This is a genomic window from Paenibacillus sp. FSL R5-0473, from assembly GCF_038004565.1.
Classification (GTDB): Bacteria; Bacillota; Bacilli; order Paenibacillales; family Paenibacillaceae; genus Paenibacillus; species Paenibacillus amylolyticus.
Window position 1 is genome coordinate 4,152,341 of the sequence record NZ_JBBORL010000001.1, and the last position, 57,671, is coordinate 4,210,011.

The window sequence follows — 57,671 nt, forward strand, 5'->3', positions numbered from 1 at the left end:
AATCTACAACTATTGAGTCTCTAGCAATTGGGACTTCAGGGTATGATTTTCCGTTTATTATTGCATCATGCTTTGCAGTGAAAGTAACATTACTCTGCGTCCCAGACTGAACTAGTTGTGGACCATGAGCAAGTGCCATGATATCAATACCTCTTTGTGAAGGATTTTTTACCCATTCAAATCTTAAATTTAACTGATATTTATTTGTACCTACTTTATAAGTCTCCATAGTATATTTCATGTATCCATCACTTGTAGTATAGGATTGGTTTTTAGAGGTTGCTTGTGGTGTAACTGAATTTTCTGAATCTTCTTCAGCCTCATTGGATTCTGCAATCTCTCTGTAAAAATCCTCTTTGCTCATAGAGACAAGTTCTCCAGTTTCTGCAATTAGAGTAGGCAGATTTGTAGAGTCTGTAATCGACATTGAGTAATTATTTTCAGTATTACTTGATACAATTTGCTTCACATAATGAGTTGTAGTATCAACTAAAGTACCATTTGCATATTTTGCTACTTCTTCTGGCGTTAACAGGTCATCAATTTCGCTTTGTGTCCACCCAGATTGAAGAAGAACAGAATTACCAACATCAACTGAAGCATTAATGTCTGACGCTGAAACAACACCGCTAGCAGAAAATAGTAATAAGCTACTTAAAGATAGTGCCAACAATTTACTTAATTTTTTTTTCATGGAATAACCTCCGTAAGATGTATAATATTTTCATGAGATTTCCAAGTATATTATAATATAGAAAAGTATGCAAAGTTAATAAAACGCCTAAATCTTTCTTGTATAGTGAAATAACAGGAAATTTTTAATTAATACTACCTTTTCCTCAAGAATACTACCATTATATACCACGCCTGTTTACTTACCGAAATATGGTATCTAAAATCAAAAAGGAATCTCTTTCGGTAAGATCGATTTCACCACAAAATGCGATCAAAAAAGTCTATAACGATTACAATCCTTGTTTAAATGCTTCTGAAAAAATAAAATATGTTAGAAAACTGAAAGAGCAACCGATTAAAGTCATTGAAACAATGGACGACCGATGATGGCCATAGATGAAAAGTTGACTGATGAGGATTCAGATATATGGATATTTATATACATATCGGTATGAAAATACTCTCTCTTATCGAATTTCACAACTACCATTCAGTCACTCAAACAAGTGCCGGTGACGATCAAAGCACCTCACCAGCTCATAAATAGGTTTGAGCTTAAAGACGTACCTACAACACTCTAAACATACAAATTCCATCCCACAATAAAAGCAGCCAAGATGAGCGCCGAGATGCCAGACATAATGTACATCACCTTTTTCTTTTTCCTGTAATTGCTCTTCCGCAGTTTATAAATAAGCAAGCCAAGATACGCCACTGCTAGAACCACATAAAGTAGATTAAACATTAAATTGATCCGTAACGAAGAATAACCAGGATAATTTGGAAACCTCAATTTCGTTTGTATGATGAAAAGATTAAGAAGGAGTGCCACACCTGCAAAGTTAATTGCAAGATGATATTTATTAAAATCTATCCGAGGATTTCCTCGTTTATTTAGTTTGTAAAGTAGCATCCGGATAAAATAGACGAGCAAAGCAGTCACACTGAAAAGGATGGCTAGTATGACAGGAATAAAAGATATTACAATCAAGTTCACCTTCCATTTCGATACAGGCAAGTAATCCATGTAAGGAGTGAAGGAAATTTTCTCAACCTCGCCATTATGCTCGACCACATTATAAAGACTACTTAACTCAGCTTTTGAAAATTTGGTTATATCAAGCTGCCTGAATAAATCGGTAAATCTAGCGGCAGGCCGTCGTGCAGATTGAAAATATCCTCCCCCCTCCGAAGTAATTCTATTAGAATTGACGTTATCACCAAAAATTTCTTTGATAAGCCCATAATAATAAATTTCTTCAAAAGACTGGTTAGTCATGACCACCATCCCAAATTTAGATGCGGGATCAAAGACAACTTTGCTGGAAAACCCTTTCAGATTCCCCTCGTGCATCAGTGTAGGCACCCAGTATTCCATCTCAACGAACCCATGCGCAAATCGCGGAGTAGAGGTCCCGTCATAATAGAGACTTGTTGATAACATTTCGTTTAACGTATCCCTATTCTTAAATAAGACATTGCTATCATCCACAGGCATCAGCGCTGCAAGAAATTTGCCTAAATCTTCTGCTGTCCCAATAGCTGCCCCTGTAGGATAAAATGTTACGTATACTCTGTTCTCAGGGATCAGTTTCAAATCTTTTGTATACCCTTCAATCTCATTCCTTCTTTGTGCTAGGTCTGGATGATCTTGCCCCGTTGGATGAATTGAAGTGTCGTTCATATGAAGCGGTTCGAAAATATGTTGATTGACATACTCATAAAAGGGTTGGCCACTTATCTCTTCCACGATGTAACCGGCTAGACCAGCGCCGTAGTTCGAATAACCGACGACGCTATTTGGTTTATATATCTGTTTCGGCTCATTTTTACGCAGCGTTTCTCCTAATTCTAACGTTTCATCCTCCGAGTAATAAAACACCTCGGCCGCTGTTTGATCTTCCCAACCGGCATTGTGATGCATCAGGTTCATTAGGGTAATCGGATCATTGTATCTCAGCTTTTTGAAAAATCCCTCTGGCAGATATTCTCTGATATCCGTCTCCAAATCAAGCTTTCCTTGTTCGACAAGCTGCATCACACTCGTATAGACCAACAGTTTCGAGATTGAAGCCCATTCAAAAACAGTAGAGGTATCCGCCTTTCGCTGCTTCTCAATATCTGCGTAACCATATGCCTTATTCACAATGGTTTCACCATTTTTAATAGCCACAACCGAAACGGCAGCGGTGTACTTCTCATACGAGGCAACATAAGCATCAATCGTTTCCTCTAACTTGGATAAAGGAATCCTGGATGGTGTAGTCTCAACCTGTTTTTCTTCAGCGTGGGCAGGTACCGCTATTGCCATAATGATTAATATGAATGACAGAACACAAGCGATTACTTTGTTAACCGTGTGATGTCCACGTTTCATCTGCATTAGCTTCTCTCCTTTTATTTAAATGATAATTACATAGTCTTGTTTTCAAGTATGCGTTTTCAAAAGAGTCCACACGAATCTAAATTATTTTCAAATGCAATTACACTCCATTCAGGAGAGATGTCGGAGAATTTCGCCTTTCCAATTAACGATGTTTATTTCTTTATCTTTCAAGAGGCACCAATCAATGATTTCACCTATCAATTTTGGCGTGATGATCTCATCGCTCCATTTCGGTGTTATTACTCTTCTGTATCCTATATATTCTGTTGTCCAGCCTTCGAATTCTTCTCCAATGATGACTATATATGGGGGCTTGTTCTTAATACTGAGTTGTCCCACTTCATAAGTGACGATTAACTTCTTATCCTCAGAAACGATATGTAATTTGATTATTCCTTCATCGTCAATATCCGGTTCAACATACCAATAAAATAATCGATTGGAGCGAACGATTTTACGTTTATATTTTTTTCTTACGCCCATAACCCACCTCATATATTTCTTTTTCTTTGATCGCAGTATTTGGTCAGTTATCCAAGACACACCTAGAGTAACTTTGGGATCTGTTATCAAAAGCCACACTGAGTTTAAGGAGTAGTACTTTTATAGAAATCAATTACTCTATCAAAGATCTCGATGTCTCGTTTTTTCATGTGCGGTAATGTTTCGCAATGCTTTACAATATGATGTATATTATCTGCTACAGTCTCTGCTTTATGAATCCCCACATATCCTGGTACCAGTTCATTAAGATAATGGAAGTATCTCATCTGAGGTTCAATCATGCACAGATGTTTATCAAAATTTCTTCTCGATCTTGTCTGATCCATCTCCTTTCGCTTGCGCAGCTCATCTTCTTCAGCCCAGAATAGTACATTAGCATCCGGTAATGATATTTCATTCTTCAATAACTTCTCTCTAAAAAAGTTCGCTGTTTCATCTAAAGATAGGTGCTCAGAACCATATATCCAGCTGTACCAAATTTTAAATACATCGCCATCCAAAATCACATACTCATGTTGTTGATTCTTCTCATATGCTATATGCCATCTATCGATTTGTCTCTCCAGCAACCACATCATAAGTTCCTTACCTTCAAGTTGAGGAGCTTCAAAAAAGGAACCCTGTTTCTGGAACAATAAATGCATCATATTGTGTAGCGAACTGCTGACAAGTGGTACTTTTACCTACAGAACTGGCACCTTTGAGACAACTTATCGTCATTAAATATATAACCTCCATACTCACAAAATGATTAATTAACCTTCACTGGCTCTTAAGCGATCATGTTGAATTTATATTAGACTATGTATTGTATATTTCTTTAATCTTTAGCCATGTTTCATACCAAAATGTTTTTCGTTTAAGAGGTTTTATTACCTTAATCTCGACTTCTTTTCGTTTCAAATAAACCGTGCCATCCACTTCAATGAGTCTATCGCCAAATGAAAATACAATATCCTTGCAGTCTTTGTGATACTGGTTCTCTCTTGTTTCTGACCACTCTGCTTTTTCAATAGAATGTCGTTTTCTCATTATTTAAAATCCTCCTTTAAGGAAACACCACTATTTACAGCAAAACGGAAGCCTCCCACATCATTTACACTTTGTTATCCGATATTGATTAGCCTTAAGGTTCGTTTATTCCTATGACTTGTTCAAATGCTATATTAAATTTTTTAACATTAATGTTTAACTTGATTATTCCTTCTTTATCAAGCCCCTTTGTATCTAATTTAAAAGTACCTGTCAGTGCTTCCGAAGTATTACCATCAATTTTCTTATTTATGTCCAATCTAATGTCTCTATCGATTAATCGCTCCTGAATCTCATTACTTATAATTGGTTCAACTGTTTTTAGGATTATTGATTTATTGGTTCTATTCCATAGATTGAAATGATATGTTACGACTGTTATACCTTCATCTTCTTCGCTCCCTCCCAGTCCAATTGATATCGAGTTTATGTTCAACCCATCCTCAATAATTTTATCCGTCTTCACACTGTTTGAACTACAACCACTTACGGCTAGTATCATTAAAAGAAATAGCAAAATCATTGAACGCTTTTGATTCTTCAATCCGGAAACTCCTTTAATTTTTTTCTTCATCTTGCAGATCCATATTTGCAAGTTCAAGTGCAATCGCTAATCTAATCTGTGAATATTTCCTAAGTCCTTTTAAATAGACATTGTCTAGCTGTTTGCTTTCAATTATAGGTTCGTTTTGATTTATTAATTTCTGGAATGTACCAGCATCACGACGCCCCCCTTTAGATAGCCTTATCTTAGGGAATGGATGTACCTGCTTATCCATTTCACAGAAATATTACGGGCAGATCAAGGGGCACAAGCCCCTGCGCGGGAATATGATATTATAAGAAACCACTTCTAATTTAATTTAAAATTGTATATTCTAGTAATTTTGTCAAGTGGCCCTCTTGCTATCGCATAAGACTACAGAGGTCTCAATTTGTCTTTCTGGAACATTCCAATAGGTATTTAATAGCTTTTTCTTCTCATCAGGTGATACCAGTTTAAAACCATTCTTTAAGTAAAATTTCTTAGCCCATTCAGCTGAGTCCCATGTCCCTATTAAGATCGGTTTATTTGTTAAAGCCACCATATGAGATAAAAGCTTCGTACCTATTCCGCTATTCCGTTGGTTTGTTCGGACATATGCGTGTCTAATTAAACATACATCACCCTTATCTTGAATTCCCATAACTCCTAATAATAGATTTTTTTCTTCAAACCCCCAAAATACTACACCATCGTTCATTTCGCACTTTAGCTCTTCCAATGTCATATAAGGCTCATGATACCTATCGTCAGGAATTACTCCTTTGTATGCCTTTGCTGCATCATTAATAATCTGATACATTACATCCGTATCCATGCTTTTACACAATCTAATCACGTAATTGGCCTCCTTATGGTTTGATGTCGTTTCGTAGATGCTAACCCACCACCGGCTTAAAAGCACCCGAAAGGGTGCGGCTGCATGAGCACAGTTAGCTGGTGCGGGGTTATCCGCCTATATCCATAGTCTCTCACGAACTCATTATAGATTATATTTCGTTTTCATTCTTTCATATAATTTATAATCCGTATTTCGATTTACAATCTCTCCAATTAATTCTTTCCATTTGTTCTCAATCCACTTAGGACTTTGTTCTTTCAGAATATCCTCGTTAAATTGACTATCAATATACGCCAAATCTTGTTTAAGCACTCCTATATCCTTAATCAGTTGATTTCTCGATTCTTTTTCTAGCGATATCTTATTCGATAAAATTTCGCCTATGATTTCTACATTTATATACGTATACATATCTCTAAACACATTATAGATTAAGTGATTTGATGATAATTGATCTTCCCTGAAGTCGGATTTCAGGAACACGAATGATTCTTCACCAACTTTCAAAGATACCGCCACATTTCCTAAGGCATGTATGACTGTTTCCTTGGAAGAGCCGTCCTCTAAGCTTTTTATCACATTATCTAAATTAAAGATTGATTCTTTTATACCCATTTGAGTTCCATGATTTAGTTTAACCGTGTATTCAACTTCTTGATTATCTTTGTACGCTTTGGATTGATAGTTGTAGTACATGCTTATTACCAATCCAACCATTAGTATGATTATTGCTATATTTTTTTTCATTGAATCACCTCCTACTAGTGCCTGAACTACGTATATGATAACCCATATTGTTACAATTACGAAAGGAAATTGGCGAATAAGGGCGATTTATTAGTTTTCTCAAACCCTTATCCAATCGATCCAATGGGCTTTGAATACACTGAATATATGAAGGTTGTACAAGATACCAGTATGCATTGGAACCTTCCGTATAGTAATAAAACAAAAAGGCCCTTCTTTATCCCATGGGGAATCCGACGACCTTCCGATGCATTTGGAACATATCAACTTTAAAAAAGGTAGAGCGTACCAACTTTCGCTGCAAGCGGGCTAGCGCCAACAACTACCTATCAAGCCAACAACGCCTGTTCAATCTGATCTACTATCCCATTAATACCTGTCGGCCCATAACAGCCGATCCATGTTGCAGCATCAACGGAATGTACACACTGTTGCTCGCTCCCATCCAGCATTTCCAAAACCCTCGTCTCTGTCGCAGATATCCCATCCTGCATAAGCTCATTACTCAGCAAAAAGTAGTGGCTAGCTTGTACTGCAGGTAATCTCTCAACCGAGATATGATAGGCCGTGTCGGCGGTATCTGCCACAAATAACGGAACGGGCAGACCCAGATCCCGGTACAGCACAGCGCCTGTGCGATGAGCAGCAGAATGGACGCGCACGAGGGAATCCAATGGACGAATCAATGCCACACTTTTTCCTGCCAATACAGAGGACAATTCCTCGGACAGCAAAGCTGTTCGGCGATGATAATCCGCGATAATCTGCTTGGCCTCTGCTCGCTTGCCTGTCAGTTCACCGAATAGACTCAGGATGGTCTGCCAGTTTTCATTACGCTTGAACATGAGCACTGGAGCGATCTGGCTTAACCATTCATGATGCTGATCATGCACCTCGGTGCAAATAATCAGCTCTGGCGCAAGTCGCTCTACCGCCGGAAGATCGGGATATTCATACGTACCAAGTAATGCTGTATGCTGGAGTCCTGCTCGGAGTAATTGAGGGAACGTTAACACGCTACTTCCTAGTCCGACACTTCCTACCGGAGACAAGCCCAGTGCAAGCAAATGATCAGCATATTGCACATCGAGGACAGCGATACGCTGTGGTATCTCGGTGACGGCATACTCTCCGCGCATATGGCAGATGACCGGGCCTTCGGCTGATTCATAGGAAGAAGCTGTGCGATTTTGCAGCAAAGCATTCGCATAGTCTGCATCTCTTCTCGAAGCGGCGGCATGCCGGTAGTGTAGCGGTGGAACGCCATGATATTTTTTAAATGCCCTACTGAAATAATACATGTCGCGGTAGCCCATTTTTTCAGCAATTTCCCCAATGGACGCATCCGTATGACGCAGCATGCGTGAGGCACTTTCCATACGCAGCTGAATGACGTATTCCATCGGTCCAAGCTGCTTCTCTTGTTTGAATCGTCGCTGCAGCTGTCTCACACTACAGCCCGCTAGTGCTGCCAGCTCTTTTAGCTCCAAGTTTTGACGATAGTGCGATGTGATATAAGAAGCGACTACATCCACCATGTCGGACTCCGTTCCCCCTTGACCCCGTTCATACTCCATGATCAGCTCGTAGATTATTCCTTGAAGCAAAGCGTTGGCATAAAAACGTTCCAGTCCTTCACCGCGGCGCCATTTGGCAACGATTTTTTCGGCGTTTTCGATCCATTCCGCATGGGTTGCCGAGTTTTGAACAAATGACCTGCGCAGCGGGTGCTTGCGATATGAAGGCACAACAAGAGAGGCTCCCTCTATGGAAGAAGCCTTGTACATAATGACAATATAATGAATGTCCTCTGATCTGGCCGTCAGCGTAAAGGATGATCCCTTCACCACATGACAGGCAAAAGAAGCTCCAATGTGGCAACCCTCACCATCCATTGCAAGCTCCCCTTCCCCTCCATATGCCAGCAGCAGCACATTTGAAGTTAAGTTCGTTTCGTGTAACACGCTGCCTGTCTGCAAAGTACCACTATCCCCGTTAAGCATCTTAATCGTTGTATCACTCCATAGACTTGTCTGTTCTTGCAGCGGCATTTCTCTCATCTCCTGACAATAGCAAAGGTAAAATTCTTGCTGTTGTCATTTTAGTTGAGATTCTTTCTCATTGTCAATTTTCGGACATTTGAGACAGTATTCCCCTGACATCTGGTAATAGAAACAGCAGGTAATTCGCTCGCTTTTGGCAACATGCACATTGTCCTTACAATCGGTGAAGCGGGTTAACGGATTCTTCCTCTCACCAAACACTTCCCCGGATGCCACCTGCGTCAGATATGAAAAGTCCTCACGAATGATCTTACTTTCCTGCTCAGTCTCGGCTTCATCAGGAGCGAATAGTCGGCCGATACGTACCATGATATTCTCCCAGAGAATACTCATCGAAAGTGGTGCAATTGCAGCAAGCGTCTTTAACAGGGGTGTAAGCTGTACCGCAAACATCTCCTCGACCACCTTTTCCCGCCACACTGCCCTGTCTCCCGCTAGTCCTTCAGCCTGAAGTCCATTCACCGCTAGAAAAGGAAATCGTGTGCCTCCCTCATGATCTGAGAGCACCGGATGATAGAGAAAGCTGTTCTCCAGCTGAAACGAAACATGCTGATGATGAAAAGTCATCGCGGTCACCAGCGGAGCCGTCCACAGATAACCAATCCGTTTGGCTAACATCGAAGCTGCAACCTTCATGTCAGGCGCATCGATATACTCCTGAAACCAACTGATATACTCCCGGCATGCCGTTTCGTCATGCAACTCACTTAGAGCAATGGTACGGACACTATGTTCAGGCGGCTCACCAAGCAAGATCGAATAATCCTCCACTGTCTCTTTCCATAAGTCTGTCGAGAGATATGGGTTCATATTAGTTCGATCCGAGCAGGGCTTCCGATGCCTGATCTACAATCAGATTAATCGCAAGCGGTCCGTAGTATGCAATCCACAGTGTGGAGTTTACGTCATACGTGCGGTTATTTTTCACAGCATCAAGGGACTTCCACACGGGATTAGTTAACATCGCCTCTGCCTCTGCCGCAAACAACTCATCCGACAGCACAAAATAACGATCTGCCCCAATGTCAGGAACCTTCTCCATCGAGATTTCTACGGAACCATCTTCATTAATCTCCTGTACCAAAGCAGGCATCTTCAGCCCCAAGTCATTGTACATAATACCGCCAATGCGGTGCTCAATACCGTGAACACGAATTCCTTCTTTTCGTGGACGAATGATCGCCACCGTTTCATCACCCAGCTTCTCTGACAATTTTGTCTTCAGCCCGGCGATTTTCTCTTCATACGCTGTACGCACTTTCTCTGCCTCGTCCTGCTTGTCTGTAATCTTAGCCACTGTAGCTAACGTATCCCGCCAGTCTTCGTAGAAATCGAGTACCAGGGTAGGAGCAATTTTACTTACACCCTCATATTGCTTCTCTTGAAAGTCGGTCATGATGATCAGATCTGGGTCGAGTGCTACAATCGCTTCCAGGTTAGGCTCGTCCCGTGTACCCAGAACCTGCACATCACTTGGCTGATCACCTAAGTATTCTGGATAATCGGTGTTACCTCCAGCGATTACACTACCAGCTGGCTTCTCGCCAACTGCTAACATTTGATCCAGAAATTTAACATCAAGGACTGCAATTCTCTGTGGTTTTTCGTTTAGCGTCAGCTCACCCTTCATGTGTGTGATCGTTACGGGAAAAGCTCCATCTGTCTGTGTTTCTGCATTCGCAGGTGTCTCCGCTGGCGTTGCCGCAGATTGTTTACCGCTATCTGTACCTGTTCCGGCACCGCAAGCCGTCAGGACAAGAATAAGGGCCAACATCAAGCCCATAAATAATCGTGATTTGTGAGCAGCATATGCCTTGCTTCCGGCAGCCTGCCTCTTTGTTCCTTGATTCATGATGAGTCCCCCTTATGTATAATACTGATAATGATTTTCATTATCGAAACATAAAGAGAGTATAAACGATCTCTGCATCGCGTTACCATGTACTTTTGCGACATTTGAGCCGGACTAATGCGACATGGTGCGGAGAAAGGCATTAACTTCTTGGAGAAAATAAACCATGCTTCTTGTGCTCAAACTGGAGAACGGACAATCGGTTTCATGACAGCGAATCGTGCTTATGTTTAGTGTTGGTTACGGATTGAAGTAATGGGATAAGAGCATAATTCAACTGTTGAAAAGCGCGTAGGCTCTAGAACAAAAAAAAACTAACAAAATTTGTTAGGTAAAAACCACTTGTATATGTATCTTATTATCCGAAACGCACTATATATAAGTCTCATTCATTACTACAATTTTATTTTCAATAATGTAATTCTAATGTTTTCAGATCAATTATAAAATTTTGTTGTTTCAGAATATCCAATCCGAGAAGCCCTTTATGTTCTTTAGGTAATATGCCTACATCTATTTCTATATTCCCAATGCTTTTTGTTCCTATTTCAATCCTGTCCATGACTTTAGTGTAGAAAGGAATACTTCCTCCAATCCCGTATGCTTCATATATCGAATCGCCGGTTTCATAGCTCACACCGATTTCCTCTAAAACATCAGGACTAATGATCGTATGTGAGGATCCTGTATCTATAATTACATCATCTATTCTTAATACTCTGCCTCTAAATGTAACGGTGAGTGACGTGGTAATTAACTGACCATCATAGTTAATTTTCATTCGTATTACGTCTCACTCTCATTAATGGATCTCTGCGAAGATTGATCACAAAGTCTTGATTTGAAGTATGATACACGACGTTACCAGGCTCTACTTGAAAAAACTCTTTATTTACATCTCGTTCTGATATGGTTCGGATTGGTGCAACTTCATCTACTATTTTTTTGTTGTCTTCCTCATGATAATGAATGATAGAAACCAGAACAAATTGGTCAGGGAACAGTTCTCTAACTTCTTGCCATTTCATGTGTTCTACCTCCTGTTATTGAGTTAGTTCTACTTTCTGTAATTTTAACATATCTCCTGATCTCATTTTACCGTATTCATGACGTCTGACTTGATAAGATGTGGTTTGCTGGAATAACCCACCATGATCCATCTTATACTGTTACTGGCATCAGAGGTCTCCGATGAAAATCCAGTTTCTCTAACTCTCCATTTCAAACCGTGTTTGAAGCTCTTTAACAAATACCTCAATGGGTTCTCTATAGTCGATGGGTTTATACATAGATCTATTATTCCACATATGGCGTTCATCTTTATCACGAAAATCATTATCTTCAACTTCAAGCGTCTTCATCACAAGCATGATTTCATTCATGGTACTTATAACACTTCGACTATCCGTTTTGGTGATCGTGCTCTCATTACATTTTTCCAAATAATAGTTCACCAGGTGGTCAGGAAGTTTCTCAACGACCAAATAGTCTTCTAAATTCTTTTTAAAGATTCCTGCCAGTTTATTCGCTTGATTCGTTCTAATCCCATTGACCGTTAAGCTTAATCTGGAAAAATCATTCATAAAAACATAGTGTTTTCTGCCATACAACGTGAAGAAGTTTACATGCCAACTAAAGAAGGCATTGCTGTCTTGGATGGTTTCCGGTTTGGCATGAAGATCTTTTAATGTGAGTTGGGTTGCTTTGAAAATAATCATGCTCGACTCCTCCTTGCTCCTTAATCTGATTATAAACTACTTCAAGCGAACTATATCCAAATTTGTTTGCAAAATACAGACTTTGTCTTGAGGTCTAATCCTCCATCTCCAATTTTTGACCACCTTACCAGCCTTGGTCTTGAATTCATTTCTTTTACGGTGTTTTTACCTCTCTTCTGCTTAATTTCTTAAATGCCGAGTATTCCTGATCAGACTTCATATAACTTAATATCTTTTCCGCGCATGCAGCTGAACTAAGCTCTTCCGTATTCACTTCCAGATCATATTCATCATAGGAGTAGATGTAGTCGAACTGGGAATGGGCAAGTCCAATCTCACGATCTCCCCTGCTCTGCTCTCTTCTGGTGAGTTCTTCTTTTGAGCACTGCACGCCTACAAACAATATCGGATAATCCGATAGTAAATCATAAAAATCATTAAACCACTTGTCATTGCTGATGACCGTATCCACGATGACATTCAAACCCATTTCCGAAAACAGTTTAATGGTTGCACAGTACATCGAATTGATCGGGTCGAACAGGATATCCGCCATCACATGGTGCTCCACTTCTCTTGTTGGTTTCATATCTGGATATGTATTGTCGATAAACTGATCATAATTTTGCAGAAATTGATCTACAGATAAGTGATGAAACGGAATGTCTCCCTGATTTTTCATTTCCATCGCAATGCTTGTCTTCCCCGAACTTGACGTTCCGTTCAAAAATATAATGAGTCCTCGTTCCATATTGATCACCCTTATCATTAAAATTGGAAAACACTGTTCTGCCGAATTACCACTCTCTCCATTCTTCCGTAATATCTTCATCTTCCTGGATGTCTAATCCAGCCAGCCTAGCCGCCTTGTCTATAAAATCAGCCAATTCTTCACGTTCCATCGTTTCAATAAAGTATCCATTGGCCTCATTCATTTCATTAAACCTAACCACAACTTCTTCTACAGCCTTCATCACGCGCTCAGAATCTTGCGTTTCTTGTAATGCTATTAATTGGTGCAAATATGTATCCAGGGCTTGATCAGACTTGAGTAATCTCTCTTCTGTGAAGAGCTCATCTCCGCCTTCAATCATTCTCTCCTTCCATAGTTTCGTTGGTTTTTCATGAAATAAGTTTTGTAATGTCAATGGAGTCACCCCTTCCATATTTAATGATATCTATATTTTACCTGTAACCAAAATTATGAACAACCGTTCTCGCCTTTCACTTTCACCCTATTCGTTCCATAGCTTTGTCACGTTCTCTAATTCCATCTCGTCAAATTGTAATCGATAAATGTCCGGTTTCTTGGTTTGATTCATAAAATCCAATCCGTAAATCGAATCAAAGTAGTTCATCATCAACGTCATTACATGTCCGTGTGTGCCGATCGCCACTTTTTCACCCTTGTATTCTTCTAATATCTGTTTCAACACGCCCACTGCTCTATTCTGGCAAACCGTGTTCGACTCGCCTCCTGGCAATGCATAATCCGGGTCATCAAACATCTTCTTCGAAGCAGGCTCGAACTCTTCATCCACAATCATATCATCTGAAAAATGCCTTTCCCGCAGATCCTCCATGATCTGAATATCTAATTCTAACGCTGCTGCCACACCCTCTAAGGTTAGAATCGCCCTGGCATAAGGACTTGAGACGATGGAATGTATTCCTTCATTCGTTAATATTTCCGTTATTCGTTCTGCATTCATCTTGCCCTCCAGGGTAAGACCCCTCGTTCTTTCCGTTCCTTCCGTATACGGTGACTCCGCATGCCTTACCATATAAACGATGGTCTTCATAGGACCCTCCTTAAATTTTTTTTATCAATTTTATGGTCACGCTTTAGGTCCTTCAACATATTTTGTCTTTTCGTTCCAAAAATTAATTACATGGTGCCACCATATTTTAGATTCTGAATTCAGGATTGATACTCTGTCAGACATTTAATTTACAATAATTTTCAGATATGTGTATAGTAGAAATGTAGCAAGATGTTTTCAAAAGAAGTTAAATCTGACGGAGAGGATGAGATCATGTCTTTTTTCAAAAAGAAGGTTGTACTAGTCTCTTTACTCGTATTGGCTATCTCTGCTGTTGCAATCGCTTACGTAAATGGTCAATCCAAACCGGACGTAAACATTCATAAAGTCGTCAACCTTTCAGCCAACTCTTTAACATTTCATGAAATAGATAAGCTGGATGCGTTCGCCGAACTGATCGTTATTGTTTATGCAAAAGAAGATTTCAGAGATCGAGAGCATGTTATTACTGGATTTGATGATGGAACCATGCAATCCTTTCACACCAACACAAACATCAAGATTGAAAAGATATTGAAGAAACCTAATGGTTTCCCTTCAGATCAGAACAAATTGACAATCATTGAACCCGTTAGCCTCAAAGGAGACGTCAAATATACAGTTGATGACTATGTAGAACTGCAGAAGAATAATAAAAGTGTGATTTTCTTAATGAAAAATACTTTTGGTAATTATGGATTAATCAATGATAATTTAGGGAAGTTCAGCTTAGAAGAGACTAGTCAAAGTAATTTTCCTCAATCTTTCACTTCTCAGGAATTATCGGAATACGAAACTTTCCGTAACTCAGTATTGGAGAAGTATAATTTGAATTAGTGTCCGATATTCATTTTGCCGGCTATAGAATGGTTAATTTGAGAAGAAACAACATCAAATACTTGCTCTTCCCCCATCTATTTTTTATGATAATCTGATCACCGATCATCTCTTTGATTGTTGCAAAAGTAGTTCATCCAACGCTTCACTTTACCAATATGGTCTAAAAATCGATTTTGATAATTTATTTATTTCATAACGCATATGGGTTTTCTCAGGTGGGACAATCTTGAATCCAGTGCAGACTTTCATTTTAAGTATGTTCGATGGGCAGGGCAAAAATGGGTAGATTACTATCCCGGTAGTGGTTCCTGCTTCGCATGAGTTGATCCACCGCAAAATTTACCGTAACCCGGAGTACAGCAGCGTTCCCCAGATATCAGCTTTTATTGGAGTTACTGACCTCAAAATTCTCTCGGTAAGGTTTGGTATTAAATCTTCTTTATGATCGTTATGCTAAACAATACTCTTCTGAAAGCCTGAATCATTTCTCCCCATTACCTTAGAAATACGTTGTTCATTCTTTCTCGATCATACTCTAAAATCCAATCATTGAATTCTTTATAGATATCCGTTAGCCCTTCTCTAGATGGTGAAATAACATCGCAACCTCTATCATCATAGATATGAAATATCGTTTTCTTACTTATATTAATGAAATACACCCTATGGTAGATCATTGGTTTCATTCCAACATCATGATTACAAATAGCTTTGATGAACTGACTATATTTTAAGTCCCCAACTCTACATCTAGTCCAGTACCTATACATGTTCTTCTTAGGGTTTGGGTCTGGAAGCCCATCCGGTTCACAATCGAAATGTGGAAGTATCTCGTGTCTTAAGGCTCTAATCGGCTCTTTCTTCTTGATATATTTCCTGTATAGGTTTAACTTCTTCACTTTGTTTTTAGACTTATCCGCAAAATAAGCTTGAGTAATGAATAGGACTTCATCTTCTTGATCATGGAGAGCCTGAAATAATTCAAGCGATCGATAATAAACTTGTTCCATATAGTGCTCTTTATTTAATCTAAACATCAGAGGATTACCAAGTTCGAATCGTATTGAAACGTCCCAAGCATAGAATAGAGGCGGTTTTAAAATTAAGTTAGGAAAATGCTCTGCCAGGTACGTCTTCAAATCCATTCTGTGGCCTCCTTATATTGTTATTGCTGCTCGCTTGCTCGCCTGGTTGATTATCTAACTCTCCATCTCAGCCCTTGCCTGAAGCTCTTTAACAAATACATCAATTGGCTCTTTATAGTCGATGGGTTTGTAAATGAATCTATTGTTCCACTTGTGTCGTGTATCTTTGTCTTTAAATTTATCAGTTTCCCCTTCAAACGACTTGATCACAAGCATGATTTCATTCATGGTACTTATAACACTTCGACTATCTGTTTTGGTTATCGTCTTCTCGTTACATTTATCTAAATAATAGTTCGCCAAGTTATCAGGAATTTCCTCAACAGCGAAATAGGCCTCCAAATTTTCTTTAAAGATTCCTGCCAGTTTACTCGCCTGATTTGTTCTAATCCCATTGACTGTTAAACTTAATCTGGAAAAATCATTCATAAACACATAATGTTTTCTACCATATAACGTGAAAAAGTTTACATGCCAACTAAAGAAAGCATCTGTCTCTTTGATGGTTTCCGGTTTGACATTCAGATCTTTTAATGTTAATTGGATTGGTTTAAAAATAATCATACGAATCCCCCTTTCAAAATCTTCGTTCGGTTCGATATCATCGATGAAATGCCATTTGCCTTTACTGTCCTGCCAATACACTTTCCATGCTTTCTCATCTAATCTGAACTGTGCTACCGGCATCTGTAATGTAAAATCATCCATATTCTCTAACTCTTCTGTCTTGATCCATTTTGCTTTGATTATATCACGATGTTTTCTCAGATTTATATGATTGCTTTAACTTGTGAAAGGTACAACGGAGCGCGGCTTGTGAATGGCAAGAGCGTGAGGATGAGGTGCTGCCCCCAATAGGGCAGTACCTCACGAGGAGGTTGCACCGCATGCATTAGCGTGGTGCTAATGCTGCATCACGAGCACAATTCCGTGGTGGAAACACTTGGTGCATCACGATAGCTGCGCCGTGATGCATGCAAAAAAAGCACCGCGACCTCATCGCCGTGGCGCTTCCTCCTGCTGTATGATGCCATGCGGCCACGCAGCTTGTGTTACACGTCGAAAAGAAATGGACGTATCGCCGAATCACGGAGCATTTAGCTACAAGAACTTGCATTGTTAAAACAAAAAACCGTCAGTTTGGCGGTTTCTATTGGTATATGTCCTGTCCCCTGGAAAATGTATAAAAAACAACCACTGACGGCTTTAGGCTGTCAGTGGTTGTTTGAATAAACTTGCTTACTTGTCAATTAGATTGGTAATTTTCAGCATCCTTGCAATCAGTGCCGTCACTTCAGCACGCGTCATCGGAGCTTTCGGGCTGAGATGAGTACCTTCGCCCTGAATGATGCCTGCTTCGATCAATTGCGCCACATCCGCCTTGGCCCAGTTCGATACGCTCGCACCGTCTTTATATTCGGACAGAGCAGAAGTATTCTGACTAACGACAGCTTCGGATTTAATCAGGCGGTACGCGCGGGCTACCATTGCGAAGCCCTGCTCTCTTGTAATTGGCTGATTGCCGTAGAATTTGCCATCGTCATAACCGCGAACGATATCAAATTCATCCGCGATCGCGAGGGCATTTCCGTACCAGGCGGAAGTCGGTACATCCGGGAAGTTATTCTGCGACGCTTCCTGACGCATCAGACCCAGGCCGAGGACCACGATCTCCGCGAACTCGGAACGAGTCACGCTGCGTCCCGGCGAGAACGTGTTATCCCCGTTCCCCTTCAGATCCAGTCGTGCCGCAATGTTATTCACATCCGCTTGACCCCAATGGGTTTTCACATCCGTGAAATCCTGCGGATTCCAGATTACCGAGTACGTACCAATGCTGCGCAAATCATGGATTTGTGCATAATAACGATTGCCGATCTTCGTTACAACGGTTGGCAGATGATATACGCTGCCGTCCGGATTCACTACAACACCCGTCGTAATCCGGTTCGGATCGATGCCTTCCGGGAGAGCGATGTATTTCGCCGCATAGCCGTTCAATTGACCGGATTTTACGGTTTGACCCCCATGGCTAAACGTCAGGTCCAGATCAACCGGATCAACCAGCAGCTCATAACCTCCTGCTGCTGCCTTGTTCTTCGCAGATGCAATCAATGCATCCGAAGAACGCTTGATGTCGATGCGAACACCGATATCGTTCAGCGCTGCATTGCCCAATTGACCGGCGACAGCATTCAGGTTCATTTTTCCGACAGGTACCGGATAAATGGCCAGTGGGTTACTTATTTTCAGGCTTGCGCCCTTATCGCCCAGTTTCTTCAAAGTGTCTGCTGTCAAGCCATCAACCGTCATATCCCCTTCATTTGGCGAGTGAATCGACAGATCCTGGCCTGTACCTTCAGATACAGCTTTACCCAGCTTGTCCGGGTCTACCTTAACTGACGTTGTCGTACGACCGTCTGCAGTTGAAGTTGTGCCTGTTGCAAACGGATCGTCTTTGCCGTTCAAAGTTACGTCGAGATTACCCTTTGGAGCTTCAGGAGTACTTGGTGCTGCTGGCGTTGTTGGAGTTGTACTTCCGCCACCTCCGCCTCCACTGTTACCATTATTGTTGAATGCACGGAAGACGGTCAGCGTATAGAGTTTTTCCCTTCCGTTAACGGTAACCTTAACAACAATCGTGTTGCTGCCTTCATTCAAAGGCAATTCATTGCTTGCTTTACCGCTGGCTGCATCCGTCCAGGCACCATTGTTGAGCGAAAACTCAATCTTGGCGTTCGGATCCAGACCTGCAAGCGAGTCCAGTGTTGGTGTGAAATATACGCTGTACGTTGCAGTAGTAGCAGTGTAATTGTACGTATTCTCAGCAATAGCCGGTGACAAAGGTATCGAAGTTCCGTCGTTGGCATTCAGCTCGAGACCGGTAAGATGCGATTTTTGAGCAGACTCGACTACGATTGTCTTGGATTGACTGGTCACTTTTCCATTTTTCAATGCCGTTACATCAACCGTATATTTTCCATCCGGCAATTCTGCCGACGGGGTAAAGCTCCAATTTCCATTACTATCTGCTTCTACTTCCCTTGTTTCAATCACTTTGCCGTTCTCATCCTTCAATTCAACGGTGACTTTCGAATCTTGGTCTACCACACCTTTGAGTTCAGGCTTGGACACGTTGACCAGCCCACCGCTCGGCTCGGTGATCAACCTGGGTTTCAGCAGCTCTCTCGCTGTTTTCAATTCCTGAACTGCTTTATCTACTTCTTCTTGAGTTTTGGTTTTGTTGTCAAGCACGGCTTTGGCGTCTTCTAGAGCTTTTTTATACGCTGGCCATTCCGCTACCATATAATCTTCTTGGTCCAGTTGATCCCCTTCTTCAACGGCTTGCTTAAGATCGGTACTATTGACAACAGCAATGGTTTTCTCGGCGATGATATCCAAATTTTCGTCGCTCGCCATGCCGCCGTATTCAATAACATACCCTGTAACATTGTTGCTCAAAGGGTAATCGTTCCAATGTCCTGCTTCTCTGCCGGGCCCATAAATATGGGCAACATATTCCAAACCAGAATAATTATTAGGTTCGCTGGCGGCCCAATTTGCATACCCTATTTTTGTGCCGCCCAGATAACCCTCATAGAACTTCTGACCATTCCCGCTATCTTGCTGGCCCTCCGGTCCGGTTACCCAACGCCAGTCACCAGTATTTACGGGTTCACCGTTTTTCCGTTGGATATCTTGTGCACCAATCCATCCAAGACCTAACGTCTTTTCTTTTACAAACTCATTCTCTTGAGCATCTGTAATCGTGACCAGATATCCTTCGCTCCCGAAATAATTGTCGGCGGCAGCCTCATTCTTCGCGGCAGCCCAGGTAATATTGCTTCTCTTATTGATATATTTATAAAAATGGCCGTTAGCATCATTTGGAAGGGCATCACCCAAGGCAAACCTAACGGTTCTGACTGACGTATTACTGGAGGTTGTTGAGAACGCAACAGTCGATAATGTCTGATTATAGGCTTCCGCTGAAGCAGTTCCCTTCAACGTCAAGACACCATTCGCAGGATTATATGTTCCTGTGATTCCTGTCGCTGCGGTAAATGTCAATTGATCCCCTGCTTGAAAATTTTCAAGCAGCACGGTCGCAGCGTCCAGATTTATTGTATAAGGGGAGTCTTGAATCAGAATTCCAGGATCAATAACGGCCTCGGACGATTGCTCTCCGTCCACAATATCGTATCTGGTTGTACCACCTGATGTGGATATTAAAGCTTCGCCTGCATCAGCTGCACTTGCTGTCGTCGGGAACATTGCTGGTGGTAAACCGCCCACGGTCAGAGCCGCTGCGAGAAATAATGCTCCATGCTTTTTCTTAAAGAACTTGTTGCTTTGTTTTGACACGTACCTTTCCCCCAATTCTTTTTTAGACTTTCTGATGTAGACAAATCCTTTTTAGCACTTTCATATGAGCAAATGTTTTTCTTTTTTTCGATGATCCCCCTAATTTAATTATCAATTTATGAAGTTACCTCATGTTGGATTGCAAAAATAGAGCTCTATTTTCCATCCAATCTCTTCTAATTAACATCGGGTTATATTCTCGACAATTCCCCACAGTTTCTGCAACTCATATTTTAACGATTGAATCTATACAAAAACTATACAACTCATCTGGCCGGGTAGTAATCTGCACATATACTGCATCAAAATGGTTCGTTAAATCCTGGATGGTTGCAATAGAGTAGGAATGATCCACAGTTTCTTATTTGGCTCCACCGTCTACCCTTTAACTGACGAATGCGTTGAATATGTACAGCGTTATAGGGAATATGGACATGCAATGAGTCAGCTGAACCTTTAGTTACTGTGTTTGTCTCTTCAGTTTTGGCCTTATCATTCATACGAAACTATCCTTTGACTGAATTGGGTATGTGATTCTATGGGAATTTCGAAAACAAAAAAAGGAAGATCATTCTTCATCCCGTATAGGAGTCAGATGACCTTCCGATGCTTTCGGAACATGTATGATGTTAAAGGTAGATCGGAGCGCGGCTTGTACGATGGCGGCGAGCCTCGTAATGATGAAGTGCTGCGCCCACTGGGTGCAGCACTTTCTTGAGACACACCGCGTTCATTAGCGCGGTGGTATCATTGCAGCATCACGATTGCGACCCCGTGATGCATGCAAAAAAAGCGCCACGACCGCATAGTCGTGGCGCTTCCTCTTGCTACATGGCACCAATTAGCCATGTAGCTTATCTCAGGCCGCTGCACCTACATGGCAGCGGCTTCTTCTCCCAGCGGCAGCGTGTAATACTGCGCCTGCTGCCCTTCATGCTGCTGGTACACAACGACCAGCAGCGTCCGGCCTTTCGCGGCAAGCGGGCTGGCGCCAGCTAGCACACGCTCAAGCCGGAACGGAAGCACATCCAATACGGTGTGCTTCTGCAGTTCCTTTTCGCCGAGACCAAGGTCGGCGAAAGCACGGGCACCCATGACCGTCTGTGCGGTCATGGCCGAGGTCATCGGCAACGCACGCGAAGCGTTGCCGTCCACCATGTCCGCCGCTCCATCCGCGGCGGACCCTGTTGCGTCGCCCGAAGTGAGCGACGCTGCATCCCCGGCTTCGTTGCCGATCACACCCGCCGCATCTGCGGCAGAGTCTTCTCCGGCAGCAGCCGAACTTCCCGCAGCGGCACTCGGACCCGTGCCGCTGCTTTCCAGCCATGCCGTGCCTGCGGCGCCGGCAACACGTGGCAGTCGAACGTCTTCTGGACGTTCAGCCAACGTTTTCATATAACCCGCCCACTGGTCTTTCTGAAGCGGATCTTCCCACCAGATTTTGCGTGGTTTGTATTTGTGGCCGAGGAAATAATCCAGCTTCATCAGGCCGAGCACGATATCCATATGCGGCGTGTTGCGCGACTCCAGGAAGCTGTGCAGACGAGTGAACAGATCCTCCAGTTGGTGACCGATCTTCTGCCACCCCTGACCTTCCCAGTAATCCCCGAACGCCTGGAAGAAATCAAATGGTGAGTTGAACTCTTGCTCCATCAGATACTTCAGCGTATGGTCCATTCGGTGTGCGTTCCAGTATTTCTCCAGCACATCCTCCAACCGTTTCAAGCGCACGATGTCGCTGAACGGGAGCACATCACTGCCCAGAATCTCATACGGCGCGTGATCCATGTACGTATAGTTATACTTCTCCGCATCCAGACGCAGACCTGTACCACGCAGCATTTTGAGGAATCCCAGCTGAAGCTCTTCCGGCCCCAGTGCAAACACATCGTTAAACGTTTTGCGGAACGTATTGTAATCTTCCTCAGGCAATCCGGCGATGAGATCCAAATGCTGGTCGATTTTGCCACTGGCTTTCACCTTGTTCACGGTCCGGCTAAGCTTGGTAAAGTTCTGGCGACGTTTCACCAGTTCATTTGTCGGATCATTCGTAGACTGAACTCCGATCTCGAACCGGAATGTGCCCGGCGGCGCATTCTCTGCCAGATAATCAAGCACCTCGGGACGCATAATATCCGCCGTAATTTCAAACTGAAACACCGTCCCCTGATGATTCTCAATCAGGAATTTGAACATTTCGAGCGCATAATCCCGCTTAATGTTAAACGTCCGGTCCACAAACTTAATCAGCTTTGCGCCCTTCTCAATCAGGTACAGAATGTCCGACTTCGTCCGCTCAATATCGTAATAGCGCACGCCGACCTCTATACTGGACAGACAGAACTGACAACTGAACGGACAGCCCCGACTGGTCTCAAAATAAACAACCCGTTTCCCAAGCTCCGGGATATCCTCATCAAAACGGTGCGGTGATGGCAGATCGTTCAGATCCGCTTTTGGGCGTCCTGGCATGAGAATGACCTCTTCCCCTTTGCGATATGCCAGTCCATAGACAAAGTGGAACTTCTTGCTTCCTTCCAGCTCCATCAAAAGCTGATGCAGCGTCTCTTCCCCTTCACCCATCACGATGAAATCCACATTGGGAATCCGGTTCATCCAATATTCCGTGTCGTAGGACACTTCCGGCCCGCCCAGCAGAATTTTCACGTTCGGCATAACCTTTTTCAGATTATCAATGACCTTGATCGTCTCTTCGATGTTCCAGATATAACACGAGAAACCAATCACGTCCGCGCCGCGCTGATACAGATCAGACACAATATTCATCACCGGGTCCTTGATCGTATACTCCGCCAGGTCAATATCAAAATCCTTCTCACTGTATGCCTTCAGACACCGCAAGGCCAAGGAGGTATGGATGTACTTTGCATTTAATGTAGAAAGAATAACCTTCATGGTTCACAACCTTTGCCTGGACACCCAGACCATATATTTTTGGTAAAAAGAAAGCTGCACAGCCATCCTGCCCCGGACGCTGTTCATCTAAACCTCTTTTGAACTAGCCATTCCATGTCTCATGGACATATCCAACTTTTGTCTTTCAAAGAGTGGACACTCTTTTCAAAAAGACATATACACCCCGCCAAACTCAAACCACAACATACAGTATGAAACACATATAATAAAACTACATGCTGTATACGATACGGTCAGCCATTCCTAACGCCAATGTCCACCCTTTGAAAGACAATTCGCCACCATTTGTCCACTCTACAGAGACAAGACAACCAACTTCAACCTGTAAAAGACCTCATTCGCATTCCATCCACAATTCGATATCCACATTTTACTGCCTTGAGCCTTTAGGCTTTAGCCTCGAACCTCCTGCCGAACGCTTCCCCCGTATCATGGACGAACCATCGACTTGCATGAAGCATATCCATCAACTTTTTGATCAATTAAGCTTTACGTGTCATGAACTTCAAGACTTGAAATGGCGAATGCAAAAAAATTCTCACTCCATAACAGCCAGCTAAACTCGCTCATAATTGATCATACTCACTCATACTCGTAAAACGCATCATCATCTGTATCCACTTCTTCGCCCGATTGCTTCTGGAAAAACTCCAGGAACGGCAGTCCATACTTGCGGTACTTGACCTCACCGACCCCTTTGATATCCAGCATGTCACGTTCTGTCTGTGGACATACCACACTCATCTCACGCAGGGTCGCATCATTGAAGATAATGTACGATGGTACATGCTCTTTCGCCGCCAGATCACGCCGGATCAGACGAAGCTGTTCAAATACCGTCTCATTAACCGCAGATGGCATCGCATCGCGTCCGCGGCGTCCACCATAGTTCGTACCCGAAGCCGTCGCCGCTGTCTTGCGGACGACACGTTGCATCACTTCACGCTGGCCTTTGAGCACTTCCACCGCCAGTGGCTGCAAACGCACAACCGGATACTGTCCCTCAGACAGCATCAGATATCCTTCGGATACCATCACGTTGATGATCTCCGATATCTCGCGCTCTGTCCGATTACCCATCACGCCGTAAGTTGGCAGAGAGTTGAAGCCGTAATCAAGCACTTTTTTGGCACGGGAGCCTTTGAGCACCGAAGCGACCAGCGATACACCATACCGTTCACGCATGCGGTGAATGCAGCTGAATATTTTCTGTGCATCAATCGTCATGTCTACCAACTCGCGGTCGTCCGTACAGGAACTGCAAGTACCGCAAGGTGTATCGTCATGCACCTCACCGAAATAATCGAGTTGCGCACTGCGCAGACAACGCGTTGTGTAACAGTAATCCACCATCTGTTGCAGCTTCCGGTAATCATTTTGTTTGCGGTCGCCGTCCATCGGATTCTGCTCAATCAGGAACTTCTGGGTGATAATGTCCTGTGCCCCGAATAACAGAATACACTGGCTTGGCTCTCCATCCCGGCCTGCACGTCCGGCTTCCTGCACGTATGCCTCCATATTTTTCGGCATGCTGTTATGAATAACGTAACGCACGTTCGACTTATCAATTCCCATCCCGAACGCATTGGTCGCCACCATCACTCGAATATCATCGTACAAAAAAGCTTCTTGGCTCTGGGACCGTTCATCGTCCGTCATCCCGGCATGGTAACGTCCTGCGGGCAATCCCGCCTGCAACAAACGCTGATGCAGATCGTCCACGTCCTTACGAGTCGCGGCGTATATAATCCCCGGCTCGCTGGCATGCTCGCGCGCATAATTCAGGACAAAGTCCTTCTTGCTCTCGCCGCGCAGCACGCTAAACGCCAGATTATCCCGCCCAAGTCCAGTCACATATGTCTGCGGGTCCTGCAAACGCAGCAACCGCAGAATATCGCCCATGACCTCGGGCGTCGCTGTAGCCGTAAAGGCCGCAACCACCGGCCGCTCCGGCAAACTATCCACAAACGGCGCTACTGCCAGGTAGCTTGTCCGAAAATCATGTCCCCACTGCGATACACAGTGGGCCTCATCCACGGCAACGCAAGAGATCGGCAAATAGCCCATCTCCTCGCGGAACCAATCCAGCTCCAGTCGCTCAGGCGCGACATAGAGCAACTTCAGCTCACCGCGCTGCGCCGCGCGGATGCGATCATTCACTTCTTTGCCGCTAAGTGTACTATTAATATACGCGGCAGCAATTCCGGCGGTCGTCAACGCATCGACCTGGTCCTTCATCAATGAGATCAACGGGGAAACAACAAGTGTCAGACCCGAATATAACAGAGCGGGGATCTGATAACAGATCGACTTACCGCCCCCAGTTGGCATAATACCCAACGTATCTTCACGTTCCAGCAGACTGGCTACAATCTTTTTCTGCCCCTCACGGAAGTCGGGGTAGCCATAATATTTTTGCAGGAGACCCTGCGCTTCTTCTAATGTAGGTGTTTGCACACTCATGTAAAGACTCCTTACTTATCACCGGCGTTTTTCCACCAGCTTGGTCCGATCCGATTCTGACATCCGAAAGCGGCTCATATCCCGCATCCTTGACAACAAAATGGCGTTCTCATGACTTGTCCGTCAAGCAAACGCCGCTCCCTTTAGTTTAACGGCCCAGCCCGGAATGAGCAACCGCGTTTTACTGTAAAACGTTTGAAGCCCCTTCATCAAAATAAAAACAACCGTCCTGCCCTAGTTGGACAAAACGATTGCATTCATTTCAACATACAATAAGAGCTTAATTAACAACTAGTTTGTATTGTATACGCTCCTAGCCTTTCAATGACTGTATCTCAGGCTCAGTTAGCCACTCAATCATAGAAGCTTCGTCATGCAAATACTTCTTCCGCTCTTCATACAAACGACGTGCTTCCCGATCCTGACTCAAGAACTCCAGCGTATCCATTACTATCTTAACCCCAGATTCATTCATGTTGTATCATCGCCTTTTGCATTCATACGATAATACAATCCTTTCCTCTGCATCAGTTGTTCATGCGTTCCATCCTCGGCAATTCGACCATGTTCCATCACTAGGATGCGAGAGCACTGACGAGCTACCTCCATACGATGTGTGACGAGTAACCCTATTCTGCCTTTCATAAAGTGCAGCAAGTGATTCATTACGTTCTGTTCTGTCTGAATGTCCAGGGATGACGTTGGTTCGTCCAGAATATACAGATCGGATGACCTCAAGAAGAGTCTGGCAAGCGACAGTCGCTGTTGTTGGCCTCCAGATAGATTGGCCCCTTTCTCATGCAACATTGCTGTGTATTGTCCTTCCTGTGCCTCAATATATTTATGCAAACCTGCCTGCTTTGCCGCAAGCTTCAGTCTGTCCAATGTAACGTCTGAACTCAGACGAATATTATCTTTAATCGTTCCTGTGAAAAAAGTTGGTGTCTGCGGCATATACGTCAGTCTGGACTGGTCATCTATCTCTACATACTCTGCAACATGTTTATCACCCAGCAATACGCTTCCGTTTGTTGGCTCGATCAACCCCGCACACACTTGGCACAGTGTAGATTTGCCAGCACCGCTGGCGCCAACTACCGCAACCAGTTCACCAGGAACCAGATTAAACGTAATCTGATCCAAAATCGTCCGACCACTGTCTTCATCGCTTACCGTAACCTGTTGAAGACGTAGCATAGCAATTTCGTTCTCTTTATGTGCCCCTTTTTGTGTACTCCCTTGATCTTGGGTACAAATTCCCTGTGCAAGCTCCTCGTGCTTAGTATTGGATGTGTCTGCCTTCTTGTTCTCCGCCAATTTCAACCATGCAGAGATACGTCCAAATGCACCCACGCTGGCTTGCATCTGACTCCACTGGCTGGACAAGCCGAGTACTGGCCACACCACCAGTTCAAACAGCAGACTACTTGCAACAACCATGCCCGGAGACAAAGTTCCCCTAGCCGCTGACAAAGCAATAAGGAACAACGCTGCCAATTGAGCCAAACCAAACACCGCCATCGCCACGTTATCCGACATGCTCAGGGTCATCTGCAACTTGGCCTGAACACGATTCAGTGCTTGCTGTTGTGTCCGAAAACGAGCGAGAAACCACGGTGAAGCATTATACATCTGAATCACCGGTATCCCTTCAACATACTGTTGGATCTGTTCCTGGGACTCGCCTTCCCTGGATTCGACCTCATCGGACAGATGTACAATTCGCTGATCATACAACCTCGCCGTGAACCAGATTGCCCCTGCACTTACCAAGGCGATAACTGCAACCCATGCATCTGCTCTGTACAAGTATCCCAGCGATAGAGCAATGATGAATACAACCGTAACACCCTCTGCAATAGCCTCCACAACTTCTGCACCATGCTTCGTGTCCTCCTTGATGCGAAGCATCACATCCCCGGACTTCTGTCTACGCACCCAGGAATAGGGCATCCGGTTTAACAGTTTCAACAGATCCATGGACATATCCCGTTGCATTGATTCCTTGAGCCATACCAGCACATAACGATGCATCGCGAGCAATACAATAAATCCTGCCAGAATGGCGATGAAAATCATTGCGGTGGCATTAAGCTGTTCCTGTCCCCCATCATGAATAGCATCCACGAAGAATCCCTGTACAAAGGCTAGTCCCCAATCAAAGACCGCATCTGCTGCGATAAAAATGAACAAGATCGCTACAGCTAATCCATAAGGCTTCATCCAGCGAAAAATAACGGGCCATACCGTTGCCAATGATACAGCTTGTTTTGGGTCATCTGGAACATCACTTTCGTTCATCTGATGATGAGCTTCATTTTCATTATTTTCATTTATCTCATATGCTCCGCTTTTCTCATGACTGCTTTTCATTTCAACGTCATCGGCATATGCTGCATCTTCAATCTTGTTACTCATGCTGTTCCTCCACTTCCGTATCCTGCTCCGCAATATAACTTCGATATCCGTTTGGACGATCCAGCAATTCACGATGAGTCCCCGTATCTTCGACGCGTCCCTTCTGAATATATATGACCTGATCTGCCCGTTCTATCAGCGATAATCGATGAGTAATTGCAATAACCGTTGTGCCTTTGTCAGCAGTGATTCGGGCAAAGAGATCATTCAATCGTTGCTCATGCCACGGGTCTTGAGATGACGTCGGTTCATCCAACAATAGAATATCCGGGTTCCTCAGCATCGCTCTGGCTAGACTAATACGCTGAAGCTCACCACCCGACATCGTCCCGCCTTGTGGCTGAAGCTCTGTCCCATAACCGAGCGATTGACGCATAATCGCGTCATGTGCATGCGTCATGTGGGCCGCAACCTTTACTTGATCGGCAGATATCCCTTCTTGTCCAAAAACAATATTCTCTTCCACTGTTCCTGTGAAAATAAAGGCTTGTTGCGGAACATACACCTGATTGACATTCCCTGTCTGAACTTCGTGCATATCCTTTAGTGAATTCTTCTGATTCATGACCTGGATCGAACCAGTAACAGGTCTATCTAATCCAGCTATTAATTTCAATAACGTGGTTTTCCCGCATCCACTTGGCCCTGTGATTACAGTAAGCTTTCCTTGCTTGGCCTCAAAAGAAATATCTGTTAACACTTCTTCTTGCTCCGCATACCTATAAGACACATGCTGCACGCTGATGCCAGCCGGTTTAGATTGTTTTTCAAGCTGGCCTAAATGCGTATCGGACCGTACATATGTATTTGTACCGGTATTAGCAACCGTGTTCTTTCTCTCCAAATCCAGCACCTCAAAGATTCTGGACGCATGAGAAGCCGAACCAATAAAATCATTCCACAACCCAGATAACGATTCAATCGGACGTGTTAACTGACTGCTTGCTACCAGAAAAGCTGCCAGTCCTCCTACATCCATATGTCCATTCAGGACCTGCATGCCGCCTAGATAAAGAATCAAAATCATGCCACCATACGTGGAGACCCGTCCGGCTGCTTCCGAAAGTCGTTGTAACACAGATACAGACATCGTATGTCTGAACACCTGATCCATTCGACCTTTAAATTGATGGTGTACATAACCCGCGAGTCCGTAACTTCGGATCTCAACCGGGGCTTGGATGATTTCAGTCAGTATCTCATCTCTTGACGCTGCGCTGGCATTCAACTGATCATGCTGTCTTTGTAGACGTTTACCAAGTCCTACCGTTACAAGAGGATAGATCAATGTGAATGCAATGATAGCCAACGACAGCGGCAAGTTCACCCAGCTGAAGTAAGCAAAGGCAAGAATCAGCTGAATGATATTTTTGGCGAGTTCAATGCCATGTTGGTTGATCCCCTTCTGTGCTTCCTTGGCTGAAGTCCAGATCCTAGAGGTTAGGTCACCCGTATGATAATGCGCCAGATCACGTGTCTCTGTGTTGCTAAAGGATGAGAGGAGTAGAGACTGCACAGACAATAATGTCTTTTGCTGGAATAACGTCTCGACCCTCGTCATGAATGCGGTTACAATCAATCGTAATACTACAATGCTAACGCCTATGATCAACCCTGAGTAGAGTAACGAAAACTGTGCTTCAGTCGCGCCTTTGACCAGTCTTCGGATCGATTCCAAATAACCGACCTCAATCAGGGAGACCATACATGCGGCGAAAAGTAACAGAATGATGAACATACGGTACTTGCCCGTTATTGTCCATAATCGAGTTAACATGCCTAACGTTGTATAATTTTTTTTGTCAGCAAACATGGATGCTTTCTCCAATCTTGTCATTAAATTATGTACTTGGTTATGATATCATCGGTGATAAGGAAAAAATGAACATTTATTGCTGTAAGTACTATTAGAAGTAGGGAGATTGATATGCAACACGATCTGCTAGACACACTGGATAAGCTATTCGACTACATAGAAGACCATATTCAAGACAAATTAACGCTGGATCATCTGGCATCTGTGACTCATATATCCAAATTCCACCTGCATCGCATGTTCAAACATGTCAGCGGACAATTGCCTGGAGAATACATTCGTTCACGCAAATTGGCACGCAGCCTGGAGCAATTGGTGAATCTGAACTGGAAGATTATCGATATCAGCGGACATTACGCTTTTGAACATGAACAATCCTACATACGTGCTTTCAAACAAGCCTTCGGCATTACACCCCTGCAGTATCGCAAACAGGGAGCTGGAAACCTTGAATTCACAGCCCGCATGACTTCGTCCATGATCACAACGCTTCCATATGGATATATTTTCAAACCAACGTATGTACGAAAACCGGCCATGAAACTCATTGGGCAACGATCCCACATTCGGTATGCAGACAATGAAGAGCACTATGAAGCCAATTCAGCAGGCAACGACTTTTTCGAAAAACACTTTCATTCGATTCCTAACGTGTTGCAACCCAACGTATATATCGGATTTACCAATGAAATTAACGAGGATTACAGTACATATCAGCCGTCTGTAGAGGTCACCAGTCTGGATCATATCCCTGAAGAACTGGACGGAATTGAAGTCCCGGCCAACCAATATGCCGTATTCAAATTTGTGTGTGATTTCCATCCAAGTCTGATCAACATTGATCATCTGGACAGTGTCTGGACATTTATCGATGAATATTGGCAGAGCCATTCGGGGTATGAGAAGAGTGATCCCTACTATTTTGAAAGAATTGATGGCAGTCTGGCTCAGGACCACTACGGAGAGATGGACATTTATATTCCTGCAAAGCAAATTTCACTGTAAGCTGCATATGGAGGTTCAACCTTATGGACTCAAATACTCAAGCTAATTCAAGTTCATCCAATACAAATTCTCGCAAACCTTGGATAAGTAGACACCCTATTCTCACTACATTTACATTGTTGATTCTTGTACTGTTTGCCGCTGTATTCCTGTATTTCTGGCTCCGTCCTTATTTCTCTACGTTCGACCGTTCTGAGAAAGGAGAATTAAGCTATTACATGCCTTCACGTAATGGTGACTATACTGCCGAAATTTACGGTGTACCTTACGGTGGTGCGGCAGGCGGCGTTACAATCTGGGTCGATGTAAAGAAGACAAATGCACCTGAGGACGCCACGGTAAAAACGATCTATCGTGCCAAGCACCACGGAAATAACCATCTCGAATGGGAAAGTGAAAGCACACTCCGGATTGAAAACTGGAATGAATATACGGATGAAACCATTACCCTCAATATCGATGACGAAATATATGATGGATGGGGCTGGGCATGCAAAAGCTTACGAATGAAGGACCAGTATGTGCGATGCCTAGCACCCGAAAAGTAAAACAACTTAGCAGCTAATATGACGGCTCTGAACACTCGAGGTCTCATCTTGATGAGTAATCCTCACTGCACCGCATATCAAAAGTCCCAACGCTCTGTATGCCTTGTGAAAATTTCACCAAATGCTACTTTCATTACACCATGGCAGGAGATACACGCGGCACGAGAAGCATTAAAAGCCCCTCTCACCGACTCTTTCGGTTGAGCGGGGCTGCTCTTGTTCTGCATTTTATCGTTTATTTACTTATACTTCATTGTGGTCTGATATCCTTGTTTATTAACAACTTCGTAGCTCTCGGACTTTAAACATATGGCAGCATCATAATTTATCTATCATATCTATTCTACCTCTTAATCCTCTTCTGCTTCTGCTTCTGCTTCTGCTTCTGCTTCTGCTTCTGCTTCTGCTTCTGCTTCTGCTTCTGCTTCTGCTTCTGCTTCTGCTTCTGCTTCTGCTTCTGCTTCTGCTTCTGCTTCTGCTTCTGCTTCTGCTTCTGCTTCTGCTTCTGCTTCTGCTTCTGCTTCTGCTTCTGCTTCTGCTTCTGCTTCTGCTTCTGCTTCTGCTTCTGCTTCTGCTTCTGCTTCTGCTTCTGCTTCTGCTTCTGCTTCTGCTTCTGCTTCTGCTTCTGCTTCTGCTTCTGCTTCTGCTTCTGCTTCTGCTTCTGCTTCTGCTTCTGCTTCTGCTTCTGCTTCTGCTTCTGCTTCTGCTTCTGCTTCTGCTTCTGCTTCTGCTTCTGCTTCTGCTTCTGCTTCTGCTCGCAATTGTGCCTTACACTCTATTTACACTCAACCCTTATTTTCACTGATCCGCCCTATCGCATCCTACCAGCAACGGATTATTTTTTCTTGTTATTTCACTTCTACTTCAATCTATTTCCCCTATTTCCTAATCCCGCTTCAAACCCTTCTGTACTCATCTCTCCCAGTTCGTCTCTCTACTTGCGCGGTGACACTTCACCACGTTCTTCCCGCTCCTTCATCTCCTTGCGTACCACGACTTCGAGCTTCTGGCGATTGGCAAGCAACCCGGGATCGTTGGGCAAGTACTCACGGGCTTTGGTGTTATGCATCAATGCCTGCTCCCAGTTGCCCAGATGAGCATAACAAAGGGATAAACGGGCATGTGGCAGCCAGGTACGGCAAGCCATAGGCACCGGGCGCAGACCCGGATCGCGGCTGCTCACGTCCACCGCCTGCATATACCAGTAGATCGCCGAGACGGGTTCCTGCCGTTCATGAAAACAGGCCGCAATGGCGCAGCAGAAGTCGGCATGTGGCAGATCATACTGGAACGACTGTAGCAATGCTCCGAGCTTACGGCCCGGCTCACCCAGTCGTTCATAACATTCCGCCTGCCGCGCGCAGGCAATCAGGCGATCCTCGCGGTATCCGCTTGGCTGCTCCAGCAGCTTCGTGTACCCGCGTGCCGCCGCCGCATAACGCTGGCGGTCATAACATTCGCCTGCATAATAAAATAGCAGGCGACCTTGGGCTACGCCCTCTTCGGCGATCCATTTGCGCAGAATGCGCACGTTTCGCGCCGAATGATGTCCCGCTTCGCGGCGATGCGTGACGGCAATATCTGCCGTAATGACCTCGCCCCGCGGGAAGCTAAGCTGCTCGTGCAGCCGGCCATGCCAGCGGCACCCGGCATCCCACTTGACCAGGCGAAGGCGTCGGTCCGTCACAAGTGGACTCCCCTCCGCTCCCTCGGCCAGCGTGTAGTTCAAGATCACAGCTTCCGTCTTCCCCCCTGACGGAAGCTGCTGCTTCAACACCTCCAGCTTCGCCCGTTCCGCGGGCAACAACACATCATCCGCATCCAGCCATAGGATATACTCTTGCGTGGCCTTGGCGAATGACTCATTCCGCGCTGCGGCAAAGTCTTCCTTCCATTCATACGTGTAGACCTGGTCGGTATACTGCGCAGCGATGTCCATCGTGCGATCCGATGAACCGGTATCCACAATGACGATCTCGTCCGCGATGCCGACAACCGAGTCCAGACAGCGCGCCAGCGTGCGTTCCTCGTTCTTCACAATCATGCACAGACTGATGGTGATCACGTTTTGAGCCCCTTCCTGTCGTACGCGTATTGCGAAATGTCATAACGGGTTTGTTCTTTCATTGACCAGGTACTGGTACTAAGCCACTCCAATTTTCTCTTCAAACTTACGATTAACTTGTAAACCAAGAATCAGCGCTACCACTACAAGAGGCTGCTTTCACACTCATTCTCCCAAATCTCAAAGTTCAATAAAGAATTTATTTCATCTTCACTGTGGCTAACGAACTGAGGTGACGCTATTTGGTGTATTTCAGCCACCTGGTAAATGTAACGAATCTGAGACCCGCTATTCTCGCATTATAGGCATCCATTCGTCGTTTATCGCAGCTTTCAGATGAAATAACGTCGCTGAGATTCGTTACATTTCTCATTTCTCCAAAATCATCAAAATAAGGCGTGTGCGATTTGTTAGAATACCCCTGCCCTTGCCGCTGTCCCTACCTTCATAGCTACCCTTCCCCACTCTCCTGACGGCGAAGGCGTTTCACCTGCTCCACCGCACTGTCCAGTGCCTTCTTGCGCTGTTTCATTACGCGGAGGTGCTGATGTTCCACCTCAGCAAAATGGACATGATCCAGCTCCATCCACTCCATCAGTTGGTCCAAAGTGGGCGACATATGCAGTTGTGTACTCCGCCGTTTGCGGGCCACGCAACATAGATATTTATGATGAACTTCGAGTTTCAAGACTTCAAAATACGGCATCAGGCACATCGCCAGGCTTCCCGCATAGAAGGTCTGCTTGTGGTCATAGAACGGGTGATACCCATACGGCACAGTCACAACCAACGTCCCATCACCTTGCAACAGCCGATAAATCTGGATCAACAACGTCTCCGGATGAGCAAAATGTTCCAGCACTTCTCCAAGCAGCACAGTATCAAAGGTAGACCTTACTTTCCATTGCGTAATATCCAGCATTCGAAAATCCACATTGTTCCTAACTGGCCTAGACTCTTTGGCAAGCTCAGCTTGCGCATATCGGACACTTTCTTCTTCCAGATCAATCCCTGTTACACGAAACCCTTCACGTGCCAGCAGAATGGACGTAATGCCCTGACTGCACCCAACATCCAGGATGCGTTTGCCTGTCGCCTCACGGCACATCCAGTGGATACGCGTTCTCGTCGCTTCATGAGAATCCTCCGAATTAATCTCGCCATAGTAGCGTTCACTCACTCGATCATGATTCGCCATAGGTTTCTCCCGTTTTCACTCGGTGAACCGGCTGACCCAGCACCACAATATTTCCCCCGAAACATCCAGCCGTTGCATTGCGTGTATCAAAAATCAGCTTTGCATGATCTGCCATCTCCTGATAATCGAATGCCGAATGATCCGTGGTAATGATCACCAGATCAGCTCCTGTCCACAATTCCGGCGTAGCCGGCCGGGATTGAAGCACTGTACCGTCATCCTTGCGGAAGACAGGCACCATTGGATCGGTGAAAACCACATCTGCGCCGGCTGCACTCAGCAGCCGAAAAACGTCCAATGCTGGCGATTCGCGCAAGTCGTCAATGTCTTTTTTATAAGCCATACCCGCCAGTACAACACGTGCTCCTCGCCCAGTTACACCATTCTGCTCCAGCAGCTCCGAGGCACGCTTCACCACTCTCTCTGGCATTTGCCGATTGGTTGCATCCGCCAGCTGAATGAATTGCAGCTCCGATCCCTGACGGTTTGCAGCCCAGGACAGATAGATCGGATCGATTGGAATACAGTGCCCTCCGATGCCGGGACCGGGATAGAATGGCATATAACCAAACGGCTTGGTTGCCGCCGCATTCAGTACTTCCCAGATGTTTACCCCCATCTGTTCACAGGCCGGGGTCAGCTCATTCACGAGTGCAATATTGACACTGCGAAATGTATTTTCGAACAGCTTTGCTGTCTCCGCTACCGTTGTTGAACTTACCGGAACAACTTCGTTGAGGAACGAGCCGTAGAACTGTTTACCATAATTCAGACAAGCGGGTGTCGAACCGCCAATAATCTTCGGGGTATTTTTCACACCATAATGCACACTGCCCGGATCTACCCGCTCTGGAGAATAACAGACGTAGAACTGTTCTCCAGCTCGCCAGCCGTTTGACGCTTCAATCGGTTGTTTGACGCGTTCCTCCGTTGTGCCCGGATAGGTCGTGCTTTCCAATATAACCAGGCTGCCTTCCTGCAAATACGGAGTCATGCCATCCACCGCCGCCGAGATATACGAGATATCCGGTTGATGCTCGGCGGTCAGTGGGGTGGGCACACAGATCACAATGACATTGGCCTGTGCCACCGCTGCATAATCGGTGCTTGCCGTGAATAATCCAGCCTGCATAAGCGACTGCACAACATCATCTTCTATACCTATGACATACGAATGCCCGGCGTTCAGCTTGGCTACCTTGGAAGTATCGATGTCAATCCCGTGGACTTGATAACCTGCCTGTGCCATCTCTACAGCCATGGGTAAACCAACATAACCGAGACCAATGACAACAGCTTTTAGGGAGCGGTCATTAATATGTTGTATTAGGGCACGTTGCTGTAACTCTTCATTACCTTCGTGCTGGTTGTGTTGATGATTTTCTTCCATTCCTTCCACCTCCAAACGCTCCGCCTCCCCTCGGTGGGTGTGTCTGAAAACTCCGAACGAGTTTTGAGACACACCCTAATCGATATAGCCACCTGCACGCAAAAACCGGGCAATCGCTGGTTTGTTCATCATGGCACTGTCCGAGCGATACTCGGAGAAGTTCACACGTGGCAGACTGCTGTACTGATCCGTCAGGCTCTTGTCCTTGTGCTCTGGCAGGATGACATAATACTGCGCATCGTATTGGTACGTACGCGGCGCTTCAAAGGGCGAGATCAACACTTCATGCAATTTCTCGCCTGGACGTATTCCCGTCACCTTATAATCGAAGGATGGACGACCTGCCTGTTCCAACATGACGGATGCAAGTTCCGTCATCTTGCAAGCTTTCATTTTCATCACAAAAGTCTCTCCGCCCACGGCCGCCTCAGCCGCCTTAAGCAGTAAATGTATAGCTTCGGTACGCGTCAGGAAAAAACGGGTCATGCCTTTGTCTGTAATGGTCGGGCTTTTGCCTTCATCGATCTGACGCCGGAACAAAGGCACAACACTGCCGCTGGTTCCAAGCACATTGCCCCCGCGGATGCAGACAAACCGGGTACCTTCACTTAGCCAGTTGGCACGGATCATCATTTTTTCACCCAAAGCCTTTGTCATGCCATATACGTTAATCGGATCTACTGCCTTATCGGTGGACACATCGATGACTTTGGCAACCTGCATACGTATCGCAGCCCGAATAATATTCTGCGTCCCGATTACATTGGTCTTGAATGCTTCATCAGGTTGGTCCTCGCAGACCGGAACGTGCTTCAGCGCAGCCAGATGGAAGAGCACATCCACACCTCTGCATGCATCTTCCACTGCCCGATAATCGCGGATATCCCCAATGATGAATCGCAGACGCGGATCATGGTTGAACTCTCGCTGCATCGCAATCTGGGCGTATTCATTACGTGACAGAAGGCGAATCTCAGCCGGGTCCTGCTCCAGCAGCACCTCGGTCAGCTTTTGACCCCAGGAGCCCGTTCCTCCGGTGATCAGAATCGTTTGTCCTTGAATCATGGATGAATCCCTCCCTGATCAGATCATGAATTCGCGTAGTACCTGTGCCATCTCATCCCGGCTTAACCGGTCTTTGGGCGGTACCTTTTTGGTTGAAGTATTGCTCGAATGCACGATGTTGACATAATTGCGCGGAGCAAGCAGCTCGTGCGGCAGTTCAATGACATTGCCATGTGTACCTCTGCCCGGAAGCTTGACCCGGTATCCTGCTACGTATTCGGCTGTCTTATATAAGTAGACATAGAACTGTGGAGAACGGTGAAACGCTGGGGCCATCTCGTTATTCACACTGTCCCACAGATATCCGTTCTGGTTAATCAATGCCATCGTCTGCTGCTGTGGTTGAATATCGTAGAGCTGTTGAACAAAGGTTTTATGGTATAAATCATCCGAATCCAGACGGGCAATATAGAGTTGCTCCGAACCATTGGCAAACGCCAAAATGGCACGCACACTCTCCATATTGGTTCCAAAACGAATATTGGAGGGAAGCGGCTCCTGACCCGCCAGAATCTCCTGCATTAATTCCCCGGATTCCTTGGACAACTTCACCACTGTGAGGAAATCCTGATTCGTCTGTGCCTTCAGGCAATGCAATGTGAACGTGCGGAAGATGCTCATCCGACGCTCCAGCCATTCCCGCGTTAATCGCTGCGGGTCCATCCCATAATTGTTGAAGTTAATCTCAATCACAACTTTCCTGGACATAACATTCCTCCTCATGAACGCTGCAAGTTCCGTTTGTCGGATACAGACTGTTTTCATAGTTTTGATGCCGTCTTCCTACGAAAACCATCTTCTATCTATCTGATCGCTTACAAGCGACATCTCGCTTGTGAATCCAGCACTCTATATCGTATGAAACGTTGATAGAAGCGGTACCGACAGATGTACTAACTTTCATATAAATAGATTGATATTCAACTAAGGATGGCGCCCTTTGGGTCGAACGTACATATCGTTACGGTAGTCGCAACATAGAATAGAACAGTTCAATTTTCAAAGGAGGCAACCCATCAAATGAATTCGATCTATCTTGAAATGGAAGGTGTGCTTGATCAGCTCGAAGCGGCACTTCTGGAACACCGACCGCTGTCTCTTGTAAGAGTCGGTGATGGCGAGAATATCGTCATGTCTCAAGAAACCGTATGGCCCACGGAACAGGTCCTTCAGGAGCGTTGGGCCAAGAAAGCCAACCTAGGGCAAAAGGGACTTCGTCTTCCCAACCCGAAACTACGGGATGAAGTCGCCGCTTCCTTGCAACGTGCCGATATCGTGGGCATTCTTCCTTGTGGTGACAGCACCATTAATGCTCCCGATTATCTCAAAAGACCCCTGACCGATATGGTATTTGCACACTTTGGCATCTCTCCTCCGATGACTTGTCACGCCTGTGTTAATCGGGAACTGGCGCAGAACCCGCGTTTCTGGCAGATGCTTGCAAGCAAGCGTGTGTTACTCGTAACTCGTGAGATTGAGGCACTGCGTGTCATGCTCGAACGTGATCCGTATAATCTGAACATTGTGACTGCCCTGCCCTTCGACAGCTATGATCAAATGGATGAAACGCTGCACTGGATTCAGAATAATCAACATACCTTCGATGTCGCTCTCTTCTCCTGTGGCGTCAATGCGGTTATCCTTGCGGAGCGAACAGCTGCACTTGCAGGCAAAGTGGCCATTGACTTTGGCAAAGCCAACAACATCATTCTGAAAGGCCGTGCCAACTGATCCTGGACAGTTTCAAACTTTAGTTTCGTGATTTGTATTGACACGTGCAGTTGCTTGTACGGCAAAAACCCCCGACTTCTTGAGCCGGGGGTTTCTTGCTGAGCGCTAGTCGAAACCTATCGTTGCATTGTCTTGCGTATCTGGGGTATGAAGCGAACTCTGCCGTCAACAGAAGTGATGACGAAGCACTCTGCCTGTTATATTTCGGCTTTCACTACTAACCGGTGGCTGCAATACCGTATAACATCTCCGGCCCGGTTCTTACTGCTGTGGACACCCCCGAGATGAACGAAGTATACACACTTTCCAATGCTGGTGGTGCAGACAGATCCTGAGCTGTGAACGAATGGAATTCGGCACCTCCGTTCTGTCCAATCGTACCTTCAGCACGGTAGATGATATAGAAAGGATCATATAAAAAACCTCGCACAAGCTCCACAACAAAGGTATCTCCCAGTTCCCCCGTAACACCTACTGTCCCGTTCAACGTAATAATGGGATTCACCACACCCTGCGTCTGTAGACCAATGGTGCCAAAAGCTGTCGGGGAATCTGACAGTGACAAACCGGGCTGTCCTACGGTTGCCGAGTTCATCGAAGTTCTCATATCGAGAAACACGCCCATGATAACACCTCCAATGCTATGGGATACCCTATCCTATGAATCTCACTACTCTTATGATTGGATGTATAGCAGATTGCATGAACCTATTTTTATTTGTCGACTGTTAATGGTATATTGAACTGCATAACGAAAATGAACGGATCGTATGCACACAAGCGGTACAGGCTGTTCAGAAGGAGATTACTATTCATGAATAAACGCAAACGTCCAACCAGCAAGACATCGGCCTCGGCCAAGGGGAAATCTTATACAGGTTCATCTTCAGCACGTTCCGGCAAGTCCAACTTCTCATCTGCCAAAACATCAGGTGCTTCCGCATCACGCAATACGGAGGAGAATAAGAAGCCAATAACCGCGAAATCATCGGGTGCACCCAAGAAAGCTGGAGGCAACAAACCCAAAAATGCCAGCGCATCCAAACGACCAGGCAATTCCTACTATCGCAAGCAGGAACCACCACGCCAGTACAAAGTGACCGAACCGGATGAACTGTTGAATTTCCTGTTGCAGCATTTGAAATCAGGACGGAACGCAGTGAAGTCCATTCTGGGTCGTGGACAGGTATCCGTGGATCAGAAGGTTGTAACCAAGTTTAATGAAGCGCTGACGCCAGGTCAGATTGTCTACATCCGAAAAGAAGGTGCAGTCGCTGCTCCATCCTTGACGGGAATTAACATTTTGCATGAAGACGATGATATCATTGTGATCCGCAAGGAAGCTGGACTATTGTCCATTGCCGCTGACAAGACAGATGACCTGACGGCTTATCGCCAACTGACAGAGCATGTGCGCCGCACCAATCCGCTCAACCGGATCTTTGTTGTCCATCGTCTGGATCGGGATACGTCGGGTGTTATGATGTTTGCCAAAAGTGAAGAGGTGCAGCAGAAGCTGCAAAACAACTGGAAAGAAAATGTGCAGGACCGCGTATACGTTGCCCTTGTTGAAGGTTCAGTAGCCAAAGAAGAAGGCACCATCTCTTCCTGGTTGAAGGAAACCAAAACGCTGAAAATGTATTCCAGCTCTCGTCCGAATGATGGACAACATGCCATCACACATTACAAACGTCTGAAGTCGAACCGTGAGTTCTCCCTGCTGGAAGTGCGTCTGGAGACAGGCCGTAAAAATCAGATTCGTGTGCATATGGAAGATCTCGGACATCCGATTGCCGGTGACAGAAAATATGGTGCACGCACAAGAGACCTTGGCCGTCTTGGACTTCATGCACGTATACTCTCGTTTATCCATCCCACAACGGATGAGTTAATGTCATTCGAAACGGATATTCCAAAGCCATTCCTGTATCCGTTCCGTGCAGAAACTCCACCCGCGAAATAACTGCATCGTTATATAGAAAATTCACTGATCGATTGATCATACCTGAAAGGAGGAACGGACACTGAAAAACCTGTTAATCACCGGTTACCGGGCACATGAATTGCAGATTTTTGGACAGAAGCATGAAGGTATTCCTTTTATCAAAAAAGCCATCTCTTCCCGACTCACTCCCCTTGTCGAGGATGGTCTGGAATGGGTGCTGACGCCGGGACAATACGGTGTGGACCTGTGGGCCTGCGAAGTGGTCATTGATCTGAAGAAGACGTATCCACATCTGAAACTGTCGATCATCACTGCCTTTCAGAACCCGGAGGAGCAATGGAAAGAAGACAAGCAGGAGTATTACCGTTCCATCCTCTCGGGTGTGGACTATTACGGTGCGATTAGCAATCAACCTTATATCGGGCCGTGGCAGTTCACTGCACGGGATGACCTGTTGCTGCGTAAAAGCGACGGTCTTCTGCTCGTCTATGACGAAGATGCCGGTGAAGGCAGTCCCCGTTTTGTGAAGGAAAAAGCCGTGAAGAAGCAGCAGAACGAGGACTATACAATCATCAGTGTCACTTCAGAGGATATTCAATCTGTAGCTGAGGATGAGCGCATGAACGATGTTATAGACTTTGACGATTCTTCATTCTGAAAAAATGTAGATCATCTGAAGTCCATTCATGCATAGCTTTCATCAGAGGGGAATCGTATTTTGAATGATGTACATATGTTTTTTTTCGAGGCAGGTTGGGTATAAGTAGTATTATAACTGCGATGATATGTCGTATGGGATAAGGGGAACTGCAACCATGACAATTACGCCAGAGCAGCGCATTCAACTGCATGGATTTAACAACCTGACCAAGTCGTTGAGTTTCAATATGTACGATATTTGTTATACCAAAACCAAAGACGAACGCGAAGCTTACATTGAATATATTGATGAACAGTATAACGCCGCCCGGCTGAGTAAAATTCTGAACAACGTCTCCGACATCATCGGAGCCCACGTTCTTAATGTTGCCCAGCAGGATTACGTGCCTCAAGGTGCGAGTGTTACGATGCTTGTCTCGGAAGGTCCAATCGTGGAGATCCCCGAAGAATCACTCGATGAATCTCCCGGCCCTCTGCCCGATAACGTTGTCATGCAGCTGGATAAAAGCCATATCACTGTGCACACCTACCCTGAATTTCATCCTAGTGAAGGTATCAGTACCTTCCGTGCGGACATTGATGTCTCCACCTGCGGTGAGATCTCACCGCTTAAGGCGCTGAATTATCTGATCCACTCCTTTGATACGGACATTATGACGATGGATTACAGGGTGCGTGGTTTTACGCGGGATACGAGCGGACGCAAGCTGTTCATTGACCATGAGATCGGCTCGATTCAGAATTATATTCCGGATGAGATCAAGAGCAGCTTTGACATGATTGACGTGAACGTCTATCAGGAGAATATTTTTCACACCAAGTGTAAACTGAGGGAATTTGATCTCGACAATTATCTGTTTGGGTACACTAAAGATAAGCTCAGCAAGAAGGAACAACAGGAGATTACGGAGTGGCTGAAGCTGGAGATGGACGAGATATATTACGGCAAAAATATTAATCGTCCCTCTTAAAGAGGTTGTTCAACGCTGATCCATAAGGGCAAGGGCTAAGACAAGATTTCATGAAGGCAGGGTTCTTCTTATCGGGGACCTCCGGCATGTGCTTGTCTTTTTCTTTGTTTTGTTGACAGTGTGCAACTTTATTTCTTATTATAGAAGTAACTGTACAATCTACAGTGAAGGAGACTGAGCCCGTGATCGAAACGAATACGACAAGACGTAACGAATCACTGTTACAAGCACTGACTGCACAACACAATGCCATCACCAACAACATTGCCAATGCAGACACACCCAACTACAAAAAGAAAACGGTAGAATTTCAGGAAGAGTTGCGACGTATCGTTGAAAATGGCAAAACAGATCAGCTCGCCATGAAGCGGACTCATAACAAACACTTCCCTGTCAGTGATCCCAATTCTTCCATCGTACAGTACCGAATTGTCGAGAACAACGAAACAGCCATGAACAATAACAACAATAACGTTGACATTGACAAGGAAATGGCGAATCTTTCGGAGAATCAGCTCATGTATAACTACATGGTTGATCGGGTCAGTGGACATTACAAAAAAATGAAGAATTTATTGAATGATCTGAAATAATGAATGTACAAGCAGCCCGAAACGGCTGCTTTTTTTTGTTGTTTTTCCCTGAGTGTAGCTCGTTTGGTGCCATTTTTCGGTATCCTCTCCTGTTCGTAGTATAATGGGGAGAAACGATTGATTTCATATCGAACAAAAGAGGTGCAACATGTCTCCACGTCATTTAAATGGTTTTCTAGGTTCCAAAGTCAGATTAGCGGCCCCATGCCCGGAAGATTGCATGCGTCTCTCCCGCTTCACAGATGATTATGAATATTTGCGCAACATGGATACCGATATCGCGATCCCGTTAACGCCGGATGAAACGGGTTCTTCGTCTGTCCGGCGAGACAACGGATTTGAATTTGCATTACGTACACTGGAGGGTAACCGATTCATTGGATTCACAGCCCTCTACCGAATTGAATGGAACAATCGGTCGGCTCGTCTGGCCATTGGTATCGGCGAAGAGAATGATCGAGGTAAAGGTTACGGAAGCGACGCTCTGGCTCTGATTCTTCGATACGGCTTCCACGAGTTGAACCTGAACCGGATTGCGCTGGAAGTCATTGAATACAATGAAGCCGCGAGACGTGCGTACCTAAAAGCCGGATTCCGGGAAGAGGGTCGCCAGCGTTCAGCAGTTTTGCGGGATGGCATGCATTACGACCTGATCTCAATGAGTATCCTTGCTGAAGAATGGTCCGCACAGGCTGGGCTTCCCTTGTCATTCCAGTCTACTCGTACTCCTGAATCTGGGGATATGGTAGCGGGTGGTTTTTCACAACCTAATGGGAACGAACAAGCTTCGCTGTCAATGTCGGAATTAAGTTCTGTTCCAATAGGTGAATCTGAAATTTCACCTCGCATCGGCGTAGGTGCGGTCATCCTGAATGAACGGGGCGAAGTGCTTCTCGCTTGGCGGAATCGTCAGCCCGAGCAGCACACCTGGAGTATTCCCGGTGGGAAAGTAGATCCCTATGAATCACTGGAGACTGCCGTCATCCGTGAAATCAAGGAGGAAGTGAATCTGGATATCGCCATTGACAGTCTGCTCTGCACGGCGGAGACGATCCAGCCACAACAGAAGGAACATTGGATATCCGTGCTCTATTCCACCAAGGTGATTGGCGGTCATGCTCGTAATCTGGAAGAAGGCGGAGCCATCGGTGAGATCGGTTGGTTCCCATTGAATGATTTGCCCTCTCCACTCGCCTGCTTTGCCGTGCCTGGGCTGGAAGCTGTGAAGAAGATGTTTAATGAATCCCTGTAAATTCTAATATCTCATCAGATGGAGGTATTCCTTTATGAATCATGCAGAACAGATGAATCAACTATTTCAGGCTGCACAGGCTGGAGATGTGGCCAACCTGCAATTATTGCTCGCTTCTCACCCGGAACTCACAAATATTGAAAATCAGGATGGGTTAACTCCGCTGGGATATGCCTCTCATTATGGACAAGCAGGAGTAGTTCGTCTTCTTCTGGAGCATGGAGCGGATGTTAACGCCCTTTCTCATTCCAAGATTTCCTTTATTCCGTCCAATACTGCACTGCATGCCGCACTTGCCGGAGAACGTTCACCAGAAGTTATCCAACTTTTACTCGAACATGGGGCATCCACGAATATTCTGGACAGCGATGGACAATATGCGTTGCACTCGGCAGCATTTCATACGGATCAGATCGAACTTATCGAGATGTTACTTCAGCATGGAGCTGATCCAAACGCGCTAAACTCAGCAGGCCAGACCGCACTAGAGATTTCACTTGAAAGTGGTAACACGTCTACAGCTTCATGTCTGCGAGCAGCCGTTACAGCGCATCAGCAATAATGATTAGATAACGTGAGTAATACGCGAATAACCGTCAGGACTCTTTTTGGAGTACAAAGAGAAGGTCTGACGGTTATTTGTTGTCCGATTACATACCTCTATCGGTGAGAGGCTATATAAGTTGAGCTAAGAATATTTACACTTGCCATTCCGATGACAGAACAACCTTCCGATCGCTGTTATCCCCAGATTTTTTAATTCAATTTTACAAAGGTGAAAATCTGGCGATAAAGGCGAAGTGTATGCTTCCGAAGGAGCTTTCTTTCAGAAAGCTTTTAGCTCCGCTTCTTCACGTTATTTCTGTCCTCTACGTTCTCATGTAAATACTTCGTTCAACCTCTATAGAAATCCCGATACATTATATTTTTTCCAGGGAGTAAGAACCGTTTGATGCCTTACACGGTCTAATACTCAACATATCCATGAAAGGAGGAGCCATGTGACCCCTACTCAGCTCACCATAGCCGCACAAAAAGGGGATGCCGAGGCTTTTGCAGCCTTAATGGAATTACATCAGAGCCAACTGTACCGTATCGCCTATGCCTACCTGCATAACGAAGGTGATGCGCTCGAAGCGATTCAGGAATCAACGTTCAGGGCGTTCCGTAAACTCAAAAAATTAAAAGAACCATCCTACTTTGGCACTTGGCTCATCCGCATTCTGCTCAACTACTGTGCGGACGAACGCAAACGCAAAAGTCGGTTCAGTCCCGTCACCGAGATTCATGAATCCAGCAGCTGGGATCGTCCTGCGGACCCCGATCTTGCTGCGGCCGTATCCACCCTTGACCGGGATTGCAAACAGATTATTATCCTGAGTTATTTCGAAGGTTTCTCCTTAACTGAAGTTGCCGATATTCTCGAAATCCCGACCGGAACCGTAAAATCCCGATTACATCGGGCACTCGGACAGCTCCGTGATCAACTTGAAACGAAGGGAGATGTATCCTCATGACGGATGAACAAAACTCATTCGACACATTGGAAGAACGTCTGAATGCTCGAAAGACGGAATACGAAACCATGCCTGTGCCCGATTCTGCCGCCTATCAGGCTGTGCAGTCCGGAATCCGCCAGGCTGCCCGTAAGCGAAAGTCCCGGCTGCGCTGGTACATGAGTTCCATCTCGGCAGCGGCCTTCATCCTGCTGTTTACCGGATGTATCCGTGTCTCTCCCGCTTTTGCATCCTTCGTGGAGCAATTGCCCGGAATGGAGGGCATTGTGAGTATGATTCGCCAGGACAAAGGATTAATGATGGCCATCGATAAGTCCCTCTTACAGCAGGTCGGTGTCACCGACGAGCATGATGGTACTTCCTTGACCGTTGAAGGCATTATCACAGACGAGTCACGTATGGTTATTTTTTACACGATGAAAGGTATGAAAGATCCCGAGAAATTCAACTATGACATTGATTTGCTGGATGAGAACGGTAAAAAGTTACCTGTTGCGTTTAGCTATTCCTCTCTAAATCCAGCTTCAGAAAGTGGAATTTATGAGGATAAAATCGATATCTCATTCACAGAATCTTTACCTCCACAAGAGCTGACCGTTGTATTTAAGGAACGAGGTAAGGAACCGAATAATAAGTGGAAGGTCACCTTCCCCGTGGATCACAGCTTAACAAAAGGGATGAAAAAAATCATTCCCGTAAATCAAACAATGACCGTGGACGGGCAGCGTATCCATGTGAAACAGGCCATTCTGTATCCCACTCGTCTTGTACTTGATATCGAATATGATCGGAACAATACCAAAACAATCTTTAACATTCGTGATCTGCACTTGGTAGATGAGCAAGGCCGAGCATGGCGAACAGATTCATCTTCTATCTCAGGCTCTGGAAGTTCCGTCTTTTTCGAAAGCATGTACTTCTCCACTCCGAAAAAACTGACTCTGCAAGGGTCTGGCCTTTCAGCAGTGGATAAGGAAGAACTGGTTATCAGCATCGATCCCTCTTCAGGTGAAATACAAGGTGGCCCATCCAGTTTGAAATTGCTGCAAAGCACGGTCCAGGGCAAAAATCTGATCCTCGAGTTTTCAATTGCAGATGCTCAAAATGCTACTTCGGGGCTATCATTTACCAATATTGAGGACAGTAAAGGAAACCCTTTCGACATTAATGAAGTAGGCTGGAGCCCTTCCGTCTTTGAAGCAAGAGTTGTCATTAAAGATGGAGCCGCAGCCAAAGGAAATCTGACAATGGAAATATTTTCTTACCCTGATCAAATTCGTGCACCGTTCTCTATTGAAATTCCTGTGACTCCCTAAAGAAAATCTAACCGCCATAATTGCAAGCCACTCGACGTTGCCATGCACTATAATGAAAATATTAAACAGCTGCATTTAAATCGATATGTTCACAGGAAAGGGTGTTTCCACAATGAATAATCGTTCTATCCGTTATCCGCAACCACTCGCGCAAGGGGACATGATCGGTGTGGCAGCCCCCTCCAGCGGTGTAAGCGAATCCCTATACCATTATCTTGAGGAGAGCAAACGCAATATGGAGCGCCTTGGTTTTGACGTGCTGGAAAGCCCATCGCTCCGCCACAACACCAAATGTGTGAGTGCCTCCAAAGAGGAACGCTCCGAAGAGATGAATAAATTTTTCCGCAATCCAAATATTCAAGCCATTATCCCTCCATGGGGCGGGGAATTTCTAATGGATATCCTCCCCCTGCTGGATTGGGAAGCTTTGAAAACATTACCGCCCAAATGGGTCATGGGATACTCGGATATCAGTACGTTCCTGTTCGCATATACCCTGATCACCGGAACAGCATCCGCACATGGCACCAACTATGTTGATCTAAGATCAAACGCCCTCGATCCCGTGACTGCGCGCTGGATTGATGTGTTACAGACCAAATACGGCGGACAGATCACACAATCGTCTTCTACACATTATCAATCGGCATGGAAACCGGAATCTCCTGGATTTAACCTGGATACACCTTCGCGCTGGAAACAGCTCGGCCACTCGGAAGATGCAGACACCGCTGTGTCGTTCTCCGGTCGGCTGATCGGTGGCTGTATGGATACGATCTCCAGTCTGATTGGTACGCCGTATGCACCCGTCCAATCGTATTTGGATCAGTACTGTGTAGACGAAGGTACCATCTGGTATCTGGAGAGCTGTGAGATGAATGCGGGCGATATCTACCGTCATCTGTGGCAGATGAGACAGGCTGGCTGGTTTGCAGGTGTGAAAGGCTTCATGTTTGGCCGACCTGCGGGTTATTCCGATACAGCGGATTTTAATTTCACCAATGCCCTATCCTCTGCACTTGGGGATCTGGATGTCCCTGTACTGTACGATGTGGATCTCGGCCATGTTCCACCCCAGCTCACCTTTGTGAATGGAGCATTAGGCAAAGTCGCTTATGAAAATGGACGCGGGAGCCTTGAGATGGCGTTTGTGTAATCACCTTTAATAGGCAGATGCATACCTTGAAGTAAGAACTTATTTTGAGGAAGGGTTGTGCATCATGTCTGAATCCACATCCACGCCATCCACACGTGTCGTGTATCAAGCCAATCAACCGATGCTTCAATCCGTGCAAAGTGTGCGGAATATGCTTCATCATACAGCCCGGCAGCATGTAGGCAAGAAGGTACAAGTCCAGAATATCGATGGGCAAGTGTGGGAAGGTGTCATCATCAGTGCAGACCGGGGAATTTTGTATCTCCAGGTTACCCCGATGCATGGATATCCTGAGCCGCGCGCCTTGTTTGGACCAACGATTTTGCCGCTTGTGCTGTATGAATTGTTGGTTATCACACTGTTGATGTAGTGGTATTATACTTCTATATCCGAACCTGTTCCAAGAAGCTTCGCTCCTGAGATCTTCAAGTCTTGGGAACGAGGCTTTTTTATCGTCTTGGCGATGGTGCCGTATGATTCCTTGCGAGCGTGTGAAATATGATACAATGGTGTCGCACCACCCCATATCTCATATGAAACGGAGCTTGATCCGGTTGGAATACATACGTCATGATTCATCACCCGTATCACAAGCCGAGACGGGTATGATTGGCAGCAATCCTACTGAACAATCACGCGTGATTGCAATCTGTCTGCTCGCAGGCAAAATCATGCTGCAAAGCGGTGGTGAAACCTACCGTGTGGAAGATACGATGAAACGTATGGCAGCTGCGCTGGGCTTACCCCATTCGCACAGTTACGTTGTTCCGACAGGCATCTTCTTCTCTGTGGATGCAACCGAACCCGCCAAGCTGATTCGTATCTCCGAACGTACGACGGATCTGGACAAGGTGTCCGAGGTGAATGCGGTCTCCCGTCGCATCGGACAAGGTGAGCTATCCGCTCAGGAAGCCCATGATCTGTTGATACAGATCGAAGGAAAGCCCTCCTCCTATTCAACGGCTGTGCAGCTTACGGCCGCAGCGTTATCCAGTGGTTGTTTTACCATTATGTTTGGCGGGGGCTGGAGCGACTTTCTTCCGGCGTTAATCTGCGGGGGCATAGGTTATGCAGCCGTTATTGCCTTTCACAGGTTGGTGCGGGTCAAATTCTTTGCCGAGCTTACGGCATCCTTTGTTATTGGCTTACTCGCTTTTCTCCTGATCTATATGGGAGTGGGTCATGAACGGGACAAAATCATTATTGGTTCGGTTATGCCGCTGGTTCCGGGGCTGCTGATTACCAATGCTGTACGCGATCTGATGGCCGGGCATCTCGTATCCGGATTATCCAAGGGAGCCGAGGCATTTCTGACTGCTTTTGCCATAGGTACCGGCATTGCAGTTGTATTTTCACTTTTTATGTAAGACGGAGGAATGCAGGATATGCTCCATTTTATTGAACAAGCCTTGACCAGTTTTGTCGCTTCAGCCGCGTTTGGAATCATCTTCAACGCACCACGACGCATGTTACTCCACGGTGGATTTGTCGGCATGATCGGCTGGATTATCTATATCGTGCTTGAATATGCAGCGGATGCGGTGCCTGCTACACTTGCAGCGACCATAGCCGTAGGTGTCATCAGCCAGGTGTTCTCTCGCATGTTTCGCGCACCCGTCATCATCTTCAGCGTCGCAGGCATCATTCCTCTCGTTCCTGGTGGACTGGCGTATAATGCGATGCGAAGTTTTGTGCAAAATGACTACAGTGCCGCTATGGAGATGGCCGCCAAGGCACTCATGTTATCCGGCGCTATTGCCGTTGGCCTGGTGTTATCCGAGGTATTAAACCAGATGATACGCCGAATTCCCGCCTCACTTCGGGCAAAATCATCATCGAAATAATCGTTCTTTTCACATATTCAACACACGTAAGGCCCGTTAGCATACAGGATAAAATCTTGTATACCTACGGGCCTTACGTATCGCTTTTTATAGAGCATTATAGTGCAGTGAGACAATCAAAGAAGTCTATTTACTTCACAAACGTATTTTTCACACGTACCGACTTTAGGAAATATGGAATGAAGATACAGCACGTCAGAATGGATCGTACGATCAGCTGAAAAGCCGGAGTTGCATCAAGCACATGCTGTTCTCTTGGGATTTCATTGCGCGCAATCAGAATCCACGTCACGATGCTTATGATCACATTCATCAGGTACATCACCATCATCATAAGTGGAAACTGTCTCTTCCGTTTATATAAAAGAATGAGATTCACGATAACGATCATCAATAGAATGGTACTGCTTATGAAACCAAACCATAGGAGTGGACGGATCATCTCCGTGTAAATCTGAGGATCGACACCACGGTCTACTTCCCATCTGGCAGGGTCCATGATGACATTCACCTGCGATACATCCGAAATGAGAAACACCAACGCAAACCAAAGACTGATCTGGATTAAAATAAGCCATCCGCCCAATCCGGAGATACCAGGCAGCTCTCCATCCGAGTTCATGTGTCTATTGTTCATTTCATCCTCCTCATACCGAATATTAGACTTCTCCAGTAATAACCGATTGTGCCTAAGTTTCACTTCGCTGCCTGGCCTTAAATATAATCTTCTGATCCGGGTATACCTTAGCATAATCTAATCTGTTGGCTATGCTTTTCCTTCCCCAATTCCTTACCTGTTCAAAGTATACCACCGAGGGATGAAACTGCGAAAATCATCGTGATCTTCACGGACACGCTCGATCTTGGCCATCATCTCAAGCGTCTCTTCAGGCTTCACCTGCTGAATCCACACCACAGAAGACACCAGCGCCATAGCCGTATACAGTGAATACAGTCTCCAGAATAACTCATCCGGTTCATTGCCATCGAAATAGCCCTGAATTTGACCTATGGAATATGGAATACTGATCTCCGAAGCAAACAAACCCAGCTTCAAAAATTCATGAATGGGATCACCTTGATCATAACGATTAAAATCAATCACTCCTGCGAGTTTATCCTGCTTAACGACAAGATTGCTCGGGTGAAAGTCATCATGCTGAAATCCATCTGGACGATTTTTCATCCAACCGAGATGGTCTGCAATAAACGTTAGAATAACATGATCCTCTTTCATCACAATAGGGCACTGTCTATAGCGCTCCACGTAACGTTGATGCTTGGTGCTCTTGCGTATGTACCATGATTCGATCTGTTCCTCCATCGGCAACTGGTGAATCAGCTGTAGCTGCGCTCCTGCTTCCAAACCAACCGCCCACTGCTGCTGTTCATTCAGCTGAGGCAGTCTCTCGGAAGCATCTTCGCCTTCAATGTAGCTAAAAATCATATAACCATGCTTCTCATCCAATCTACCTGTGCCCAACGTTGCTGGACACAGTACACCTAATTGTTGCATGCTTTGCAAATATTGATATTCCCTTTGCTTCATCCATTCCTCAGCAATATCATACACCCTCACCAGCACATGGCCTTGACCAGGGACAAACATTTTGAATTTAGTATCTGCTGAATAACCCCTCATAACAGGTTCAATCCGCGTGGCCTGACCAAGTTCAGGAATCTGTTTTAACCTGTCAATCAACGTATTGTCCATCGATGCATTCCATGTATCGTGTTGTTCCACGTCCCGAATCCTCCGTTATTTCACGTATGGCGTGTAGTATCGTCGGTCTATTCCCACTTTAACCCATGATATTTCCTATAACATGCTTATATGTATTCTATCCGTTTCTATTTAAAAAGTACTGATTCGGGTTCTTTGCCCGTCAGGGTCAGCATCGTATACAATTGTCCCCTGTGATGATACACATGTCCCATAATCTCAAGCAGCCACTCCAGCCGACTATAGGAAGCTCCCCAGTACGAATCCGTCACATGTAATAACTCTTCCGTGTTAAACTGCCTGTACCGTTGGTATAGATACATCTGGTTATCAATCAAAGCCTGCTTGATCTCACCGAGCGAATGCACCTGATTCTCTGCATAGAATTGAGCCATCTCTTCCTCCGATGCACCTTCGGAAATATAAACATCCGCTCGGCAGATCACAGACAGATGAGCTAGTAGTTCTCCAACAGGCCGTTTACCTTCAATTGGAGTCAAAGCCAAATCTTCTTCCGACAACTGATCACATATATCAATTAACGATGTTACGGCTACGTCAATATGTTTAAACGCAGATTGAATCAACAGATACACTTCCTTTTTATCCCATTATACAGAACATATGATCGGTTATCAACCAAGATATCCCTCCTTAATATATACCCCAAATCTATATAAATTGAACAAAACATTTACACAAAACGGAGAAGACAGAAAGGACCTGAAGAAGCGGAGCTAAAAGCTTTCTGCAAGAAAGCTACTTCGAAAGCATACACTTCGCCTACAAGCTTTCTGAAAGAAAGCTGCATCGGAAGCATACGCTATCCCCGGATTTCCCCTTTATAAGAGGACTCAAAAAAATCTGGGGATAACAGCGATCGGAAGGTTGTTCTGTCATCGGAGTGTGCAGTGTAAATATTCTTTAGTTCAATTTATATATCAATCTACGAACAAAAAAAGTCCTTCCTCCTTCATATAGACGGGATTCAGGACATTTTGTTGCCTATTTGTTTTCAAATCTTTGTTCAACTTGAGTATAACGAACAATACGTTTGCTCGAATCGTCCAGCCTCCAAGTCAGACTTGCGAATGAAAAATTGCAGTTCCCCGCAATCCCACCATTGGAAACCAATAGCATCATGCGTATCTATCTTCAACAGCAGCAGCGTATCGGATAGTTCCTGCCATGTCCGATCCTCATCACCGCCGTAATGCTTGGTCAGCTTCTTCTCACACTCCTGCTCATTATAATCGTACTCTTCTCCCAGTGCGATCTGTAACAAGGCACGATGCTCGGCATCCGGATGCTGCCCGTCAGGATATCCAAACATCCCGCCCCAATTCAGCGTACTTGGATGATTCCAACTCGACTCGAATTCAAGGTAGCGGTCATACAGACTTACTTCCGATTCGGTCTCATCGGTCTCAAGCCGAAGCGGCGAGAGCTCATTCAGCGCGTTGGCGTCGATATATGCATATGTAGGAAACTCAAGATTTGGCAGCACAGTCACCGAATGTGCAACAAACGGTGCTCCATCCAGCGCGGTATCACCCTCAGGTTCTCGCCTTATCAGGTTATGAGAACTCGGCTCAAAAATCACACGATGTTCAATGGGACAAGCAGATTCATCCGTGCCAATGAAAAAGTATAACATTCCACGTTCAGGCAAAGTCCCGCGCCCATCATTCGGCGTATACGGCGACAAATCCACCAGGTTCAGTTGGGCCAGGAAAGTCATCGGAACTCCTTCTTGTGTTACGGGCCATTCCATGCGACTTGGCAAATCCGGATGTCCACCCACACGTGAGTTTCCTGTTCTGCGATATTCGTCCAGTGTGGATACATCGAGGCGAATTCCCCAGCGACTTGAAGACAACAGCAGATCGGCAGCAACTCCCAAACCATATTCCTCAAGTGTTTTACGGGCTTTTCTGGTCAGACGTTCACATTGTTCTGGCTTAATCATATAGATCCTCCCCTTTTGACAATACACCTATGCTGAGACATATTCAGGTTCACACCTGTATATTCTTCCGCCCGGACGTCTTTCCCTGCTTCTAGCAAAAAAAGAGACTGACATCCCCTGTCAGTCTACTTCTTTATCCTATATTCCATTTAACGATTTGGATCAGAAGACTTTTCCTGGTAAGCGCGCATATGCTCCTCACCGTCCAGGAATTCATGGGCCTGATGGGCTGCCATCACACCATGATAGCTGATATCCAGACCCAAATCCTCCTCTTCCTCTGTCGAACGTACAGGCACAATTTTGCCAATCAATTTCAGCCCGATCCAGGTCATGGCGAATCCCCAGATGACCAAGGCTGTAAGGCCAAGTGCCTGAACACCCAGCAACCTCCAGCCGCCGCCCATAAATAATCCACCATCCGTGGCAAACAGACCTACAGCAATCGTGCCCCACATTCCTGATGCGGCATGCACCGGGAAAGCACCAACCGGATCATCAATCTGTCGACGGTCCAGCCAGTTAGTGGCAGCCATCATCAACAAGCCGGATACTGCCCCAATGAATATCGCTGCTACATCGCCAACAAAAGCACAGCCTGCCGTAATACCGACCAGTCCTGCAAGCGAACCGTTAATGACCGAGGGTGCATCTGAACGATTGAAGCGGAATAACGTATACAGTAGCGTAACTGCACCACCCGAAGCCGCAGATAACATCGTGACAATCGCAATGTGACCAATTCTTACATCTGTCGCGCTGAGTGTACTACCCGCATTGAAGCCAAACCAGCCGAACCATAACAGAAATGCACCTACAGATGCCAGTGGCAGATTGCTCGGGAGTGCAATGGCACTTACGCCAAGTGGCGTGTACTTCCCTTTACGCGGGCCGATGATAATCGCAGCCGCCAATGCCGAGAATCCGCCGAGTGCATGGATGACAGCCGAACCGGCAAAGTCCTGCATCCCCAGCTGACTAAGCCAGCCGCCGCCCCATGCCCAGTGTCCACCAATCGGATAGATGATTGCCGTCATCAATATGATATACAAAAGATAAGCACGGAAGTTGATCCGCTCGGCTACCGCTCCCGAAACGATGGAAATAACGGCAATGGTAAAGGCCGCCTGGAACAACCAGAATGTCTCCAGAGATACCGGCACGTCCAGGTGAGACAAATCCCCATTCAGGAAAAATCCCGTTACTCCCGCAAAACCGCCTACGTCCGAACCATACATCAGTCCAAAACCGATGGCATAGAACAGCAACGTCCCAATCGTAATGTCAGCAAAAACCTTCATAATAATGTTCACACTATTTTTATAACGCACAAAGCCAGCCTCGAGCAGGGCGAATCCACCCTCCATCAATAAAATCATCGCTGCACTCAGTACGACCCAGACCGTATCAATCCCGGTGCTTAACGTCTCCAAAGTCATGCTTGTACATCCTCCGTTTCACTAAGCTGTCTGAGCTCACGGATTGTATCAGGCGCAAGCTCAATCTCGTCCCGCTCAATGCTGTCCGGATGCTTAATTCGTTCTGAGATCTGATCTAATTCACGTATGCGTCTGCGAATCTGTTCCATCTTGCGAAAACGTTCCTTCACCTGCACCATATACTCCACCGCCTGATGATGGGATGCTGGACGTCCCGCAAACCATTTGCGTACGGGCGACAACGATTGATAAGCAACCTCTTCCGCTCGACGCTTTTGTTCAAACTGTTCGATCTTCTGCTTGAGCGTTTGGATCTCATTTTCTTTTTTGACCTTCAGCCGTTCGATAAGGTACAATAAATCGGACGATGATATTTGCAATGCTGTATGGTGATACACCTCGTCGATTACTAACATATCATGTCAGGACTCCTTACATATCAAGTTACTTGTACCGATTATAGTTTGCCGGGGTCTGCCCGTCAATCTTTTTTTGGACTTGGGATGGATTTAAATGAACCGTTCATGGAGAACGGCTTTTTTTATTTGCCACGAATTACATCTAACAAGGATAATCTTGCCTAGGTTCGCATTCACTCTTTCCATTCTCAATGCTTATAGAATAAGCATCCACATTTGGGGTAATGAACATACACAGACTACCCGCATCATAGAACCTATATATAAGGAGAGGATTGTACGATGTTTACTCGTAATGACGATATACGCAACCAAATCTGGGAAGCAGTCTCTGGACTCGAAGAAGAACAATTGAACCGAAAACCTTCACCCCAACAATGGAGTATTATGCAAGTACTACGACATCTGAATCTGATGGAAAATGTAATTGGAAAACAAGCCCGCCTGGCCCTCGAGAAGGAACAGACGGTGTCTGTGGACAAAAAACCATATGAATTATCGTTGGACCGCAGCCGCTCCGTCGAGGCACCACCCCATCTTCAGCCTCCAGCAGCACCTGAAGCACTTGCAGACGTACGCAGTGATCTGGACGAATCTCACCAAGCGTTAAACAACTTTGCATTGGATCATGATCCTGACCTGTTGCGTAGCAAGTCCTTTCCTCATCCCGTATTTGGTGAGATGAATCTAACCCAATGGATTGACTTTACAAGTTATCATGAGGAACGTCATCTGGGACAGATCCAAGAGATTAAACAGCAGCTTGGCGTATAAACACAACCTCCTTTTTCACATAGCGAAGAATATAGTCGAACGACAAAAAAACCTCCAATCCTATTAATTTAGGTTGGAGGTTTTCAGTGTTCTTATGTTACGAATAAGAACGACACTTATATTTTTTTGCCCAAAATCGCCAGATCTCTATTCACACCATCCAACACGGCCACTTCGGGATAATATCCCCACTGTTCAAACCCATGCTTGCGCAATAACCCCAGACTCGGTTCGTTATGCCCGAAGACAAATCCAAGAATGGTCTTAATTCCAAGTACAGGACATGCCGCAAATACCGTTTCGAGCAAACGTCCACCAGCCCCAATTCCGCGGCATTGCTGATCCACGTATACACTGACTTCCACCGTTCCATTATACGCAGGACGTCCATAGAACGAGCTGAGACTCGCCCAAGCTACCACCTGTCCTGCCTGCTTCATCACCCAAAGCGGACGATGTTCCGGTGTATGTTCCTCGAACCAAGGCAAACGTTGCTCCACCGTCACTGGCTCCAAATCCGCTGTTGCCATACGGCCCTCAATAGTAGAATTATAAATCTCCACAATCCTCGGCAAGTCCTCCAGGCGCGCATATTCAATCTGCACATCTTCCAGTTTCATCGCTATTCCTCCATCATTCCAGATCAAACGTCTAATTATAGAAGATATTATAACGGAGAAGAGAAGTCTTCGTCATCCCTAACATTCTGACAGAGAAATCTGTATATGTTTAAGTAAACATTTACACGACAACGGAGAGGACAGAACCAATCAGAAGAAGCGAAGCGTGCGCCTTTATCCCCGGATTTGCCCCTTTATATAAGGGAATCAATAAAATCTGGGGATAACAGCGATCGGAAGATGGTTCTGACCGCGTAGTAGTCCAGTGTAAATTCAATGCTTTAACTTATATATAGCATTACTCTGGAAGTCCCTGAATTGTG

The 57,671-nt window shown here is 45.4% G+C and carries 57 protein-coding genes and 2 pseudogenes (2 of these 59 running past the window's edge); 18 read left to right on the forward strand and 41 right to left on the reverse strand.

Going from position 1 to position 57,671, the window contains the following annotated elements:
• The 18 genes from MKY28_RS18220 to MKY28_RS18305 all read right to left on the reverse strand — a co-directional run.
• Positions 1 to 694, reverse strand: partial view of a hypothetical protein gene (locus MKY28_RS18220; RefSeq protein WP_339300001.1) — the 5' portion only. Its footprint begins 266 nt before the window's first position; only the first 694 of its 960 coding nucleotides appear in the window; the start codon lies at positions 692 to 694; its stop codon lies off the left edge, out of view.
• A gap of 558 nt (positions 695 to 1,252) precedes the next feature.
• Positions 1,253 to 3,058 (reverse strand): serine hydrolase domain-containing protein, encoded by a 1,806-nt coding sequence (locus MKY28_RS18225; RefSeq protein ID WP_340936561.1) that lies wholly within the window; start codon positions 3,056 to 3,058, stop codon positions 1,253 to 1,255.
• Positions 3,059 to 3,169: 111 nt separating this feature from the next.
• On the reverse strand, positions 3,170 to 3,544 hold the full coding sequence (locus MKY28_RS18230; protein WP_340936562.1) for a hypothetical protein: 375 nt from the start codon (positions 3,542 to 3,544) through the stop codon (positions 3,170 to 3,172).
• A 104-nt stretch (positions 3,545 to 3,648) separates the two neighbouring features.
• Entirely contained in the window at positions 3,649 to 4,212 is a 564-nt protein-coding gene (locus MKY28_RS18235) for a hypothetical protein (RefSeq protein WP_340936563.1), read from the reverse strand.
• A 154-nt stretch (positions 4,213 to 4,366) separates the two neighbouring features.
• The gene (locus tag MKY28_RS18240) at positions 4,367 to 4,597 is read right to left on the reverse strand and encodes a hypothetical protein (RefSeq protein ID WP_340936564.1); all 231 of its coding nucleotides are present in this window, start codon (positions 4,595 to 4,597) and stop codon (positions 4,367 to 4,369) included.
• 94 nt (positions 4,598 to 4,691) lie between these two features.
• Entirely contained in the window at positions 4,692 to 5,171 is a 480-nt protein-coding gene (locus MKY28_RS18245; protein WP_340936565.1) for a hypothetical protein, read from the reverse strand.
• Positions 5,155 to 5,376 carry a hypothetical protein gene (locus MKY28_RS18250; RefSeq protein ID WP_144029838.1) on the reverse strand — a complete coding sequence of 74 codons (222 nt, stop codon included), beginning with the start codon at positions 5,374 to 5,376 and terminating at the stop codon, positions 5,155 to 5,157. Before MKY28_RS18250 ends, MKY28_RS18245 begins: the two co-directional genes overlap by 17 nt.
• Positions 5,377 to 5,487: 111 nt before the next feature.
• Complete coding sequence (locus tag MKY28_RS18255) at positions 5,488 to 5,958, reverse strand: GNAT family N-acetyltransferase (protein ID WP_340936568.1); 471 nt, start codon at positions 5,956 to 5,958, stop codon at positions 5,488 to 5,490.
• A 165-nt stretch (positions 5,959 to 6,123) separates the two neighbouring features.
• Complete coding sequence (locus MKY28_RS18260) at positions 6,124 to 6,729, reverse strand: oxidoreductase (RefSeq protein WP_340936569.1); 606 nt, start codon at positions 6,727 to 6,729, stop codon at positions 6,124 to 6,126.
• Positions 6,730 to 7,058: 329 nt separating this feature from the next.
• Positions 7,059 to 8,780, reverse strand: coding sequence for a helix-turn-helix domain-containing protein (locus MKY28_RS18265; protein ID WP_340936570.1), 1,722 nt, complete (start codon positions 8,778 to 8,780; stop codon positions 7,059 to 7,061).
• Between the two features lie 45 nt (positions 8,781 to 8,825).
• Positions 8,826 to 9,602, reverse strand: coding sequence for an IucA/IucC family C-terminal-domain containing protein (locus tag MKY28_RS18270; protein ID WP_101314939.1), 777 nt, complete (start codon positions 9,600 to 9,602; stop codon positions 8,826 to 8,828).
• Position 9,603: 1 nt separating this feature from the next.
• Positions 9,604 to 10,644 (reverse strand): ABC transporter substrate-binding protein, encoded by a 1,041-nt coding sequence (locus MKY28_RS18275; RefSeq protein WP_101314938.1) that lies wholly within the window; start codon positions 10,642 to 10,644, stop codon positions 9,604 to 9,606.
• 409 nt (positions 10,645 to 11,053) lie between these two features.
• Positions 11,054 to 11,425, reverse strand: coding sequence for a retropepsin-like aspartic protease (locus tag MKY28_RS18280; RefSeq protein ID WP_340936571.1), 372 nt, complete (start codon positions 11,423 to 11,425; stop codon positions 11,054 to 11,056).
• Entirely contained in the window at positions 11,415 to 11,672 is a 258-nt protein-coding gene (locus MKY28_RS18285) for a hypothetical protein (protein WP_036669338.1), read from the reverse strand. Before MKY28_RS18285 ends, MKY28_RS18280 begins: the two co-directional genes overlap by 11 nt.
• Before the next feature lie 180 nt (positions 11,673 to 11,852).
• On the reverse strand, positions 11,853 to 12,362 hold the full coding sequence (locus MKY28_RS18290) for a DUF6933 domain-containing protein (protein WP_340936572.1): 510 nt from the start codon (positions 12,360 to 12,362) through the stop codon (positions 11,853 to 11,855).
• 154 nt (positions 12,363 to 12,516) lie between these two features.
• On the reverse strand, positions 12,517 to 13,113 hold the full coding sequence (locus MKY28_RS18295) for a chloramphenicol phosphotransferase CPT family protein (protein ID WP_340936573.1): 597 nt from the start codon (positions 13,111 to 13,113) through the stop codon (positions 12,517 to 12,519).
• A 46-nt stretch (positions 13,114 to 13,159) separates the two neighbouring features.
• Complete coding sequence (locus MKY28_RS18300) at positions 13,160 to 13,510, reverse strand: hypothetical protein (RefSeq protein ID WP_445670901.1); 351 nt, start codon at positions 13,508 to 13,510, stop codon at positions 13,160 to 13,162.
• Between the two features lie 87 nt (positions 13,511 to 13,597).
• Positions 13,598 to 14,164, reverse strand: a complete 567-nt coding sequence (locus MKY28_RS18305; RefSeq protein ID WP_340936574.1) for a histidine phosphatase family protein — start codon at positions 14,162 to 14,164, stop codon at positions 13,598 to 13,600.
• Positions 14,165 to 14,398: 234 nt separating this feature from the next.
• Between MKY28_RS18305 and MKY28_RS18310 the strand changes: the two genes are divergently transcribed.
• Complete coding sequence (locus MKY28_RS18310; RefSeq protein ID WP_340936575.1) at positions 14,399 to 15,001, forward strand: hypothetical protein; 603 nt, start codon at positions 14,399 to 14,401, stop codon at positions 14,999 to 15,001.
• 497 nt (positions 15,002 to 15,498) lie between these two features.
• On the opposite strand, the gene MKY28_RS18315 is transcribed toward MKY28_RS18310, so the two are convergent.
• From MKY28_RS18315 to MKY28_RS18350, 8 genes and pseudogenes are all read right to left on the reverse strand, one after another.
• Positions 15,499 to 16,149, reverse strand: coding sequence for a DUF3885 domain-containing protein (locus MKY28_RS18315; RefSeq protein WP_340936576.1), 651 nt, complete (start codon positions 16,147 to 16,149; stop codon positions 15,499 to 15,501).
• 54 nt (positions 16,150 to 16,203) lie between these two features.
• On the reverse strand, positions 16,204 to 16,857 hold the full coding sequence (locus tag MKY28_RS18320; protein WP_340936577.1) for a DUF6933 domain-containing protein: 654 nt from the start codon (positions 16,855 to 16,857) through the stop codon (positions 16,204 to 16,206).
• Between the two features lie 531 nt (positions 16,858 to 17,388).
• Positions 17,389 to 20,514, reverse strand: a complete 3,126-nt coding sequence (locus MKY28_RS18325) for an S-layer homology domain-containing protein (protein WP_340936578.1) — start codon at positions 20,512 to 20,514, stop codon at positions 17,389 to 17,391.
• An 873-nt stretch (positions 20,515 to 21,387) separates the two neighbouring features.
• Positions 21,388 to 23,430: a B12-binding domain-containing radical SAM protein gene (locus MKY28_RS18330; RefSeq protein ID WP_340936579.1), complete on the reverse strand. Its 2,043-nt coding sequence runs from the start codon at positions 23,428 to 23,430 to the stop codon at positions 21,388 to 21,390.
• Positions 23,431 to 24,033: 603 nt separating this feature from the next.
• Positions 24,034 to 25,914, reverse strand: coding sequence for a DNA helicase RecQ (gene recQ / locus MKY28_RS18335; protein ID WP_076251653.1), 1,881 nt, complete (start codon positions 25,912 to 25,914; stop codon positions 24,034 to 24,036).
• A 340-nt stretch (positions 25,915 to 26,254) separates the two neighbouring features.
• Positions 26,255 to 26,389, reverse strand: a pseudogene (locus tag MKY28_RS18340) (Rpn family recombination-promoting nuclease/putative transposase); the annotation flags it as partial.
• Positions 26,386 to 28,332 (reverse strand): ABC transporter ATP-binding protein, encoded by a 1,947-nt coding sequence (locus MKY28_RS18345; RefSeq protein ID WP_340936580.1) that lies wholly within the window; start codon positions 28,330 to 28,332, stop codon positions 26,386 to 26,388. The gene MKY28_RS18345 and the pseudogene MKY28_RS18340, both read right to left, overlap by 4 nt.
• The gene (locus tag MKY28_RS18350; protein WP_340936581.1) at positions 28,325 to 30,145 is read right to left on the reverse strand and encodes an ABC transporter ATP-binding protein; all 1,821 of its coding nucleotides are present in this window, start codon (positions 30,143 to 30,145) and stop codon (positions 28,325 to 28,327) included. Before MKY28_RS18350 ends, MKY28_RS18345 begins: the two co-directional genes overlap by 8 nt.
• Before the next feature lie 114 nt (positions 30,146 to 30,259).
• Between MKY28_RS18350 and MKY28_RS18355 the strand changes: the two genes are divergently transcribed.
• Positions 30,260 to 31,153, forward strand: a complete 894-nt coding sequence (locus MKY28_RS18355) for an AraC family transcriptional regulator (RefSeq protein ID WP_339198055.1) — start codon at positions 30,260 to 30,262, stop codon at positions 31,151 to 31,153.
• 23 nt (positions 31,154 to 31,176) lie between these two features.
• Entirely contained in the window at positions 31,177 to 31,701 is a 525-nt protein-coding gene (locus MKY28_RS18360) for a DUF5412 family protein (RefSeq protein WP_340936582.1), read from the forward strand.
• A 350-nt stretch (positions 31,702 to 32,051) separates the two neighbouring features.
• On the opposite strand, the gene MKY28_RS18365 is transcribed toward MKY28_RS18360, so the two are convergent.
• The 6 genes from MKY28_RS18365 to MKY28_RS18390 all read right to left on the reverse strand — a co-directional run bounded on the left by MKY28_RS18365 (position 32,052) and on the right by MKY28_RS18390 (position 38,127).
• Positions 32,052 to 32,462, reverse strand: a complete 411-nt coding sequence (locus tag MKY28_RS18365; RefSeq protein WP_340936583.1) for a hypothetical protein — start codon at positions 32,460 to 32,462, stop codon at positions 32,052 to 32,054.
• A gap of 173 nt (positions 32,463 to 32,635) precedes the next feature.
• Positions 32,636 to 33,766: a glycosyltransferase family 2 protein gene (locus tag MKY28_RS18370; protein ID WP_340936584.1), complete on the reverse strand. Its 1,131-nt coding sequence runs from the start codon at positions 33,764 to 33,766 to the stop codon at positions 32,636 to 32,638.
• A 451-nt stretch (positions 33,767 to 34,217) separates the two neighbouring features.
• Positions 34,218 to 34,964, reverse strand: a complete 747-nt coding sequence (locus MKY28_RS18375; protein ID WP_340936585.1) for a class I SAM-dependent methyltransferase — start codon at positions 34,962 to 34,964, stop codon at positions 34,218 to 34,220.
• Positions 34,951 to 36,354 (reverse strand): nucleotide sugar dehydrogenase, encoded by a 1,404-nt coding sequence (locus MKY28_RS18380; RefSeq protein ID WP_340936586.1) that lies wholly within the window; start codon positions 36,352 to 36,354, stop codon positions 34,951 to 34,953. Before MKY28_RS18380 ends, MKY28_RS18375 begins: the two co-directional genes overlap by 14 nt.
• A 75-nt stretch (positions 36,355 to 36,429) precedes the next feature.
• Positions 36,430 to 37,419, reverse strand: coding sequence for an SDR family NAD(P)-dependent oxidoreductase (locus MKY28_RS18385; RefSeq protein WP_339286106.1), 990 nt, complete (start codon positions 37,417 to 37,419; stop codon positions 36,430 to 36,432).
• A gap of 18 nt (positions 37,420 to 37,437) precedes the next feature.
• A complete protein-coding gene (locus tag MKY28_RS18390; protein ID WP_340936587.1) occupies positions 37,438 to 38,127 on the reverse strand; it encodes a glycosyltransferase in 690 nt (229 codons plus the stop codon).
• A 312-nt stretch (positions 38,128 to 38,439) separates the two neighbouring features.
• Here MKY28_RS18390 and MKY28_RS18395 point away from each other — a divergent pair, with 312 nt between their 5' ends.
• The gene (locus MKY28_RS18395; RefSeq protein WP_340936588.1) at positions 38,440 to 39,150 is read left to right on the forward strand and encodes a GT-D fold domain-containing glycosyltransferase; all 711 of its coding nucleotides are present in this window, start codon (positions 38,440 to 38,442) and stop codon (positions 39,148 to 39,150) included.
• Positions 39,151 to 39,367: 217 nt separating this feature from the next.
• Here the strand turns inward: MKY28_RS18395 and MKY28_RS18400 are convergent, their stop codons facing one another.
• Positions 39,368 to 39,775 carry a hypothetical protein gene (locus tag MKY28_RS18400; protein WP_076327225.1) on the reverse strand — a complete coding sequence of 136 codons (408 nt, stop codon included), beginning with the start codon at positions 39,773 to 39,775 and terminating at the stop codon, positions 39,368 to 39,370.
• Between the two features lie 189 nt (positions 39,776 to 39,964).
• Between MKY28_RS18400 and MKY28_RS18405 the strand changes: the two genes are divergently transcribed.
• The 13 genes and pseudogenes from MKY28_RS18405 to MKY28_RS18465 all read left to right on the forward strand — a co-directional run bounded on the left by MKY28_RS18405 (position 39,965) and on the right by MKY28_RS18465 (position 50,404).
• Positions 39,965 to 41,113: an RluA family pseudouridine synthase gene (locus tag MKY28_RS18405; protein WP_143781089.1), complete on the forward strand. Its 1,149-nt coding sequence runs from the start codon at positions 39,965 to 39,967 to the stop codon at positions 41,111 to 41,113.
• 61 nt (positions 41,114 to 41,174) lie between these two features.
• Positions 41,175 to 41,753, forward strand: coding sequence for a DUF1273 domain-containing protein (locus MKY28_RS18410; RefSeq protein ID WP_036669296.1), 579 nt, complete (start codon positions 41,175 to 41,177; stop codon positions 41,751 to 41,753).
• 157 nt (positions 41,754 to 41,910) lie between these two features.
• Positions 41,911 to 42,726, forward strand: a complete 816-nt coding sequence (gene speD, locus MKY28_RS18415; protein ID WP_036610662.1) for an adenosylmethionine decarboxylase — start codon at positions 41,911 to 41,913, stop codon at positions 42,724 to 42,726.
• Between the two features lie 182 nt (positions 42,727 to 42,908).
• Positions 42,909 to 43,319 carry a flagellar basal body rod protein FlgB gene (gene flgB, locus MKY28_RS18420; RefSeq protein ID WP_315371927.1) on the forward strand — a complete coding sequence of 137 codons (411 nt, stop codon included), beginning with the start codon at positions 42,909 to 42,911 and terminating at the stop codon, positions 43,317 to 43,319.
• Positions 43,320 to 43,467: 148 nt separating this feature from the next.
• Positions 43,468 to 43,956: pseudogene (locus MKY28_RS18425) on the forward strand (GNAT family N-acetyltransferase); the annotation flags it as partial.
• A gap of 159 nt (positions 43,957 to 44,115) precedes the next feature.
• Positions 44,116 to 44,571: an NUDIX domain-containing protein gene (locus MKY28_RS18430; protein WP_340937972.1), complete on the forward strand. Its 456-nt coding sequence runs from the start codon at positions 44,116 to 44,118 to the stop codon at positions 44,569 to 44,571.
• Positions 44,572 to 44,605: 34 nt separating this feature from the next.
• Positions 44,606 to 45,133 carry an ankyrin repeat domain-containing protein gene (locus MKY28_RS18435; RefSeq protein ID WP_340936590.1) on the forward strand — a complete coding sequence of 176 codons (528 nt, stop codon included), beginning with the start codon at positions 44,606 to 44,608 and terminating at the stop codon, positions 45,131 to 45,133.
• A 439-nt stretch (positions 45,134 to 45,572) separates the two neighbouring features.
• Positions 45,573 to 46,088, forward strand: a complete 516-nt coding sequence (locus MKY28_RS18440; protein ID WP_076327227.1) for a sigma-70 family RNA polymerase sigma factor — start codon at positions 45,573 to 45,575, stop codon at positions 46,086 to 46,088.
• Positions 46,085 to 47,404, forward strand: coding sequence for a DUF4179 domain-containing protein (locus MKY28_RS18445; protein ID WP_340936591.1), 1,320 nt, complete (start codon positions 46,085 to 46,087; stop codon positions 47,402 to 47,404). Before MKY28_RS18440 ends, MKY28_RS18445 begins: the two co-directional genes overlap by 4 nt.
• Positions 47,405 to 47,516: 112 nt before the next feature.
• Complete coding sequence (locus MKY28_RS18450) at positions 47,517 to 48,560, forward strand: S66 family peptidase (RefSeq protein WP_340936592.1); 1,044 nt, start codon at positions 47,517 to 47,519, stop codon at positions 48,558 to 48,560.
• Positions 48,561 to 48,624: 64 nt separating this feature from the next.
• Positions 48,625 to 48,930 carry a hypothetical protein gene (locus tag MKY28_RS18455; RefSeq protein WP_047842070.1) on the forward strand — a complete coding sequence of 102 codons (306 nt, stop codon included), beginning with the start codon at positions 48,625 to 48,627 and terminating at the stop codon, positions 48,928 to 48,930.
• Positions 48,931 to 49,165: 235 nt separating this feature from the next.
• Entirely contained in the window at positions 49,166 to 49,927 is a 762-nt protein-coding gene (locus MKY28_RS18460; RefSeq protein ID WP_036669533.1) for a threonine/serine exporter family protein, read from the forward strand.
• Positions 49,928 to 49,945: 18 nt separating this feature from the next.
• On the forward strand, positions 49,946 to 50,404 hold the full coding sequence (locus MKY28_RS18465; protein ID WP_036610676.1) for a threonine/serine exporter family protein: 459 nt from the start codon (positions 49,946 to 49,948) through the stop codon (positions 50,402 to 50,404).
• Positions 50,405 to 50,534: 130 nt separating this feature from the next.
• On the opposite strand, the gene MKY28_RS18470 is transcribed toward MKY28_RS18465, so the two are convergent.
• The 6 genes from MKY28_RS18470 to MKY28_RS18495 form a co-directional block, all read right to left on the reverse strand.
• A complete protein-coding gene (locus MKY28_RS18470) occupies positions 50,535 to 51,041 on the reverse strand; it encodes a DUF2569 family protein (protein WP_340936593.1) in 507 nt (168 codons plus the stop codon).
• Between the two features lie 153 nt (positions 51,042 to 51,194).
• Complete coding sequence (locus MKY28_RS18475) at positions 51,195 to 52,148, reverse strand: aminoglycoside phosphotransferase family protein (RefSeq protein ID WP_253506520.1); 954 nt, start codon at positions 52,146 to 52,148, stop codon at positions 51,195 to 51,197.
• 107 nt (positions 52,149 to 52,255) lie between these two features.
• Entirely contained in the window at positions 52,256 to 52,714 is a 459-nt protein-coding gene (locus MKY28_RS18480; protein WP_051449640.1) for a DinB family protein, read from the reverse strand.
• Positions 52,715 to 53,154: 440 nt separating this feature from the next.
• Positions 53,155 to 54,096: a DUF1963 domain-containing protein gene (locus MKY28_RS18485; protein WP_100527925.1), complete on the reverse strand. Its 942-nt coding sequence runs from the start codon at positions 54,094 to 54,096 to the stop codon at positions 53,155 to 53,157.
• 149 nt (positions 54,097 to 54,245) lie between these two features.
• Complete coding sequence (locus MKY28_RS18490; protein ID WP_036610695.1) at positions 54,246 to 55,535, reverse strand: ammonium transporter; 1,290 nt, start codon at positions 55,533 to 55,535, stop codon at positions 54,246 to 54,248.
• Positions 55,532 to 55,951, reverse strand: coding sequence for a hypothetical protein (locus MKY28_RS18495; RefSeq protein ID WP_124113473.1), 420 nt, complete (start codon positions 55,949 to 55,951; stop codon positions 55,532 to 55,534). The genes MKY28_RS18490 and MKY28_RS18495 overlap by 4 nt, the downstream gene beginning before the upstream one ends.
• Before the next feature lie 285 nt (positions 55,952 to 56,236).
• Between MKY28_RS18495 and MKY28_RS18500 the strand changes: the two genes are divergently transcribed.
• A complete protein-coding gene (locus MKY28_RS18500) occupies positions 56,237 to 56,728 on the forward strand; it encodes a DinB family protein (protein WP_340936597.1) in 492 nt (163 codons plus the stop codon).
• Between the two features lie 116 nt (positions 56,729 to 56,844).
• Here the strand turns inward: MKY28_RS18500 and MKY28_RS18505 are convergent, their stop codons facing one another.
• Both MKY28_RS18505 and MKY28_RS18510 read right to left on the reverse strand, forming a co-directional pair.
• Entirely contained in the window at positions 56,845 to 57,348 is a 504-nt protein-coding gene (locus MKY28_RS18505) for a GNAT family N-acetyltransferase (protein ID WP_340936598.1), read from the reverse strand.
• Positions 57,349 to 57,646: 298 nt separating this feature from the next.
• A protein-coding gene (locus MKY28_RS18510; protein WP_340936599.1) for a peptidoglycan DD-metalloendopeptidase family protein crosses the window boundary here: on the reverse strand, positions 57,647 to 57,671 show its 3' end. Its footprint extends 1,076 nt past the window's final position; the window shows 25 of its 1,101 coding nt (coding positions 1,077-1,101); its start codon lies off the right edge, out of view; it ends in the stop codon at positions 57,647 to 57,649.

Excerpts from the sequence above, each read along its gene's own strand:
- MKY28_RS18350 (WP_340936581.1), bottom strand. The coding sequence starts at position 30,145 with ATGTTTGCTGACAAAAAAAATTATACAACGTTAGGCATGTTAACTCGA.
- MKY28_RS18280 (WP_340936571.1), bottom strand. The coding sequence starts at position 11,425 with ATGAAAATTAACTATGATGGTCAGTTAATTACCACGTCACTCACCGTT.
- MKY28_RS18305 (WP_340936574.1), bottom strand. The coding sequence starts at position 14,164 with ATGAAGACCATCGTTTATATGGTAAGGCATGCGGAGTCACCGTATACG.
- MKY28_RS18295 (WP_340936573.1), bottom strand. The coding sequence starts at position 13,113 with ATGGAACGAGGACTCATTATATTTTTGAACGGAACGTCAAGTTCGGGG.
- MKY28_RS18430 (WP_340937972.1), top strand. The coding sequence starts at position 44,116 with ATGTCGGAATTAAGTTCTGTTCCAATAGGTGAATCTGAAATTTCACCT.
- MKY28_RS18330 (WP_340936579.1), bottom strand. The coding sequence starts at position 23,430 with ATGAAGGTTATTCTTTCTACATTAAATGCAAAGTACATCCATACCTCC.
- MKY28_RS18455 (WP_047842070.1), top strand. The coding sequence starts at position 48,625 with ATGTCTGAATCCACATCCACGCCATCCACACGTGTCGTGTATCAAGCC.
- MKY28_RS18345 (WP_340936580.1), bottom strand. The coding sequence starts at position 28,332 with ATGAGTAACAAGATTGAAGATGCAGCATATGCCGATGACGTTGAAATG.
- MKY28_RS18250 (WP_144029838.1), bottom strand. The coding sequence starts at position 5,376 with ATGGATAAGCAGGTACATCCATTCCCTAAGATAAGGCTATCTAAAGGG.
- MKY28_RS18435 (WP_340936590.1), top strand. The coding sequence starts at position 44,606 with ATGAATCATGCAGAACAGATGAATCAACTATTTCAGGCTGCACAGGCT.
- MKY28_RS18255 (WP_340936568.1), bottom strand. The coding sequence starts at position 5,958 with ATGGATACGGATGTAATGTATCAGATTATTAATGATGCAGCAAAGGCA.
- speD (WP_036610662.1), top strand. The coding sequence starts at position 41,911 with ATGACAATTACGCCAGAGCAGCGCATTCAACTGCATGGATTTAACAAC.
- MKY28_RS18245 (WP_340936565.1), bottom strand. The coding sequence starts at position 5,171 with ATGAAGAAAAAAATTAAAGGAGTTTCCGGATTGAAGAATCAAAAGCGT.
- MKY28_RS18240 (WP_340936564.1), bottom strand. The coding sequence starts at position 4,597 with ATGAGAAAACGACATTCTATTGAAAAAGCAGAGTGGTCAGAAACAAGA.
- MKY28_RS18405 (WP_143781089.1), top strand. The coding sequence starts at position 39,965 with ATGAATAAACGCAAACGTCCAACCAGCAAGACATCGGCCTCGGCCAAG.
- MKY28_RS18260 (WP_340936569.1), bottom strand. The coding sequence starts at position 6,729 with ATGAAAAAAAATATAGCAATAATCATACTAATGGTTGGATTGGTAATA.
- MKY28_RS18490 (WP_036610695.1), bottom strand. The coding sequence starts at position 55,535 with ATGACTTTGGAGACGTTAAGCACCGGGATTGATACGGTCTGGGTCGTA.
- MKY28_RS18320 (WP_340936577.1), bottom strand. The coding sequence starts at position 16,857 with ATGGATGATTTTACATTACAGATGCCGGTAGCACAGTTCAGATTAGAT.
- MKY28_RS18460 (WP_036669533.1), top strand. The coding sequence starts at position 49,166 with ATGATTGGCAGCAATCCTACTGAACAATCACGCGTGATTGCAATCTGT.
- MKY28_RS18390 (WP_340936587.1), bottom strand. The coding sequence starts at position 38,127 with ATGTCCAGGAAAGTTGTGATTGAGATTAACTTCAACAATTATGGGATG.
- MKY28_RS18505 (WP_340936598.1), bottom strand. The coding sequence starts at position 57,348 with ATGAAACTGGAAGATGTGCAGATTGAATATGCGCGCCTGGAGGACTTG.
- MKY28_RS18265 (WP_340936570.1), bottom strand. The coding sequence starts at position 8,780 with ATGCCGCTGCAAGAACAGACAAGTCTATGGAGTGATACAACGATTAAG.
- MKY28_RS18495 (WP_124113473.1), bottom strand. The coding sequence starts at position 55,951 with ATGTTAGTAATCGACGAGGTGTATCACCATACAGCATTGCAAATATCA.
- MKY28_RS18290 (WP_340936572.1), bottom strand. The coding sequence starts at position 12,362 with ATGATTATTTTCAAAGCAACCCAACTCACATTAAAAGATCTTCATGCC.
- MKY28_RS18395 (WP_340936588.1), top strand. The coding sequence starts at position 38,440 with ATGAATTCGATCTATCTTGAAATGGAAGGTGTGCTTGATCAGCTCGAA.
- recQ (WP_076251653.1), bottom strand. The coding sequence starts at position 25,914 with ATGAGTGTGCAAACACCTACATTAGAAGAAGCGCAGGGTCTCCTGCAA.
- MKY28_RS18470 (WP_340936593.1), bottom strand. The coding sequence starts at position 51,041 with ATGAACAATAGACACATGAACTCGGATGGAGAGCTGCCTGGTATCTCC.
- MKY28_RS18465 (WP_036610676.1), top strand. The coding sequence starts at position 49,946 with ATGCTCCATTTTATTGAACAAGCCTTGACCAGTTTTGTCGCTTCAGCC.
- MKY28_RS18380 (WP_340936586.1), bottom strand. The coding sequence starts at position 36,354 with ATGGAAGAAAATCATCAACACAACCAGCACGAAGGTAATGAAGAGTTA.
- MKY28_RS18360 (WP_340936582.1), top strand. The coding sequence starts at position 31,177 with ATGGACTCAAATACTCAAGCTAATTCAAGTTCATCCAATACAAATTCT.
- MKY28_RS18230 (WP_340936562.1), bottom strand. The coding sequence starts at position 3,544 with ATGGGCGTAAGAAAAAAATATAAACGTAAAATCGTTCGCTCCAATCGA.
- MKY28_RS18275 (WP_101314938.1), bottom strand. The coding sequence starts at position 10,644 with ATGAATCAAGGAACAAAGAGGCAGGCTGCCGGAAGCAAGGCATATGCT.
- MKY28_RS18385 (WP_339286106.1), bottom strand. The coding sequence starts at position 37,419 with ATGATTCAAGGACAAACGATTCTGATCACCGGAGGAACGGGCTCCTGG.
- MKY28_RS18225 (WP_340936561.1), bottom strand. The coding sequence starts at position 3,058 with ATGCAGATGAAACGTGGACATCACACGGTTAACAAAGTAATCGCTTGT.
- MKY28_RS18485 (WP_100527925.1), bottom strand. The coding sequence starts at position 54,096 with ATGATTAAGCCAGAACAATGTGAACGTCTGACCAGAAAAGCCCGTAAA.
- MKY28_RS18310 (WP_340936575.1), top strand. The coding sequence starts at position 14,399 with ATGTCTTTTTTCAAAAAGAAGGTTGTACTAGTCTCTTTACTCGTATTG.
- MKY28_RS18285 (WP_036669338.1), bottom strand. The coding sequence starts at position 11,672 with ATGAAATGGCAAGAAGTTAGAGAACTGTTCCCTGACCAATTTGTTCTG.
- MKY28_RS18375 (WP_340936585.1), bottom strand. The coding sequence starts at position 34,964 with ATGGCGAATCATGATCGAGTGAGTGAACGCTACTATGGCGAGATTAAT.
- MKY28_RS18450 (WP_340936592.1), top strand. The coding sequence starts at position 47,517 with ATGAATAATCGTTCTATCCGTTATCCGCAACCACTCGCGCAAGGGGAC.
- MKY28_RS18445 (WP_340936591.1), top strand. The coding sequence starts at position 46,085 with ATGACGGATGAACAAAACTCATTCGACACATTGGAAGAACGTCTGAAT.
- MKY28_RS18500 (WP_340936597.1), top strand. The coding sequence starts at position 56,237 with ATGTTTACTCGTAATGACGATATACGCAACCAAATCTGGGAAGCAGTC.
- MKY28_RS18315 (WP_340936576.1), bottom strand. The coding sequence starts at position 16,149 with ATGGATTTGAAGACGTACCTGGCAGAGCATTTTCCTAACTTAATTTTA.
- MKY28_RS18355 (WP_339198055.1), top strand. The coding sequence starts at position 30,260 with ATGCAACACGATCTGCTAGACACACTGGATAAGCTATTCGACTACATA.
- MKY28_RS18400 (WP_076327225.1), bottom strand. The coding sequence starts at position 39,775 with ATGGGCGTGTTTCTCGATATGAGAACTTCGATGAACTCGGCAACCGTA.
- MKY28_RS18235 (WP_340936563.1), bottom strand. The coding sequence starts at position 4,212 with ATGATGCATTTATTGTTCCAGAAACAGGGTTCCTTTTTTGAAGCTCCT.
- MKY28_RS18270 (WP_101314939.1), bottom strand. The coding sequence starts at position 9,602 with ATGAACCCATATCTCTCGACAGACTTATGGAAAGAGACAGTGGAGGAT.